The 57,671-nt window shown below is 68.1% G+C and carries 56 protein-coding genes (1 of these 56 running past the window's edge); 33 read left to right on the top strand and 23 right to left on the bottom strand.

Annotation, left to right across the window (positions count from 1 at the left end):
• Positions 1–661: the 3' portion of a tyrosine-protein phosphatase gene (locus SCNU_RS02570; protein WP_009677790.1), read on the top strand. Its footprint begins 191 nt before the window's first position; the window shows 661 of its 852 coding nt (coding positions 192–852); its start codon lies off the left edge, out of view; the stop codon is at positions 659–661.
• 19 nt (positions 662–680) lie between these two features.
• On the opposite strand, the gene SCNU_RS02565 is transcribed toward SCNU_RS02570, so the two are convergent.
• The 3 genes from SCNU_RS02565 to SCNU_RS02555 form a co-directional block, all read right to left on the bottom strand.
• On the bottom strand, positions 681–1,946 hold the full coding sequence (locus SCNU_RS02565) for a competence/damage-inducible protein A (RefSeq protein WP_009677789.1): 1,266 nt from the start codon (positions 1,944–1,946) through the stop codon (positions 681–683).
• 60 nt (positions 1,947–2,006) lie between these two features.
• Positions 2,007–3,242, bottom strand: a complete 1,236-nt coding sequence (locus tag SCNU_RS02560; protein ID WP_009677788.1) for an AbrB family transcriptional regulator — start codon at positions 3,240–3,242, stop codon at positions 2,007–2,009.
• A gap of 85 nt (positions 3,243–3,327) precedes the next feature.
• Complete coding sequence (locus tag SCNU_RS02555; protein WP_009677787.1) at positions 3,328–3,894, bottom strand: PadR family transcriptional regulator; 567 nt, start codon at positions 3,892–3,894, stop codon at positions 3,328–3,330.
• Between the two features lie 104 nt (positions 3,895–3,998).
• Here SCNU_RS02555 and SCNU_RS02550 point away from each other — a divergent pair, with 104 nt between their 5' ends.
• The 5 genes from SCNU_RS02550 (at position 3,999) to SCNU_RS02530 (ending at position 8,341) form a co-directional block, all read left to right on the top strand.
• Positions 3,999–4,415, top strand: coding sequence for a nuclear transport factor 2 family protein (locus tag SCNU_RS02550; protein ID WP_009677786.1), 417 nt, complete (start codon positions 3,999–4,001; stop codon positions 4,413–4,415).
• Positions 4,412–5,215, top strand: a complete 804-nt coding sequence (locus SCNU_RS02545) for an SGNH/GDSL hydrolase family protein (protein ID WP_009677785.1) — start codon at positions 4,412–4,414, stop codon at positions 5,213–5,215. Before SCNU_RS02550 ends, SCNU_RS02545 begins: the two co-directional genes overlap by 4 nt.
• On the top strand, positions 5,124–5,654 hold the full coding sequence (locus SCNU_RS02540) for a DinB family protein (RefSeq protein WP_040517469.1): 531 nt from the start codon (positions 5,124–5,126) through the stop codon (positions 5,652–5,654). Before SCNU_RS02545 ends, SCNU_RS02540 begins: the two co-directional genes overlap by 92 nt.
• A gap of 53 nt (positions 5,655–5,707) precedes the next feature.
• Positions 5,708–6,559, top strand: a complete 852-nt coding sequence (locus SCNU_RS02535) for a patatin-like phospholipase family protein (protein WP_040517468.1) — start codon at positions 5,708–5,710, stop codon at positions 6,557–6,559.
• Between the two features lie 81 nt (positions 6,560–6,640).
• The gene (locus tag SCNU_RS02530) at positions 6,641–8,341 is read left to right on the top strand and encodes a fumarate hydratase (protein WP_009677782.1); all 1,701 of its coding nucleotides are present in this window, start codon (positions 6,641–6,643) and stop codon (positions 8,339–8,341) included.
• 90 nt (positions 8,342–8,431) lie between these two features.
• Here the strand turns inward: SCNU_RS02530 and SCNU_RS02525 are convergent, their stop codons facing one another.
• Genes SCNU_RS02525 through SCNU_RS02500 form a run of 6 tightly spaced genes read right to left on the bottom strand, consistent with a single transcriptional unit; the run spans position 8,432 to position 14,595 of the window.
• Positions 8,432–9,043, bottom strand: coding sequence for a hypothetical protein (locus tag SCNU_RS02525; RefSeq protein WP_009677781.1), 612 nt, complete (start codon positions 9,041–9,043; stop codon positions 8,432–8,434).
• On the bottom strand, positions 9,040–10,446 hold the full coding sequence (locus tag SCNU_RS02520; protein WP_009677780.1) for a class II fumarate hydratase: 1,407 nt from the start codon (positions 10,444–10,446) through the stop codon (positions 9,040–9,042). The genes SCNU_RS02525 and SCNU_RS02520 overlap by 4 nt, the downstream gene beginning before the upstream one ends.
• 54 nt (positions 10,447–10,500) lie before the next feature.
• A complete protein-coding gene (locus SCNU_RS02515; protein ID WP_009677779.1) occupies positions 10,501–11,454 on the bottom strand; it encodes a siderophore-interacting protein in 954 nt (317 codons plus the stop codon).
• Between the two features lie 26 nt (positions 11,455–11,480).
• Positions 11,481–12,524 carry a FecCD family ABC transporter permease gene (locus tag SCNU_RS02510; RefSeq protein WP_009677778.1) on the bottom strand — a complete coding sequence of 348 codons (1,044 nt, stop codon included), beginning with the start codon at positions 12,522–12,524 and terminating at the stop codon, positions 11,481–11,483.
• Entirely contained in the window at positions 12,521–13,582 is a 1,062-nt protein-coding gene (locus SCNU_RS02505) for a FecCD family ABC transporter permease (RefSeq protein WP_009677777.1), read from the bottom strand. The genes SCNU_RS02510 and SCNU_RS02505 overlap by 4 nt, the downstream gene beginning before the upstream one ends.
• The gene (locus tag SCNU_RS02500) at positions 13,579–14,595 is read right to left on the bottom strand and encodes an iron-siderophore ABC transporter substrate-binding protein (protein WP_009677776.1); all 1,017 of its coding nucleotides are present in this window, start codon (positions 14,593–14,595) and stop codon (positions 13,579–13,581) included. The genes SCNU_RS02505 and SCNU_RS02500 overlap by 4 nt, the downstream gene beginning before the upstream one ends.
• 174 nt (positions 14,596–14,769) lie before the next feature.
• Between SCNU_RS02500 and nagE the strand changes: the two genes are divergently transcribed.
• Entirely contained in the window at positions 14,770–16,833 is a 2,064-nt protein-coding gene (gene nagE, locus SCNU_RS02495; protein ID WP_040517467.1) for an N-acetylglucosamine-specific PTS transporter subunit IIBC, read from the top strand.
• 214 nt (positions 16,834–17,047) lie between these two features.
• Here nagE and SCNU_RS02490 read toward each other — a convergent pair whose 3' ends face one another.
• A complete protein-coding gene (locus tag SCNU_RS02490) occupies positions 17,048–17,677 on the bottom strand; it encodes a phosphoribosylanthranilate isomerase (protein ID WP_009677774.1) in 630 nt (209 codons plus the stop codon).
• Positions 17,678–17,785: 108 nt separating this feature from the next.
• Between SCNU_RS02490 and SCNU_RS02485 the strand changes: the two genes are divergently transcribed.
• The 6 genes from SCNU_RS02485 (at position 17,786) to SCNU_RS02460 (ending at position 24,829) form a co-directional block, all read left to right on the top strand.
• Entirely contained in the window at positions 17,786–18,397 is a 612-nt protein-coding gene (locus SCNU_RS02485; RefSeq protein WP_009677773.1) for a TetR/AcrR family transcriptional regulator, read from the top strand.
• Between the two features lie 72 nt (positions 18,398–18,469).
• On the top strand, positions 18,470–19,627 hold the full coding sequence (locus tag SCNU_RS02480) for an acyl-CoA dehydrogenase family protein (RefSeq protein WP_009677772.1): 1,158 nt from the start codon (positions 18,470–18,472) through the stop codon (positions 19,625–19,627).
• A gap of 36 nt (positions 19,628–19,663) precedes the next feature.
• Complete coding sequence (locus tag SCNU_RS02475) at positions 19,664–21,094, top strand: YibE/F family protein (protein ID WP_009677771.1); 1,431 nt, start codon at positions 19,664–19,666, stop codon at positions 21,092–21,094.
• 83 nt (positions 21,095–21,177) lie between these two features.
• Complete coding sequence (locus SCNU_RS02470; RefSeq protein ID WP_009677770.1) at positions 21,178–23,436, top strand: MMPL family transporter; 2,259 nt, start codon at positions 21,178–21,180, stop codon at positions 23,434–23,436.
• Between the two features lie 9 nt (positions 23,437–23,445).
• Complete coding sequence (locus SCNU_RS02465; RefSeq protein WP_009677769.1) at positions 23,446–24,066, top strand: TetR/AcrR family transcriptional regulator; 621 nt, start codon at positions 23,446–23,448, stop codon at positions 24,064–24,066.
• Positions 24,067–24,133: 67 nt separating this feature from the next.
• The gene (locus SCNU_RS02460) at positions 24,134–24,829 is read left to right on the top strand and encodes a hypothetical protein (protein WP_040517533.1); all 696 of its coding nucleotides are present in this window, start codon (positions 24,134–24,136) and stop codon (positions 24,827–24,829) included.
• A 98-nt stretch (positions 24,830–24,927) separates the two neighbouring features.
• On the opposite strand, the gene SCNU_RS02455 is transcribed toward SCNU_RS02460, so the two are convergent.
• Positions 24,928–26,094, bottom strand: coding sequence for a DUF3089 domain-containing protein (locus tag SCNU_RS02455; protein ID WP_009677767.1), 1,167 nt, complete (start codon positions 26,092–26,094; stop codon positions 24,928–24,930).
• Between the two features lie 144 nt (positions 26,095–26,238).
• Between SCNU_RS02455 and SCNU_RS02450 the strand changes: the two genes are divergently transcribed.
• The 4 genes from SCNU_RS02450 to SCNU_RS02435 all read left to right on the top strand — a co-directional run bounded on the left by SCNU_RS02450 (position 26,239) and on the right by SCNU_RS02435 (position 30,547).
• Positions 26,239–27,660, top strand: a complete 1,422-nt coding sequence (locus tag SCNU_RS02450) for an endoglycoceramidase I (protein WP_009677766.1) — start codon at positions 26,239–26,241, stop codon at positions 27,658–27,660.
• Between the two features lie 84 nt (positions 27,661–27,744).
• Entirely contained in the window at positions 27,745–27,906 is a 162-nt protein-coding gene (locus tag SCNU_RS20535) for a hypothetical protein (protein WP_175284060.1), read from the top strand.
• Positions 27,903–28,760, top strand: coding sequence for an SDR family NAD(P)-dependent oxidoreductase (locus SCNU_RS02440; RefSeq protein WP_009677764.1), 858 nt, complete (start codon positions 27,903–27,905; stop codon positions 28,758–28,760). Before SCNU_RS20535 ends, SCNU_RS02440 begins: the two co-directional genes overlap by 4 nt.
• Before the next feature lie 14 nt (positions 28,761–28,774).
• On the top strand, positions 28,775–30,547 hold the full coding sequence (locus tag SCNU_RS02435) for an acyl-CoA dehydrogenase (protein ID WP_009677763.1): 1,773 nt from the start codon (positions 28,775–28,777) through the stop codon (positions 30,545–30,547).
• A gap of 9 nt (positions 30,548–30,556) precedes the next feature.
• Here SCNU_RS02435 and SCNU_RS02430 read toward each other — a convergent pair whose 3' ends face one another.
• From SCNU_RS02430 to SCNU_RS02420, 3 genes are all read right to left on the bottom strand, one after another.
• The gene (locus SCNU_RS02430) at positions 30,557–31,393 is read right to left on the bottom strand and encodes an alpha/beta hydrolase (protein WP_040517466.1); all 837 of its coding nucleotides are present in this window, start codon (positions 31,391–31,393) and stop codon (positions 30,557–30,559) included.
• Positions 31,394–31,397: 4 nt separating this feature from the next.
• The gene (gene aqpZ / locus SCNU_RS02425) at positions 31,398–32,177 is read right to left on the bottom strand and encodes an aquaporin Z (protein WP_009677761.1); all 780 of its coding nucleotides are present in this window, start codon (positions 32,175–32,177) and stop codon (positions 31,398–31,400) included.
• 75 nt (positions 32,178–32,252) lie between these two features.
• Positions 32,253–32,666, bottom strand: a complete 414-nt coding sequence (locus SCNU_RS02420) for a hypothetical protein (RefSeq protein WP_009677760.1) — start codon at positions 32,664–32,666, stop codon at positions 32,253–32,255.
• A 114-nt stretch (positions 32,667–32,780) separates the two neighbouring features.
• Between SCNU_RS02420 and SCNU_RS02415 the strand changes: the two genes are divergently transcribed.
• The 4 genes from SCNU_RS02415 to SCNU_RS02400 are packed head-to-tail and all read left to right on the top strand — an operon-like array spanning position 32,781 to position 36,352.
• Positions 32,781–33,755, top strand: a complete 975-nt coding sequence (locus tag SCNU_RS02415; protein WP_009677759.1) for a pirin family protein — start codon at positions 32,781–32,783, stop codon at positions 33,753–33,755.
• On the top strand, positions 33,752–34,204 hold the full coding sequence (locus SCNU_RS02410; RefSeq protein ID WP_009677758.1) for a MarR family winged helix-turn-helix transcriptional regulator: 453 nt from the start codon (positions 33,752–33,754) through the stop codon (positions 34,202–34,204). Before SCNU_RS02415 ends, SCNU_RS02410 begins: the two co-directional genes overlap by 4 nt.
• A complete protein-coding gene (locus SCNU_RS02405) occupies positions 34,201–34,959 on the top strand; it encodes a pirin family protein (RefSeq protein WP_009677757.1) in 759 nt (252 codons plus the stop codon). The genes SCNU_RS02410 and SCNU_RS02405 overlap by 4 nt, the downstream gene beginning before the upstream one ends.
• Before the next feature lie 28 nt (positions 34,960–34,987).
• Positions 34,988–36,352 (top strand): dipeptidase, encoded by a 1,365-nt coding sequence (locus SCNU_RS02400; protein ID WP_040517465.1) that lies wholly within the window; start codon positions 34,988–34,990, stop codon positions 36,350–36,352.
• A gap of 123 nt (positions 36,353–36,475) precedes the next feature.
• On the opposite strand, the gene SCNU_RS02395 is transcribed toward SCNU_RS02400, so the two are convergent.
• From SCNU_RS02395 to SCNU_RS02380, 4 genes are all read right to left on the bottom strand, one after another.
• Positions 36,476–37,327 carry a serine hydrolase gene (locus SCNU_RS02395; RefSeq protein WP_009677755.1) on the bottom strand — a complete coding sequence of 284 codons (852 nt, stop codon included), beginning with the start codon at positions 37,325–37,327 and terminating at the stop codon, positions 36,476–36,478.
• Positions 37,328–37,484: 157 nt separating this feature from the next.
• Positions 37,485–38,396 carry a serine hydrolase gene (locus SCNU_RS02390; protein ID WP_009677754.1) on the bottom strand — a complete coding sequence of 304 codons (912 nt, stop codon included), beginning with the start codon at positions 38,394–38,396 and terminating at the stop codon, positions 37,485–37,487.
• 47 nt (positions 38,397–38,443) lie between these two features.
• Positions 38,444–39,889: a serine/threonine-protein kinase gene (locus tag SCNU_RS02385; protein WP_009677753.1), complete on the bottom strand. Its 1,446-nt coding sequence runs from the start codon at positions 39,887–39,889 to the stop codon at positions 38,444–38,446.
• An 84-nt stretch (positions 39,890–39,973) separates the two neighbouring features.
• Positions 39,974–40,666 (bottom strand): TetR family transcriptional regulator, encoded by a 693-nt coding sequence (locus tag SCNU_RS02380; protein WP_009677752.1) that lies wholly within the window; start codon positions 40,664–40,666, stop codon positions 39,974–39,976.
• Between the two features lie 168 nt (positions 40,667–40,834).
• On the opposite strand from SCNU_RS02380, the gene SCNU_RS02375 reads away from it, so the two are divergent.
• From SCNU_RS02375 to SCNU_RS02345, 7 genes are all read left to right on the top strand, one after another.
• Positions 40,835–41,911 carry a ferredoxin reductase gene (locus SCNU_RS02375; RefSeq protein WP_009677751.1) on the top strand — a complete coding sequence of 359 codons (1,077 nt, stop codon included), beginning with the start codon at positions 40,835–40,837 and terminating at the stop codon, positions 41,909–41,911.
• A 5-nt stretch (positions 41,912–41,916) separates the two neighbouring features.
• A complete protein-coding gene (locus SCNU_RS02370) occupies positions 41,917–43,089 on the top strand; it encodes a fatty acid desaturase family protein (protein ID WP_009677750.1) in 1,173 nt (390 codons plus the stop codon).
• 204 nt (positions 43,090–43,293) lie between these two features.
• Complete coding sequence (locus SCNU_RS02365) at positions 43,294–44,256, top strand: alpha/beta fold hydrolase (RefSeq protein ID WP_009677749.1); 963 nt, start codon at positions 43,294–43,296, stop codon at positions 44,254–44,256.
• Positions 44,257–44,348: 92 nt separating this feature from the next.
• Positions 44,349–44,642: a hypothetical protein gene (locus SCNU_RS02360; RefSeq protein ID WP_009677748.1), complete on the top strand. Its 294-nt coding sequence runs from the start codon at positions 44,349–44,351 to the stop codon at positions 44,640–44,642.
• Between the two features lie 8 nt (positions 44,643–44,650).
• Positions 44,651–44,938 carry a DEAD/DEAH box helicase gene (locus SCNU_RS20730; protein ID WP_009677747.1) on the top strand — a complete coding sequence of 96 codons (288 nt, stop codon included), beginning with the start codon at positions 44,651–44,653 and terminating at the stop codon, positions 44,936–44,938.
• Complete coding sequence (locus SCNU_RS02350) at positions 44,875–46,512, top strand: RecQ family ATP-dependent DNA helicase (protein WP_009677746.1); 1,638 nt, start codon at positions 44,875–44,877, stop codon at positions 46,510–46,512. Before SCNU_RS20730 ends, SCNU_RS02350 begins: the two co-directional genes overlap by 64 nt.
• 242 nt (positions 46,513–46,754) lie before the next feature.
• A complete protein-coding gene (locus tag SCNU_RS02345; RefSeq protein ID WP_040517531.1) occupies positions 46,755–47,255 on the top strand; it encodes a DUF4395 domain-containing protein in 501 nt (166 codons plus the stop codon).
• On the opposite strand, the gene SCNU_RS02340 is transcribed toward SCNU_RS02345, so the two are convergent.
• The 5 genes from SCNU_RS02340 to SCNU_RS02320 all read right to left on the bottom strand — a co-directional run bounded on the left by SCNU_RS02340 (position 47,256) and on the right by SCNU_RS02320 (position 51,525).
• Complete coding sequence (locus tag SCNU_RS02340; protein ID WP_009677744.1) at positions 47,256–48,218, bottom strand: Ppx/GppA phosphatase family protein; 963 nt, start codon at positions 48,216–48,218, stop codon at positions 47,256–47,258.
• On the bottom strand, positions 48,215–48,745 hold the full coding sequence (locus SCNU_RS02335; RefSeq protein WP_009677743.1) for a DUF501 domain-containing protein: 531 nt from the start codon (positions 48,743–48,745) through the stop codon (positions 48,215–48,217). The genes SCNU_RS02340 and SCNU_RS02335 overlap by 4 nt, the downstream gene beginning before the upstream one ends.
• On the bottom strand, positions 48,746–49,483 hold the full coding sequence (locus SCNU_RS20725) for an FtsB family cell division protein (protein WP_009677742.1): 738 nt from the start codon (positions 49,481–49,483) through the stop codon (positions 48,746–48,748).
• A 13-nt stretch (positions 49,484–49,496) separates the two neighbouring features.
• The gene (gene eno, locus SCNU_RS02325) at positions 49,497–50,780 is read right to left on the bottom strand and encodes a phosphopyruvate hydratase (RefSeq protein WP_009677741.1); all 1,284 of its coding nucleotides are present in this window, start codon (positions 50,778–50,780) and stop codon (positions 49,497–49,499) included.
• 82 nt (positions 50,781–50,862) lie between these two features.
• Positions 50,863–51,525 carry a lytic transglycosylase domain-containing protein gene (locus SCNU_RS02320; protein WP_238526290.1) on the bottom strand — a complete coding sequence of 221 codons (663 nt, stop codon included), beginning with the start codon at positions 51,523–51,525 and terminating at the stop codon, positions 50,863–50,865.
• A gap of 420 nt (positions 51,526–51,945) precedes the next feature.
• Here SCNU_RS02320 and efeU point away from each other — a divergent pair, with 420 nt between their 5' ends.
• From efeU to SCNU_RS02295, 5 genes are all read left to right on the top strand, one after another.
• Positions 51,946–52,839 (top strand): iron uptake transporter permease EfeU, encoded by an 894-nt coding sequence (gene efeU / locus SCNU_RS02315; RefSeq protein WP_009677739.1) that lies wholly within the window; start codon positions 51,946–51,948, stop codon positions 52,837–52,839.
• 63 nt (positions 52,840–52,902) lie between these two features.
• Positions 52,903–54,120, top strand: a complete 1,218-nt coding sequence (gene efeO, locus SCNU_RS02310) for an iron uptake system protein EfeO (RefSeq protein WP_009677738.1) — start codon at positions 52,903–52,905, stop codon at positions 54,118–54,120.
• Positions 54,121–54,250: 130 nt separating this feature from the next.
• Positions 54,251–55,552 carry an iron uptake transporter deferrochelatase/peroxidase subunit gene (efeB, locus tag SCNU_RS02305; protein ID WP_420795014.1) on the top strand — a complete coding sequence of 434 codons (1,302 nt, stop codon included), beginning with the start codon at positions 54,251–54,253 and terminating at the stop codon, positions 55,550–55,552.
• Between the two features lie 17 nt (positions 55,553–55,569).
• Positions 55,570–55,971 (top strand): TIGR02611 family protein, encoded by a 402-nt coding sequence (locus SCNU_RS02300; RefSeq protein WP_050792736.1) that lies wholly within the window; start codon positions 55,570–55,572, stop codon positions 55,969–55,971.
• Positions 55,972–56,127: 156 nt separating this feature from the next.
• The gene (locus SCNU_RS02295; protein WP_009677735.1) at positions 56,128–57,549 is read left to right on the top strand and encodes a hypothetical protein; all 1,422 of its coding nucleotides are present in this window, start codon (positions 56,128–56,130) and stop codon (positions 57,547–57,549) included.
• The last annotated feature ends 122 nt before the right edge of the window (positions 57,550–57,671 follow it).

The following is a 57,671-nucleotide window of genomic DNA, read 5'->3' as shown; positions in this document are numbered from 1 at the left end:
TCAGACGGCCGACGGTCGCACCGTACGCAGCGGCATCGTGTTCCGCTCGAACAAACTGAGCTCACTGACCGACTCCGACAAGCAGCAGATCACCGCCGCGGGTATCACCCTCGACGTCGACCTGCGCAATGCCTCCGAGCGCAAGGAGGCCCCCGATCAGCTGCCCGCGAGCGTCCGCTACCAGGTGGCCGACGTGGTCGGCATCGATCACGGCATCTGGTTCCACGAGTTCGTTCCGCTCACGCTCGGCCGCGCCCTGATCGATGCGTACACGACCGGGTCGTCGAACGTCGGCCAGAGCATCGGGTACCCGTTCATGGTCACCTTCCGCGGCTCCGACTTCGCTTTCCACGACCTGGTCACCGCCGTCGCGAACAACTCCGGCGGCACCGTGTTCCACTGCAGCGCAGGCAAGGACCGCACCGGCTGGGGCACTGCAATCCTGCTGAGCATTCTCGGCGTACCGCGGGCGACCATCGAAGCCGACTTCCTGAAGTCGAACACCTACCTGGGGCGTTCGGACGCCGTCGAGCTGTCGTGGCTCAACGCCGCATACGACGAGGTCGAACGGCTCTACGGCAGCATGGACGCCTATGTCCGCAAGGGCTTGAAGATCAGCGGCCCGACGATCGACGCGCTGCGCAGCCGCCTGCTGGTCTGACGTCGTCCGGAGACGCTTCTCACCGCAGCGCCTGTGCCACCAGGTGCATCGCGGCGGACGTCGCGAGGCGCCGAACGCTGTCCCGATCACCGGGGAAATGCCTGGTCACGGTCACCGTCTCGCGGCCGGAGACAGCGACTCCGAAGCACACGGTGCCGACCGGCTTGCCCGGCCGCGCGCCACCCGGGCCGGCGATCCCGGTCGTCGAGACGGCCACATCCGAGCCGAGCACGCGACGCGCGCCGTCGGCCATCGCGGCGGCCACCGGTTCGCTCACCGCGCCGAGCTCGTCGATCAGTTCCGGCGGGACGCCGAGCACGCCGGACTTGACCTCGTCGGCATACGAGACGACACCGCCCAGCATGTAGGCCGACGATCCCGCACGATCGGTCAGCGCGGCCGCCACCATGCCGCCCGTGCACGACTCCGCGGTACCGATCGTGCGGTCGCCGAGGAGCCCCGCGAGGACGTCGCCGATCGACGAGCCGTCCGTCGAGTACACCCGGTCGCCGTGCCGCTCCAGCAACAGCGCTTCGAGCGTCTGATACGCCTGTGCGGCAACGGTTTCGAAGCGCGTGACGATCTCCAGCTCACCGCCGCGCATGCAGGTGGTGATCTCGAGGTCGCCGAAGCCGTCGACGGTGCCTTCGGCGTCCCGCAACGACACCGCGAGGTCCGCCTCCGACAGCCCGTACGCCCGGATCGTGTGCTGGTCGTAGGCGGCGCGTCCGGCGATCGCCGCTTCGACCGCCTCGGTTGCCACCGCACTGGGCCACATCGCCTGAACCTCATGAGGCGGGCCGGGCAGAACCAGGATCGCGGGAAGCCCGCCGGTCGCCGGAACGGCTACGCCTGGCGCGGTGCCGGTCGGCGGAATCGCCTCCGCGCCGAGGGGAATGAGGGCCTGTTTGTCGATCGCGGCGACCACCGCGCTCGGGAGGTCGTCGTCGTACTTGCGCCAGTTCCGGATCACCGACTCGATCACGGCGCGGATGCGGTCGTCGGACCGCAGCGCCCGGCCGGTGAAGTCGGCGACCGCGGCCACGGTCAGGTCGTCGGCCGTGGGACCGAGACCGCCGGTGGTGACGATGAGATCGACACGCTGATCGGTGAGGAACCCGAGCTGCGCAGCGAGGTCATCGGGACGGTCGCCGCAGACGGTGATGTGCGCGATGTCGACACCGAGTTCCAGCAACTGCTGCGACACCCACGGACCGTTCCGGTCGGCGATGCGACCGCTGAGGACCTCGGTGCCGGTGACGACGATTCCTGCGCGAATGCTCACGGTCTCGAGGGTACGTCGGCGTCATCGCGCCGGACCACGAAGACGCCGGCCCGCCGCGCCTCACTGGCGATCGGTCCCGTCCTCGCTCCCGCGCCGCCGGCGGCGATGCCTGCCGGATCGGGCCCGTCGACGCGTGAATCGGTCGACGCCGAGCACCACCACCGGCAGCGCGAGGACCACGATGATCAGCCGCAGACTCTGCACCGTGGCGATCAGCGCCATATCCGAATCCGCCGAGCTGGAGGCGCTCGCCACCACCGCGTTGATGCCGCCCGGCGTGGTCGCGAGGTAGGCGTCGGCGACCGCGACCCCCGTCAGATGTGCGACGCCGACCGCGAGCAGCGCCACCATCACGCACATGCCGATGATGGACGCGGTGATGGCGGGCAGTGCGCGGGCGAGGCGCCGCCAGATCTGCCGGTTGAACATGAGGCCGACTTCCAGACCGACCACCACCAGCAGGATCTCCTTGAACATGCCCTGCGGGGCGAACCCGCGGCTGAGGTGCGTGCCGCCGATGATCGCCGCCACGATCATCGGGCCGATCAAACCGCCGCCGGGAATCCTGAACCGGCGGCCCAGCCACATCCCGGTGAGCGCGAGCATGACCGCCGTCGACAGGCCGGCGACCTGGTCACCGCGGCCGACGAGCTGGAACAGGCTCTCGGTCGGCGCCGACGTACCCGCTGTGCCGCCGGCCAGCGCGACCAGGACGAACGGCGCGCTCGCACTCACGATCAGCACCCGTGAGTACTGCATGAAGCCGACCACGTCCTTCCGGGCGCCGAAGTCGTCGCACATGGTGACCACCGCCGACGACCCGCCGGCCATCAGCCCGAGAATCGCGGTCGGCCGGTCGACGCCGGCCGACCACCGGCTCAGCGCCCACGCCAGCACCAGCGACAGCGCGATGGTCAACACCGACACCGCGACGAACGGTGCGAGCGCGGGGCCCACCGCCCGGATCGCATCGACGTTCAGGTATCCGCCGAGCATCACGCCGATGAAGGCCTGCGTCCAGCGGCTGACATCGGCGGGCACTGCGACGCCGCGGACCGCGGTCATCCGCACCGCGACGCCGAGCACCAGCGCCGCCAGCAACGACGGGGCGGGAACCCCGACGCGTGCCGCGAGTTCGGCGAGGACCCAGGCCGCGGCGATGACGCCGACGTATCGCGCCGGACGCGGAATACGGAATCGCTTGGGCGGGGACGGATCAGATGTCTGTACCGGCGGCTCGACGACTTCCGGTGGCGACTGGACGTGCATGTCGGCGACCGGGCTGGTGAGTGTCACGCCTCCTGCGTAGCGGCACTCGGTGACCGGCGCTCATCCGGAAGATGACCTTTGACGGAATCTTGACGCGGAACCGCGGACAGCGTCAGTCGTCTGCGGTATCGAGCGCGTCGAGAGCCCGAAGCGCGACCCCGGACCATTCGACGTTCTCGCGCTCGAATGCCAGGCCCCGCAACAGCGTGAGATACGGCCCGACGGTCGCCGGGTCGGCGAGGCCCTCGGCCTCCGACCGCCCCTTCAGCAGGTAGGCGCGGATTCGCTCGTAGTGCTCCAGCTTGCGTTCGGCGGCGGCACGTCGCGCGACGATCGACTCGCGGATCGCCGCGGCGTCCCCCGCGTGGTGCGACTGGACCATCACCATCAGGTCGTCGCGGATCGCGGTGGGCCGCGGATCCGACCGAGTGAACTCCGCGAGTTCGCGGCGTCCGCGGTCGGTCAGGCCGAAGACCCGCTTGTTCGGCCGCTTCTCCTGCTCCACGACGCGCGCAAGGATCATCTCCTCCCGCTCCATCTTGTCCAGCTCACGGTAGATCTGCTGCGGCGCCGCAACCCAGAACCGGGCGTGGAGGTCGTCGAAGCCCTTGGCGATGTCGTACCCGGACACCTCCCCGTCGGTGAGGAGGGTCGCCAGAATCGCATGCCGGAGCGCCATGACCTCACCCTAGTCAACAAATTGCGTACTGGAACGTAGACGGCAGGCGATCTCGGCGGCATACTCAACAGCAGATCTATTCAATAAATTCACTAGGAGACGTCATGCGAGAGTTCCGTGCGGCAGTCGAGGCCCGCGACGAGGCGGCGATCGAAGCCCTGCTGGCCGACGACGTCCGATTCACCAGCCCGGTCGCCTTCACGCCCTACGACGGCAAGCACATCACCGCTGCCATCCTGCGCGCCGTGATGCGGGTGATGGGCGACGACTTCGAGTACGTGCGAGAGTTCGTCGGCACCGACGAGCACGACCACGCTCTGGAGTTCCGATCCGTCGTCGCGGGCAAGCAGATCAGCGGTTGCGACTTCATCCACGTGAACGACGACGGCCGGATCGACGACCTGATGGTGATGGTCCGTCCGCTGTCGTCCGCCAACGCGCTGGCCGAGGCGATGGGCGCACAGTTCGACCGCATCGTCGCCGAGGCGACCGCGGCAGCACAGAACGACGAGCCGAGATGACGTCTGTGCCGGCCCTCGTCCTGCGCGCTCCCCTGCTGGTCACGCAGGCGATGCGTGTGCGCGCCACCGTTCCCCGGCTTCCCGAGGCCGCCTGCACCACCGGAACCGTCGGCACCGGGCCGGCGGCACAACTGGTGGTCGTCGGCGACAGTGTGGCCGCAGGCGTCGGCGTCGATCATCACGAGGCGACCGTCGCCGGGCAACTCGCCCGACGACTGTCTGAGACGTACGACCGCACCGTCCGATGGCGCGTACGAGCCCGCTCGGGTGACACGGCCGCCGATGTGGTCGCCGATCTCGACACGACGTCGGTAGCCGACGCGGACGTCGTCGTGGTGTCGATCGGTGTCAACGACGTGAAGAACCTGCATTCGGCGAATCGATGGCGGTCAGATCTGACGGCGCTGTTGACGCTGCTGTCCGACGCCGCCGAGGCGCCGGTGCTGCTGATGGCGCTGCCGCCGATCGATGCGCTGCCCGCCCTACCCGCCGAGCTCGGCGGGTTCCTCGCCGCGCGCGGTCGTGCCTTCGATGCCATCGCTCGCGAGGTGTGCGATCGGATTCCGGACGTCACATATGTGGTGTGCGAGGCACAGTTCACCGGGGAGATGTTCGCCGCGGACGGTTTTCACCCGTCCGCCCGCGCCCATCGTGCCCTCGCGGACACGTGCGCGGACAAATTGGACGCAATGGACCTACGCTGGAGACATGACGATCGAGCCGGACACCAAGGACTGGACCTGGGTGATCGAGAAACCGTGCAACGCGTGCGGATTCGATCCAGCGCGCGTCCGGCATGAGGACATCGCCGCGCGGATAGCCGCCTCGGTGGACGGCTGGGCCGAGCGCCTCGCCCGACCGGACGTACGCAGCCGTCCCGACGACCACACGTGGTCGCCGCTGGAGTATGCGTGCCACGTCCGCGACGTGCACGGAGTGATGACCGAGCGGCTGGACGCGATGCTGCGCACGCAGCCGGTCTGCTTCGCGGACTGGGACCAGGACGCTGCGGCGGTCGAGGCCGATTACGCTGCGCAGAACCCCGACGACGTCGTCGAACAGCTGACCGCGGCTGCCACCGGATTCGCCGAGCTCTACCGCCTGGTCGGGGACGCCGACTGGGGACGCGAGGGGCTGCGCGGCAACGGCTCGATCTTCACCGTCGAGACCCTCGCCTATTACGCCGTGCACGACCTCGAGCATCACCGCGTCGACGTCGGGCTGCCCGCCCGGAGCTGATCGTCGCCCCTGGTCGCGGCCGAGTCCTATCGTGGAGGGCAGGAGGTTCCGCGATGACAACTGCATTCGTGCTCTCGGGCGGCGCGAATCTCGGTGCCATGCAGGTGGGGATGCTGCAGGCCCTCGCCGACCGCGTGATCCGGCCCGACTTCCTGGTCGGCACGTCGGTCGGCGCCCTCAACGCCGCGTTCGTGGCCGACCGCGGTATCGACGCCACTGCGATCGACGACCTGGGCGACATCTGGCGGGGACTGCACACCTGGCAGTTGTTTCCGCCCAGTCCGCGACACATCGTCAGCGCTCTCCTCGGGCATCAGCCAGGACTGTTCGGCGATCAGGGCCTGCGCAACCTGATCGACCGCCACCTGGCCTTCGACCGCATCGAGGACACCCGCATACCACTCACCGTGATCGCGACCGACCTGCTGACCGGCGACGAAGTGAACATCGACGCCGGACCTGCGGACGAGGCGATCCTCGCGAGCGCCGCGATTCCCGGGCTGCTGCCGCCGGTCGAGTGGGACGGCAAGGTGCTGGTCGACGGCGGCATCGCCGACAACACCGCGATCTCCAGCGCGATCGCGGCGGGCGCCGACACCGTGTACGTCCTCCCCTGCGGTTATCCGTGTGCCCTCGATCACCCGCCCGAAGGCATCGCGGCCACCCTGATGCACACGATGACCCTGCTGATTCACAAACGGCTGATCCGCGACATCCGCGAGTACACCGACGCCGCCGAGTTGATCGTCCTGCCGCCGCCGTGTCCGCTCGACGTCGGCCCGATGGACTTCTCCAGGGCGGACGAACTCATCGTCCGCGGCTTCGACGCGGCGTCCGACTTCCTGCGGGTCGACGGCGGACGCCGCGATGCGCCGGCGGACCACATCGACATCCACACTCACTGAGCACCCCGACGGGCCCCACCTACCGACCGGTACGACCTGCGGCGGACGAGCCGCCGTATCGGGAGGGTTACCATGCCAATCGTGAGTGAATCAGCCTCAGCCCCCGAATTCCTCTACTCCGACCTCCTCCCGATCGGTGCAGACGACACCCCGTACCGCCTCATCACCACCGAAGGCGTCTCGACCGTCGAAGTGGACGGTCAGAAGTTCCTGAAGGTGGCGCCCGAGGCGCTCCAGAAGCTGACCGCGGAGGCGATGCACGACATCAGCCACTACCTCCGGCCGGCGCACCTCAAGCAGCTCCGCAAGATCATCGACGACCCCGAGGCGTCGGGCAACGACCGCTTCGTGGCGCTCGACCTGCTCAAGAACGTCAACATCTCCGCAGGCGGCGTGCTGCCGATGTGCCAGGACACCGGCACCGCGATCGTGATGGGCAAGAAGGGCGAAGGCGTCCTGACCGGCGCCGACGACGGTGAGTGGATCTCGCGCGGCGTCTACGACGCGTACACGAAGCTGAATCTGCGGTACTCGCAGAACGCGCCGATCACGATGTATGAGGAGCGCAACACCGGGACCAACCTGCCCGCTCAGATCGAGATCTACGCGACCGAGCAGGGACCGAAGGGCCCCGAGTACAAGTTCCTGTTCATGGCCAAGGGCGGCGGCAGCGCCAACAAGTCGTTCCTGTTCCAGGAGACCAAGGCCATCCTCAATCCGAAGCGCCTCCTCGAGTACCTGGACGAGAAGATCCGCTCGCTGGGCACCGCGGCCTGCCCGCCGTACCACCTCGCGGTGGTCATCGGCGGCACCTCCGCCGAGTTCGCGCTGAAGACCGCGAAGTACGCCTCCGCGCACTACCTCGACAACCTGCCGACCGAGGGTGACATGACCGGTCACGGCTTCCGCGACCCCGAGCTCGAAGAGGAGATCTTCAAGCTCACCCAGTCGTTCGGCATCGGCGCGCAGTTCGGCGGCAAGTACTTCTGCCACGACGTCCGCGCGATCCGACTCCCCCGTCACGGCGCATCCCTGCCGGTCGCGATCGCCGTCTCCTGCTCGGCCGACCGCCAGGCGCTCGGCAAGATCACCGCCGACGGCGTCTTCCTCGAGCAGCTCGAGACCGACCCCGCGCAGTACATGCCGGACGCCGGCGTCGCCGAGGACATCGCGGGCGGCGAGGTGGTCGAGATCGACCTGAACCAGCCGATGGACGAGATCCTCGCCGAACTCAGCAAGCATCCGGTCAAGACGAGGCTGTCCCTGACCGGCCCGCTGGTGGTCGCACGCGACATCGCGCACGCGAAGATCAAGGAACGGCTGGACGCCGGCGAGCCGATGCCGGACTACCTGAAGAACCACCCCGTGTACTACGCGGGCCCGGCCAAGACACCCGAGGGCATGGCGTCGGGGTCATTCGGTCCGACCACCGCGGGCCGCATGGACAGCTACGTCGAGCAGTTCCAGGCCGCGGGCGGATCAATGGTGATGCTGGCCAAGGGCAACCGGTCCAAGCAGGTCACCACCGCGTGCGACACGCACGGCGGCTTCTACCTCGGCTCCATCGGCGGCCCCGCTGCTCGCCTCGCACTCGACTGCATCAAGAGCCAGGAGATCATCGAGTACCCGGAGCTCGGCATGGAAGCCGTGTGGAAGATCGACGTCGAGAACTTCCCCGCCTTCATCGTCGTCGACGACAAGGGCAACGACTTCTTCACCGATCCGGGCGGCACCGTGAGCGTGCCGCTGAGCGGCATCCGCATCCGGTCGAAGGAGCGGTAGAGACTCGTATTGACCGCAGCGTCGCCGTGAGAGCGGCTGCCGGACATATCGTCCGGCAGTCCGCGTCACGGGGACGCTGCGGTCAGTGGGTCAGCGCCACTCGTGCGCGCTGCGCAGATCGACGGCATCGAGCAGACTGATCCGGCTCGGTTCGCGCACGCCGCAGCGCGCCGCGAGTTCCGTCGCCGCGGCGGGATCTCCCGGAGCGAAGACGGCCGCGGTCGAGGCGTCGGGCATCGTCAGGATCGCGAATCGCTCGTCCCAGGCGGGGCCGCCGTCCGACGAGTTCTCGAACACGAACAGTTCGGCCCGGGCCGCGTCGTAGCGTGCCGCGACGACCCGCCCCTTGAGCCTCTCCAGTACCAGGCCCTCGGAGTAGCGGTGCAGGATCAGCCGGCCGAGCCGGAGGATGCGGAGTCCGACGGCGACGAGGACGGCTGCGACCACCAGCGCGATCACGGCGATCACCGCGGCCCCGCCGATCAGGCACCAGCCCACGACCGTCGCCGCGTCGCGAACGTTGATCCAGCCGATCACCGCGAGCGGCACCACCGCGTACGCGGCGATGAGCGGGACCGCCGCCGCCCACATGAACCACCGGGTGGGACTGTCCGCGTCGGGATTCGGGGCGAGCGAGGACTCCCACTCGCCGAGATGCGCGGCCTCCGCCTCGGCGTGGGCCCGCTGCGTCGGGTGGCTCATCGCTCGCGATCCACCTGCGCCATCTTCAGCACGTCGAGCCGGCGGTCGAGTTCGGCCTCCGACAGCTCGTCACCGATGAGTCCGCGGTCGATGACGGTCTGCCGGATCGTCTTGCTCTCGCGCAGCGCCTCCTTCGCGACGGCGGCGGCCTCCTCGTAACCGATCGCCGAGTTCAGCGGCGTCACGATCGACGGCGACGACTCGGCGAGGGTCCGCAGCCGGTCCTCGTGAGCGACCAACCCGCTGATGCAGCGGTCGGCGAACAGCCGCGACACGTTCGCGAGAAGGTTCACCGACTCGAGGACGTTGCGCGCCATCAGCGGGATGTACACGTTCAGCTCGAACGCTCCGTTGCCGCCGCCCCAAGTGACGGCCGCGTCGTTGCCGATCACCTGCGCGGCGACCTGCGTGACCGCCTCGGGCAGCACCGGATTCACCTTGCCCGGCATGATCGAGCTGCCCGGCTGCAGGTCGGGCAGCGAGATCTCGCCGAGTCCGGTGAGCGGGCCCGACCCCATCCAGCGAACATCGTTCGCGATCTTGGTGAGCGAGACCGCGACCGTCTTGAGCTGGCCCGACAGTTCGACGAGGCCGTCCCGCGCAGCCTGCGCCTCGAAGTTGTCGCGGGCGATGCGGAGTTCCTCGACACCGGTCAGTCGGACGAGTTCGGCCACGACCAGCGCCCCGAACCGGTCCGGCGCGTTCAATCCGGTACCGACCGCGGTGCCGCCGATCGGCAGCTCACCGACACGCGGCAGCGTCGCCCGCAGGCGCTCCACGCCGGCTTCGACCTGCCGCGCGTAGCCGCCGAACTCCTGGCCGAGGGTCACCGGTACCGCGTCCATCAGGTGTGTGCGTCCCGATTTCACGACCGTCCGCCATTCGACGGACTTGGCCGCGAGCGCCTCGCGCAGATGCTCGAGCGCGGGAATCAGGTTGCGCACCACGGCCTCGGTCGCCGCGACGTGGGTCGCCGTCGGGAAGGTGTCGTTGGAGCTCTGCGACATGTTGACGTCGTCGTTCGGGTGCACCGCCACGCCCGCTTTCGACGCGATCGAAGCGATCACCTCATTGGCGTTCATGTTCGACGACGTGCCCGAGCCGGTCTGGAAGACATCGATCGGGAACTGGTCGTCGTGGCGGCCGTCGGCGATCTCCCGCGCAGCGGCGACGATCGCCTCGGCCTTCGTGGCGTCGAGCAGACCGAGGTCGCGGTTCACCTGTGCGGTGGCCGCTTTGAGCAGCCCGAGGGCCCGGATCTGGGTCCGCTCCAGCGGGCGGAAGCTGATCGGGAAGTTCTCGACCGCTCGCTGGGTCTGGGCGCGCCACAGTGCGTCGGCCGGGACCCGCACCTCGCCCATCGTGTCGTGTTCGATTCGATACTCGCCAGATTCTTCAGCCATGTCCCGTTCAACCCCTCCGCCGGTCGTGATGTTCCTTGTCTTGGACGTAAAGGTTCAGCCCTTCATCGCGACGCCCTCGCGCCAGTAACCCATGAACGCGACCTGAGCGCGCGGGATCCCGAGATCCTTGACCAGCCTGCGGCGCAGCGTGGTGACCACCCGGCTCTCACCGGCGATCCAGTAGTAGACCTCGCTGTTGGGGATGTCGTCCTCGACCTCGATCCGTTCACCGAGCCGGGAGAACGACGGTGTCTCCCAGACGAGCTCGTCATCGGGTGCGTCGACGGCTGCGGCCCGATCGCCGGCGTCCTCGCCGAGATGGCCGAGCACCGCCGGATGCAGCTTCGCGCCGTGTACCGCACCGTCGCGCGGAAGCCAGTGCACGGCAACACCTTCCGGACCGTCGATGGCCAGCGCGTCGGCGGTCTCGGGGATCTCGATGAACACCGCGCCGCGCAGTCCGGCGGGCGCGTCCTGAAGGATTCGCGCGATCGCCGGGGCCGCGGTCTCGTCGCCGGCGAGCAGCACGCGCTCCGCTGCCCCGGGCAGATACTCCACGCCCCCGCCGTCGAGCCGTCCACGCCGGGGTCCGGCGACCACGAGCTCGTCTCCGACCGCCGCACGCGCCGCCCACGACGACGCCGGTCCGGTCTTGCCCGGCACCAGGTGCAGCACGAAGTCGACGTCGAACTCGGTCGCGCCGTCGTCGGCGATGCGGATGTCGCGGATGGAGTACGTGCGCATGGATCCGCGCTCGTCCTCCGGAACGGCCAGCCAGGACTGGTACCAACCGTCGCCGTCGGACACGTCGGCGAGGATGCCCGACGCCGGCGGGAAGATCAGCTTGATGCGCTGGTCGTACGTGGCGCCCGGGTTGCCGAAGTCCGACAGCCCGGCCCCGACGAAGGTGATCCGGACGAAGCTCGGCGACAGGCGCCGGACCGCGCCGACGGCGACGCGAGTCACGCACAGCGGCGGCAGCGAGGTGGTCTCCTCGGTGACGGACATCGGGTTCTCCAATCGTTGTGCGCCGGCTACATCGACGAGCCGGCGCGGTTGACGCGAACGAGCAGGTAGATCAGGAACGGCGCGCCGAGCACGCCGGTGACGACGCCGACCGGGTAGCGGTGGGGCAGGGCGTACTGGCCGATCAGATCGGCGGCCAGCACCAGCGCCGCGCCGACCAGCGCCGACGGGACCAGCGGCGACGGTCCGGGTCCGACCAGCCGAGCCGCGATGGGCCCGGACATGAAGGCGACGAAGGAGATGGGCCCGGCCGCGGCCGTCGCGAACGCGAGCAGCAGCACGGCACCGAGGACGAACACCAGGCGCGAGGCGTTCACTCGCACGCCCAGGCCCGCGGCGGAGTCGTCGCCCAAGGTGAGCACGTTCAGGTTCCGGGAGTTGACGATCAGGACCGGCAGTAGCACCGCCATCGCTGAGGCCAGCGGGAGGACCTGAGACCACGAGGCGTCGGCCAGGCTTCCCGTCAGCCAGCGGAGGGCCGAGGCGATGTCCCACTGCGACGCCTTCGCCAGCACATACGAGACGAGGCTGCTGAGCATCGCCGCCAGTCCGATCCCGATCAGGATCAGTCGGGTACCCGCGAATCCACCCGAGCTCGACAGTCCGTAGACCGCGCCGGCGGTCAGCAAGGCGCCGATCAGTGCGGCGATCGACACGGCGGGACCGGTGAGACCGAGTACGACGATCGCTCCGACCGCCGCCGCCGACGCACCCCAGGAGATGCCGATGATGTCCGGCGAGGCCAGCGGATTGCGCAGCAGCGACTGGAAGGTGACGCCGGCGACGCCGAAGGCGGCCCCGGTGAGCAGCGCGGTCGTCGCACGCGGAAGTCGCAGCTCGCCGACCGTGAACGAGGCGCCCGGGACTCGTTGCCCGCCGATCACGCGCAGCACGTCGTCGAGCGGATAGAAGGTCTTCCCCACCATCAGGCTCGCGGCGAAGAGACCGATCACGAACAGGGCCAGCATCGCCGTCACGGCGCCGGCCCGGCGGGCGCGGGCTCGTCGGCCGGCGAAGACCGTCGACGACGACACCGGACTCACGGCGGTCACAGCGCACGCACCCGTTGCCTGCGGACGATCCAGATGAAGACGGGCGCGCCGATCAGCGCCGTCACCACCCCGACGTCGATCTCGCTCGGGCGGACCACCAGGCGTCCGACGACGTCGGCGAACACCAGCAGCGCCGCCCCGGCGAGCGCGGACGACGGCAGCAGCCACCGATAGTCGGCGCCGGCGACGGCTCGGCAGGCGTGCGGTACGAGCAGCCCGACGAACGCGATGGGACCGGCGATCGCGGTCGCTGCGCCGGCGAGCACCACCGCCGCGATGCCCGTCACCAGGCGGACCCGGAAGACGTTCGCGCCCAAGGCTGTCGCGACGTCGTCGCCCAGCGAGAGTGAGTTCATTCCGCGCGCGCACGCCAACATCAGCAGGGCCCCGGCGAGCAGAAACGGCGCGACCACCCCGATCCGGTGCCAGTCCGCGCCGCCGACCCCGCCGACCTGCCAGTGCTGGAACTTCTGCATGGCGTCCACTCGCGGCAGGACCACGGCGCTGATCAGACAGGTCAGCGCCGCCGCAGTCGCGGCACCGGACAGCGCGAGTTTCAGCGGCGTCGCACCGCCGAACCCCATCGATCCCACGGTGTAGACGAAGACCGCCGTGACGAAGGCCCCGGCGATGGCGACCGCGATGTACCAGTACGGGTCCGACATCCCGAACATCACGATCCCGGTGACCACTGCCAGCGACGCGCCCGTCGAGATTCCGAGAATGCCGGGGTCGGCGACGGGATTCCGGGTGACGGCCTGCATCCCGGCGCCCGACAGCGCGAGTGCCGCGCCGACCACCATGGCCAGTACCGTGCGCGGAATCCGTTTGAGCACAGCGGCTTCGGCGATCCCGTCGGACGTTCCCGACAGTGCGCCCCAGATCTCACCGACGGTCACCTCACGGACGCCGAAGGCTACCGAGATACCGAACAGCAGCACGAGCGCGCCGACACCGCCGACCATGGCCAGGATCCGAACCGACGTGCTCCGCACGCCGGACCGATCGGGTCGGCCGGTGGTCGCCGATTCGAGTCTCGCGGGCGCCGGCGCGGTCACTTGTCGGTCAGCCCCGCGGCCAGGGTGCCGAAGTAGTCGTCGATGCCCCACGGGATCGAGAGGGGCGACGGGTTCGCCATGGCTGCGAGGGGGGTGCCGTCCTTCAGGACCGCGACGTGGCCCGCGGCGACCGCGGGGATCTTCGACAGCAGCGGGTCGGCCTTCAGTCGGGCGATCGTCGAGTCATCGCCGTAGGTGACGATCAGGTCGACGTCCTTGAAGCGTTCAGCCTCCTCGGCGCTCTCCTCGACGTAGAACTCGTCGCTGCCCGCACTCTTCGCCGCCACCTCTTGAGGTGCCTTCAGCCCGACGCTCTCGAGGAAGCCCTGGCGGGTGTCGTGAGAGGTGTAGAAGCCGATCTTGCTGAGATCGGTGGGGTCCAGATAGGCGAACATCACCTTGCGGCCCTTGAGTTCCGCGTGGCGGTCCAGAGCCTCGTTCACCTGGCCGGTCAGCGTCCCGACGAGCTTCTCGCCGTCGGCTTGGAGACCGATCGCCTGGGAATTGCGGCGCACCATGTCCTCCCACGACGTCCCCCAGGGAGTCGTCGGATAGGCGACGACAGGAGCGATCTTCGAGAGCTTGTCGTACTCGTCCTTCGAGAGCCCCGAGTAGGCCGCAAGAATCACGTCCGGTGCGGAATCGGCGACGGCCTCGTAGTCGATGCCGTCCGTCTCGTCGAACAACTCCGGCGTCGACGCCCCGAGATCGGACAGTTCGTCCTCCACCCACGGAAGGACACCGTTGCCGTTGTCGTCACCCCAGGCGGCCTTGCTCATACCGACCGGCACCACCCCGAGCGCCAGGGGCACCTCGTGGTTCGCCCATGCCACCGTGGCCACCCGTTCGGGCTTGCTCTCGATGGTCGTCGAGCCGTAGACGTGCTGGACCGTCACCGGGAATCCGGCACCTCCGCCCGCCGAGCCCGACTGGTCGTCGGACGACGAGCAGGCCGCGAGCGAAACTGCGAGAACGGTGGCGAGGGCGAGGCCGAACAAGCGGCGAACTGACATCAGAAGGACTCCAGTGCAATCGGATTAGGGCACCCTATTATTGGCTAGGCTTCCCTAATGTAACAGCTCGTCCCGATGCCGACGAACAGCCCCGTGACCAGCACCACTCGGGATAAGGTCCATTCCGAACACCCGTCAGTTCGCAGTTTCACGACCGAATGGGACACCCCCGAGATGATGAAATTCCTGCAGAACCTCGGCAAATCGATCATGTTGCCGGTGGCGGTCCTGCCCGTCGCGGCCATCCTCGTCGGTATCGCCAACTGGATCATCGGCATCAACGACGACCAGCCGAACGTCGTCACCTCGTTTCTCCAGACCGCCGGGCTCGCGGTGCTGTCGAACATGGCGCTGCTGTTCGCGGTCGGTGTGTCGATCGGCATGGCGAAGAAGTCCGACGGAACGTCGGCCCTCGCCGGCCTGGTCTCGTGGCTGGTCATCACCAGCCTGCTGGCCCCGACATCGGTGATGACCCTCCTCGGCCGCGGCTACACCACGTCGATCGCCGAACAGGGCGCCGACATCAGCGCCGGACAGAAACTCGTGATGGACAACGGGCATCTGGCGATTCAGACGCCCGATGTGAACGAGGCCTTCGCACCGGGCGCGTTCCAGAACGCGTTCATCGGCATCCTCTGCGGCATCATCGGCGCGCTCTGCTACAACCGGTTCAAGGACGTCAAGCTCCCCGACGCGCTGTCGTTCTTCTCCGGACGCCGCTCGGTCGCCATCGTCACCGCGGGCGTGTCACTCATCGTCGCCCTGATCCTGCTGTTCCTGTGGCCCCTGCTCTACAGCGGCCTGGTCTGGTTCGGCGAGCACATCGTCGACCTCGGCGCGGTCGGCACCGGCCTGTACGGCTTCTTCAACCGACTACTGATCCCGTTCGGCCTGCACCACGCCCTGAACTCGGTGTTCTGGTTCGACGTCGCGGGCATCAACGATCTGAACAACTTCCTCTCCGGTGAGGGCACGTTCGGCGTCACCGGTCAGTACATGACCGGCTTCTTCCCGATCATGATGTTCGGCCTGCCGGGCGCGGCGCTCGCCATGTACACCACGGCCAAGACGACCCGGAAGAAGATCGCGTACGGCATCCTGCTGTCGGGCGCGGTGTCGTCGTTCTTCGTCGGCGTCACCGAGCCGCTCGAGTTCGCCTTCATGTTCCTAGCGCCGTTCCTGTTCGTGATTCACGCGGTCTTCATGGGCCTGTCGATGGCCATCTGTCAGTTGCTTCCCGTCCGCATGGGCTTCGGCTTCTCCGGCGGCTTCGTCGACCTGGTGCTGAACTGGAAGAACCCGATGGCCGAGAATCCGTGGATCATCATCGTGCTGGGTATCGGCTGGTTCTTCGTGTACTTCTTCGTGTTCCGCTGGGTGATCCTGAAGTTCCAGCTCAAGACACCCGGCCGCGAGGACGACGATCCAGTGGACGACGACGGCGAGGGCGGCGCCTCGACCGGCTTCATCGGAACCGCGTCGAAGTTCATCGACGCACTCGGCGGAAAGACGAACATCCTCGAACTCGACAACTGCGCCACCCGCCTGCGCATGGAGATCGACGACACCGCGAAGGTCGACGAGCCCGCCCTCAAGCGCGCGGGCGCCGCAGGCACCATGAAGCCCGGCGGACACTCGGTTCAGGTGATCTACGGCCTCAACGTCCAGTTCGTGAAGGACGCGATGGAGAAGATCATGTCCGGCGAGGTGGATCCGACGACGGTCGAAGCGGCGGTCGAGGCCGTCGACGAGGCCGACGCCGCGGTCCACGCCGCCGAGGAGCAGGCCGAAGACCAGGGCGGCGACACCGCCGTGCTGACCAAGCCCGACACCAAGGTGGTCACGCTCCAGCGCCCGATTCCGGGGTACGCGATCGCCCTGTCCGAGGTCCCGGACAAGACTTTCGCCAGCGGCATGATGGGCCCCGGCCTGGCGATCGTCCCGACCTCGGGCGAGGTCGTCGCACCCGCCGACGCCACCGTCGTGACCGTCTTCCCCACCGGCCACGCCGTGGGTCTGCGGCTGACGGACGGCACCGAGGTGCTGATCCACGTCGGCCTGGACACGGTGAAGATGAAGGGCGACGGCTTCGAACCCCTTGTGAAGGCGAAGGACGAGGTCACCGCCGGTCAGCCGCTCATCAACGTCGATCTGGCGAAGATCGAGGCCGCGGGCTACCCGACCGTCACCCCGGTGGTGGTGATGAACGACAAGACCGCGACGGTGGAGTTCTCGTAGCAAGCCCGCTGGTCGAGCCCATTTCCCTCGCTGGTTGAGCCCACTTCCCCGGCCCCGTCCTCGCTGGTTGAGCGAGCACCCACCCACCGTTGGTTGAGCGAGCGCTTCCCGCTGGTTGAGCGAGCGCAGCGAGTCGAAACCCCGTGAGTCACAGCGTAAGTCACGGGGTTTCGACTCGCTTCGCTCGCTCAACCAACGGATTCGGCTCGCTCCCTCACCCGCCGGGCGACGCCCCCTTGGCCGCAGTCACGAAACGCGCGATCGCGTCGAGGTCCTTCACGCCCGGCGCCGACTCCACCCCGCTGGAAACGTCGACGCCCCACGGCTTCGCCTGCGCGATCGCGTCGGCGACGTTGGCCGGATCCAGGCCGCCGGCGAGCAGCCATTCGCCGGTCAGTCCGAGCTCGGCCAGAACCGACAGATCCCAGCGCTCGCCGGACCCCGGCTTCGGGGCGTCGAGCAGCAGCCGCCGCTCTCCGTAGGCGCCGACCTCCAGCGCCGGATCATGTGCCAACGACGTAGCGCGCCACAGCGTTCCGAAGACGTCGGCGGCCGCGGCGAAATCCTCCGCGGAGTATCGACGACCGTGCAGCTGCAACGCGGTGAAACCGAGATCCGATGCCAGTCCGGCCGCGTCGGCCGCCGGCATGTCGTTGACCACGAGCACGATGTCGAGGCGGTCGCCACCGGCCGCATGCGCGGCGTCGACCACCGTCTTCGCCACCGCCGCCGGCACTGCGCGCGGGCTGGTCTCATTCATCACGACGCCGATCGCATCGGCGCCCGCATCGACCGCGGCGTGCACCGCGTCGACCGTCTTCAGACCGCACACCTTCACGTACATGCGGCCCAGCGTAGTGCGCTCCGATTTGGTTACTCCCCGGTACCACGTGCTACCGTAAGAAAAATAAGCGATCGCTTATAAATGCTCACGGCGGACAGGAGGCCGACGATGTCTCAGGACCAGACGTCCGCCGACTCGATGAGCAAGTCGGAGAAGACCAGGAAGCGGCTCCGCGCAGGTGCGATGGCGGCGTTCTCCGAACTCGGCTTCCACGGCGCAAGCACGCGCCACATCGCGACCGCCGCCGGCATGAGCCCCGCCGCGGTCTACGTGCACTACAAGTCGAAGGAGGAGCTCCTCTACCGGATCTCCAAGTTCGGGCACGAAGCGATCCTGGCCGTCGTGCGCGACGGCGCAGCCAGCTCCGACGACCCCGCCGAGCAGCTCCGCGCCTACGCCTTCGCCCTCGCGAAGTACCACGCTCAGGAGCACGTCAGCGCACGCGTCGTGAACTACGAACTCGGCGCACTGGAACCCGAGCACCACGCCGAGATCATCGCGCTCCGCCAGGAGCTCGACCGCGTCGTCGACGCGATTCTGCAGCGCGGACTCGACCGGGGCGTGTTCCACACCGCCAATCTGCGGATGACCTCGGTGACGATCGTCGGAGCCTGCATCGACATCGCCCGTTGGTACCGCGACGGCGGATCGTGGACGCCGGACGACGTCGGCCGGTTCTACGCCGACTCCGCGCTGCGTATCGCCGGCGCGACCCCCTGACTCGAGAGTTCAGCACCGAACCCTCACCCCCGAGCCCGATCAAGAAGCCCAGAGATATAAGGAGGTGGCGCTGTGCGCCGCGACATCTACAACGAAGACCACGAAGCGTTCCGCGAGACCGTTCGCGCCTTCATCGAGTCGCAGATCGTTCCGGTCTACGACGAGTGGCTGGAGAACGGCATCGTGCCGCGCGACTTCTACCTGAAGGTCGGCGAACTCGGCCTCTTCGGCATCGAGATCCCCGAGGAGTTCGGGGGCGCGGGCATCGACTCCTACAAGTTCGAGGCCGTCATCACCGAGGAGATGGCCCGCGCCGGCGTCACCCTGGGTGGCTCGGCCGCGCACATCCCGCTGTGCCTCCCCTACCTCCTCAAGCACGCCAACGACGAGCAGAAGGGCCGCTGGCTGCCGGGCATGGCGACCGGTGAGCTGATGTGGGCCATCGCGATGACCGAGCCGGGCACCGGCTCCGACCTCGCCGGCATGCGCACCACCGCCAAGCTGTCGGAGGACGGCTCGCACTACGTCCTCAACGGCGCCAAGACCTTCATCACCGGCGGCGTCAACGCCGACCGCGTGATCGTCTGCGCCCGGACCTCCCCGCCGAGCGAGACCGACCGTCGCTTCGGCATCACGCTGCTGGTGGTCGACACCAAGGCCGAGGGCTACGCCGTCGGACGCAAGCTCGACAAGCTGGGCCTGCGCACCTCGGACACCGCCGAGCTGTCGTTCACCGACGTCAAGGTCCCGGTCGAGGATCTGCTCGGCGAAGAGAACAAGGGCTTCTCCTACCTCGGCCAGCACCTCCCGCGCGAGCGCCTGTCGATCGCGCTGTCGGCGTACGCCCAGGGCGCCGCCGCCGTCCGCTTCGCCAAGGAGTACACGCTCGAGCGCAACGTCTTCGGCAAGCCGGTCGCGTCGTTCCAGAACACCAAGTTCGAGCTCGCCGCCTGCAAGGCGAAGGTGGACGCGATGGAGGCCGTCGTCGATCGCGCCCTCGAGGCGTACGACCGCCACGAGCTGAGCGCCGCCGACGCCGCGTCGGCCAAGCTGTTCTGCACCGAGGCCGCCGCCGACGTCATCGACCGCTGCCTCCAGCTGCACGGCGGCTACGGCTACATGAACGAGTACCCGATCGCGCGCCTGTACGCGGACAACCGCGTCAACCGGATCTACGGCGGTACCAGCGAGGTCATGCGCTCGATCATCGCCAAGGACATGGGCCTCTAAGGAGCGCTTCAACGCCGACGCTCTAGTCTCGGCCAGGTGAGCCATCGCCTGCCGGAGCCTGAGCCGCAACAGCATCCGCCGAAACCGCGTGCGGAGCGACGCCGAGAGGCGCCCGCTCCGCACGCGGTTTCGCATCAGCCGGGCGAACCGATCGGCAATGGTCATGCGGGACACCATCACGGCGGCGGCGATCTGCCGGGACAGCTGACGCGCTACGCCAAACCGGTGGTCGTCGGTCTGCTCACGGCGGCCGCCCTGGCGGTCGGGATCGGCATGATCGTCCTGTGGCCGGGCCACGAGGACCGTCCGATTCCGATGCAGTTCCGCTCCGCGTCCGGCGGGCCGATCCAGGTCTCCGACGCCGAGGTGGTCTCCCAGCTGAAGACGGACTGCTCGTCGCAGGCGTCGGGCACCGCGACGGCCGACTTCCCCATGGTCCCGGAGACCGGCGGCCCGTGCCGCGCCTCGATCCTCAAACTGGAATCGGGGCCGGACCAGGGCCGATACACGGTCCTGATGGTCGCGACCAACGCCGCCCAGGCGACCGACGTGCCCGGTGCCCCGCCCGTCGATCCGGCGACGGCCGACGAGACTCAGGCCGGTCAGCCCACGCTGAACAAGGGCGATGAGATCCGGGTCAGTGCGATGCCGGGACCCGACGGGCAGGCGCGCTACGCCTTCTACGACTACCGGCGCGGCACGGCCGTCATCGTGTGGGCGGTCGCCTTCGTGCTCGCGATCGTCGGCGTCGCGACGTGGCGGGGCGCACGTGCGATCGTCGGTCTGGTCATCGCGTTCGCCGTGCTCGGGTTCTTCACCCTGCCGTCGATCCTCGACGGCAACCCCGTGGTCGCCGTCGCGGTGGTGTCCGCCGCGGCGATCCTGTTCGCCGTCCTGTATCTCGCGCACGGCTTCAACCTGCGGACTAGTTCGGCACTGCTCGGCACCCTCGCGTCGCTGGTCCTCGCCACCGTCCTGAGCCGGCTGGCGATCTCGACGATGAGCCTCACCGGACTGTCGGCGGAGTCGACCACGAACCTGCAGTTGTATCAGGGCACCATCTCCCTCAGCGGGCTGCTGCTGGCCGGCTTCGTGATCGGCACGATCGGCGTGCTCAACGACGTGACCATCACCCAGGCCTCGGCGACCTTCGAGCTCGCCGCGGTCCCCGGCCAGACCAGGATCGGTGCATTCCGGGCCGCGATGCGAGTGGGCCGCGACCACATCGCGTCGACCGTCTACACGCTGGTCTTCGCGTACGCGGGCAGTGCGCTGCCCCTGCTGCTGTTGTTCTCCGTCGCCGCGCAGCCGGTCAGCTCGCTGATCACCGGTGAGGAGGTCGCGATCGAGCTCGCGCGGGCATTCGTCGGCGGCATCGCACTGGCCGGCAGCGTCCCGCTGACCACTGCGATCGCCGCCGCGCTGGTGGTGCCGGGTAAGCCCGCGAACAAGGCGACCGCCGCATGACCTCCAGATCACATCGCCGCCCGCGCCGTGAAGGCGATCACCACCACTTGCAGCGAAAGTGTTAGTGACTAACAATCGTTAGCATGTCATCGATTCTCTACCGCGTCGGACGGTTCTCATTCCGGCACAAGTGGTGGGTGCTCGCCGCCTGGGTGGCCGCGCTGGTGGTCGTCGCGGGTGCGGTGAGCGCGCTGCAGCCGAAGTTCGCACAGGACTTCGACCTGCCGGGCACCGACGGCGGTGTCGCGATGGAGCAGCTGAAGGAGAACTTCCCCGCTCAGAACAAGCAGCAGGAAGAGCCGTCGACCATCGTCGTGGTGGCTGCCGAAGACGGGCTCGCCAATCACACCCAGCAGCTCGAATCGCTGGTGACCGACCTCAAGAAGCTCGACAAGGTCGAGGCCGCGTCCGTGTACGACCCCCTCGCCGTCGCCGCCGCCAAGCCCGAGATGGCCACCGCCGTCGTCGGCGACAACGGCAAGATCGGCTTGATCAGCGTCCATCAGAAGATCAACCTGATGGACGTCGACGTCGCCACGAAGGACCAGTTGCTCGACGTGCTCGAGAAGCATCGCGGAGACGGACTGCAGATCGAAGCCACCGGCGGCGTCATGTCCGCGCAGGAGCAGGCCGGCAAGGCCGAACTGATCGGCTTCGCCATCGCGTTCGTCATCATGATCGTCGCCTTCGGCGCCCTGATCGCCGCGTTCATCCCGCTGGTCACCGGCATCGTCGGCGTCGGACTCACCATGATGCTCGTGACCCTGTCGGCCGAGGTCCTGTCGATCAACCAGGCCGCGACCGCGATCATCACCATGCTGGGCATCGCCGTCTCGATCGACTACGCCCTGTTCATCGTCTCGCGCTACCGGTCCGAGGCCGGACGCGGCGGCGACCGCGCCGACGCCGCGGGCCGCGCGGTCGGCACCGCGGGATCCGCCGTGGTCTTCGCCGGCCTGACGGTCATCATCGCGGTGGCCGCCCTGATGGTCATCGGCATCCCGATCATCACCCAGATGGGTCTCGGCGCCGCCGTCGCGATCCTGGTCGCGGTACTCGCCGCCCTCACCTTCATCCCGGCGCTCCTCGGCGCGTTCGGTCGCTTCGCGTTCAAGCCGCGGATCCCGTGGATCAAGCACGCGGAGCCGTCGCCCGATCACGACACGCTGGGCGTCAAGTTCGGCCGCACCCTCGTCAAGAAGCCGATTCCGTTCGTCATCGCCGGTCTCGCGATCCTGATCGCGGCGGCCATCCCGATCAAGAACATGACCCTCGGCATGGACACCGTCACCGATGACCAGGTCGCCGGGCAGGAACTCCTCGCCAAGGGCTTCGGCGAGGGCGTCGCCGGTCCGCTGGTGGTCGTCATGCACACCGATGAGGGCACGATCGACGACGCCGCGAACACCGCCGTCGCGAAGATCAAGGAACTGCCCGGCGTCGCCGCACCGGAGACGGTCACCTGGATCGGCAACGGCACGTCGCCGCAGAACCCGAACGCGGGCGCGAACTCGGCGATGATCATGGTGACACCGACGAGTGCGCCGTCCGCGCCGGCGACCCATGATCTCGTCGAGGCGATCCGCGACACCTCCGGCACCATCGAGGCCAAGGGCGCCGAGATCCACGTCGGCGGCCAGACCGCGATCATGTCGGATCTGTCCGCCAAGCTCGACAAGGCGCTGATCCCGTACCTCGTCGTGGTCGTCGGACTGGCGTTCCTGATCATGATCGGCGTCTTCCGGTCCATCTGGGTGCCGCTGATCGGCACGCTCGGCTTCGTGTTCTCGATGTTGGCGACGTTCGGCATCACCACGGCGATCTTCACCGACGGCACGTTCGGGCTGATCGACCACACCAAGCCGCTGCTGTCGTTCCTGCCGATCTTCCTGATCGGCGTGGTCTTCGGCCTCGCGATGGACTACCAGGTGTTCCTGGTGACCCGCATGCGCGAGGAGTACATCCACGGGATGAAGGCGAAGGACGCGATCGTCGCCGGCTACCGTCACGGCGCCCGCGTGGTGGTCTCGGCCGCGATCATCATGATCAGCGTGTTCGCCGCGTTCATGCTGTCACCGGACACCACCGCCAAGATGATGGGCTTCGCACTCGCGATCGCCGTGTTCTTCGACGCCTTCCTGGTCCGCATGGTCATCGTTCCGGGTCTGCTGGCCCTGCTCGGCGACCGTGCCTGGGGTCTGCCCCGATGGCTCGACAAGCTGGTGATCAACTTCGACATCGAAGGCGAGAAGGTCCGCGACCGCGGCCTCCCCGCCACCGAGACCGAAGTCGCGGTCGGCGGCGACGAGAGCCCCGAGCCGACGCCGACCGGCGCGGCATAGAGTACGGACATGAACGACAATCCGACCGCCGCGGCCCCGGGAACCTCCCCGGGGCCGCGGCCCGGTTTGCGCGAGCGCCAGAAGGCGCAGACTCGTGCAGACATCCGGGCAGCAGCGCTGTCGCTCTTCAACGAGCAGGGCTACGAGGCGACCACCGTCGCGCAGATCGCGGAGGCGGCCAACGTCTCGCATACGACGTTCTTCCGCTACTTCCAGTCGAAGGAACAGGTGATCATCAGTGACGACCTGGACGACGAGCGCGAGGCCATCCTCAGCGAGATCCCGGCGGGACTGAATCACTTCGACCTGGTCCGCGAACTCGTCACACGGATGTACCGGCTCGCGGAGAACGACGAGTGGGCGGCCAACCCCGAGCGGTACCGAATCCTGCACAGCGAGCCGACGCTGCGCGCGACATATCAGTTGGAGTCGGACCGCGTGATCTCCGAGGGCACCGACTACTTCGCGGACTACCTCGGGGTCGCGCGCGACGACTTCCGGCTGCGGGTCTTCGTGTCCGCGGTGTCGGGCGTGATGTTCCACCTGACTGACATCGCCGACGCCGGGCTCACGTCACTGGACGAGTTGCTCGCCGCGCTCGATCTCATGGAGCACGGTCTGCCCGTCTGATCGGGCCGCCCGAATTCGACGCCCGATCGCCGGTCGCGGGTCGCAGTACCCTGAAACCGTGGGCGGCATGATGGGCGCGATCGGACAGTACTGGTGGTTGATCTTCGTCTTCGGCGGGACGATCGGGGGCATCGCCCGTGCGCTCGGCGCGTGGAACGAGCGCCGGGCCGAGCGCAGCCTCGAGCGGTTCCGGATCAAGCAGGAGGCGAAGGTCGCCGTCGCCAAGGCCGCGGGCCAGGGACGAGTCGACGCCGCGACCGTGCAACGCGAACTGCACCGCGCCGTCGCCGAGCATCAGCGCACCGACGACCGCTGGTTCGCCTACGAGACCGACCTCGCGACGATCCTCGACTATCCGATGCTGATCGATCTGCGAGAGCCGTTGACGACCGAGTTCCACCGGGCGCGCAGCCGTGCCGAACTGTTGCGTCCCACCGGCGACGACGAGTCGTCGCCCGCCGCGGTCGAGGCGTACCGTGACGCAGTGCACGGTTACACGACCGCGCTCGATCTCGCGGAGAAGGAGGCGCGCCGCCGTCGGCGAGGCGACTTCAGCCCACCCGAGCAGGAACGCCTCGCCCGCGCACAGCGACTGCTGAACCTCGCTTCCAACGAGGGCGCCAGTCCTCAGGAACGGCAGCAGGCCTATGCTCGGGCACGGCGGGAACTCGACGGACTGATCGACCTCCCCGCGGCCGGTGCCGCGGAGTTGGAGCAGCGACTGCGCGTCGCGCTGGAGGGGCCGGCCCGCCCCGAGAGCTGAAGGCGGACCCCAAGGTATCGAGCCTCAAGGGCTGCGCCCGACGAGTTAGTGGGAAGGTCCGCCCCACCAGGGTGATCGACCAGCCTGAGCGACCGTCCTCACCGCTCCCCGTACGCCGCGATCTGCTGCCGTGCGATGTCGACGAGCCGATCGAGGCCGAGGTTCACGTCGAGCAGGTGGGTGTCGAACAGCGGCAGTTCGTTGACCTGTTGCGGTTTCACCATCGTGATGTGCAGGCGATGGAAGCCGAGGGTGTCGGTGCACTTCACGGTGGCCCGTCCCGGGCCGGTGGTCCACGTGGACGACGACGTCGGAAGGTCCTGTGGGAAGGTCGTGTACTTCATCAGGATCGCGATCAGGCTCATCGCGTACGGTTTGCTCGGGACGGTCGCGCCGACCGGACGGCGCTCGCCGCTGAGCGTCGTCGGATCGGTGCACGCCACCTGATAGGCGGGACCGGTCGGCAGGTTCATCGGTGTGCTCAGCGCGTCGAGGGAGGCGTTCCCGAACAGCGACGGCAGACCGATCAACTCCGTCGAATAGGCCGTCACGCAGCCGTACTCGCCACGTCGGGTGCAGACCGGGAGATGCCGGAAGTCGCCCCCGGTCGTTCGCCCGCGGGCGGTCATCACGTTGCCGCCGAGCAGGAATGCACCCACCACGCGGCTGCGCATCGCCGGATCGGGATCGACCTGTTCCCGGAGCAGCTTCCGGAGCATCATCGTTCCCTGCGAATGGCCGATGAAGATCACTCCGCGGCCGTGGTTGTCGTTGCGCAGGTAGTCGCGCCACGCACGCAGCACGTCGCCGTAGCCGATGTTCGGCAGGTCGCGGTTGCCCACCCACGACGCCATCGCCGCGGGCGAGAGTCCCCACAGCGTCATCTGCCGGTAGACCGGCGCGAAGACCCGGCACTGCGAGTTGAATCGCGCCGCCTGGAAACGAGCGATCGATTCGACCGGAGGAGCAGGGCGACGGTCCGCGATGAACGACGGCTGGTCGGTCACCGTGGGATAGACGTAGAAGCAGTCGACCTTCCGATCGGAGTCGGCGACCTTCGTCGCGGGCGTCGTCACACCGGTTCCGACGTCGGTCGTATCGTTCGGCAGATCGCAGGGATCGTGCTTCAGACCCGGATGACACAGCCATTCAGTGCCGCCTTGCGGTCGTGCCGACGAGTCCGGTGCGATCACCGTCGCGCCCGCCACCATCGCCGTCGTCGCAAGTAGTCCGACGACCGCTCGTCGCAGGATCGAACCGATCATGTTGCCGCCCCCTCGTTTTCGTTGCCGCATTTCGTGCCAGCGTCTCGCCCCGCGCGACAGTTCGTTCGTACGGTACTGGCTAGACGGTGTGTCCGCAGGCGTCTCATTCGATTCCGATTCCCTCGACAAGGAACTCCTCGGTTGATGAAGACGACTGTGCAAGCGGTGTTGATCGCGATGACCACCGTCCTGGTGCTGACCGGAACGGCGGCCGCGCCGGTCCTCGCCGCGCCGGGCACCCCCGACCGCATCACCGCCCGCGACGGCCGTCTCGTCGACGACCAGGGCCGCACCGTCCTGATCCACGGCGTGAACAACGTCGACAAGACGACGCCGTACATCGAGCCCGGCGACGGCATCACACTCACCGAACGCGACGCCGCGGATCTGTCGCGCCACGGCATCAACGCCGTCCGGCTCGGCGTCTCGTTCGACGGGTTGATGCCGACCGAGGGTGTCATCGACACCGCCTACATCGGCCGGGTGGTCCGCGTGGTCGACACGCTCTCCGCTCACGGGATCCGCACGCTGCTCGACAACCATCAGGACGGATTGTCGTCGCCGTGGGGCGGGAACGGCTTCCCGGCCTGGTCGCTGCGGGCCCGCCCCGGACCTGGCGAGCCCAACCCGGGCTTCCCGCTCTTCTACCTGATGCCGAGCATGAACGCCGCCTGGGACGAGGTCTGGTCGAATCGGTACGGCGTCCTCGATCATCTGGGCGACGCGCTCGCCGCGCTGGCGGGTGCCTTGCGAGGGCGTCCCGGGTTGCTCGGCATCGAACTGCTCAACGAACCGTGGCCGGGCACGGCGGCCGTCACGTGCTTCCCGTTCGGGTGTCCGCTGTTCGACCGTCAGTATCAGCGCGCTCTGGAGCGTCTGACCGGACGCATCCGCCGAGTCGACCCGACGGTCCCCGTGTACTGGGAACCCAACGTCACCTGGAACCAGATGATGCCGTCGTACCTCGGCATCGCGGGCCGCCGATTCGGCAATGTGGTGATCGCCCCGCACGACTACTGCATCCCGTCGCAGCTGGCGATCTACCTCGGCCTGCCGAAGGAGGCGACCGCACTGTGCGGCGCGCAGCAGGACCTGACGTGGACGCACGTCGACGAAGTACGCCGGCGAACGGGACGCCCGGTGGTGATCACGGAGTTCGGCGACGTCGATCCGACGGTGCTGGAGAACACGCTCTCACGGGCCGACCGGCGCAATTCGGGCTGGATGTACTGGCACTACAACTCTAGGTACACCGAGGGTCGCACGCGGCCGGATCCGCTCGGCGGCGCGGTGGGACGCAGCCTCGTCCGCACCTACCCGCAGGCGACGGCGGGCCGGCCGCTGTCGATGACCTTCGACTCCCGGACCGGCGCGTTCGACTACACCTTCGTCCCCGACCCGCGCATCACCGCACCGACGGTGATCTACGTGTCCGACGTCCACTGTCCGGACGGATTCGAAGTCGACGTCTCGGGCGGTTCGTACTCCGTCGACGAGTCGGGCAAGGCACTGATCCGGGCCGAATCCAATCGTCAAGTGCGCGTACAGATCACCCCGAGGCGGTGACTGCGACCTGCGACGATGTCGAGCAGAGAGGTGATCCCGGCCTACCGGTCGAGTATGTTCACCTTCACGCGTTACGATCCTGTCGTGCTGGAAGATCTCAACAAGAAGGCCAAGAAGGCCGGCCTCCACGTCGCCGACGCGAAGAAGCGTGACCTGTACAGCATCCGCAAGGTCAAGAACGGCAAGCTCGTCGCCAAGAACGTCGACGCCGACGAAGCTCTCCGGGTCATCAAGCAGTACAAGTGAACCCGATTGTGCGCGCGGTTCGTGGCGCGCTGCTGAACCCGCCGCAGACCCTCGATGAACTCCGGCACCTCCTCGGCGAACAGCAGCGAGATCTGACCGGCGCCACCGTCATCGTCACGGGCGCATCGTCCGGCATCGGCGAGGCCGCGGCACGCAGGTTCGCCGCCCGCGGGGCGACCGTCGTCGCCGTGGCACGTCATCTGGAGGCCCTCGACGCCGTCTGCGATTCGATCGCGGTCGACGGCGGCAGTGCCACCCCGATCACCGCGGACCTCTCCGATCCGGACGACGCGAAGCGTCTCGCCGATGAGATTCTCGCGCGGTTCGGCGCGCCGGACGTCCTGGTCAACAACGCGGGCCGGTCCATCCGTCGTTCCACGCTCGACACCGTCGACCGTTTCCACGACTACCAGCGCACCATGGCCCTCAACTACTTCGGACCGGTCCAGCTGATCCTCGGACTGCTGCCCGCGATGATCGACGCCGGCGACGGTCAGATCGTCAACGTGGTCACCTGGGGTGTGAGCGCGGGCGCGATGCCGAAGTTCGGCGCCTATCACGCGTCGAAGGCCGCCCTCGCGGCCTTCGGTCGCTCGCTGGACGCCGAATGCGCGGGCACCGGCGTCGTCGTGACCAATGCCGGATTCCCCCTGGTCCGGACCCCGATGATCGCACCGACGGCCGCATACGCCGACGCGCCGGCGCTGACCAGCGACGAGGCCGCGGACTGGCTGGTCCGCGCGGTCGATACCCGTCCCGCAGAGCTGTATCCCCGCTACGCCCTGGTGCTGCGGGCCATCGGCGGCGTGTCCCCACGCCTCGCCGGTCAGCTGATCAACCGCTTAGGAATCTGAGTAACCTGTCGGGCATGACCGAACACCTGTCCCGCCGCGACGTCGACTTCCTGCTCTACGAGTGGCTGGACACGCTGGAACTGCCGCAGCGCGAGCGGTTCGCCGAGCACTCGCGGGAGACGTTCGACGGCATCCTCGACCTGTCCGAGGACATGGCGACCAAGCTGTTCGCACCGCACAACAAGACCGCCGATCGCACCGAACCCCAGATCGGTCCGGACGGCAAGGTGGTGCTGATCCCGGAGATCGGCGAGGCGCTGAAGGCGTTCGGCGACGCCGGCCTGATCGCCGCGTCGTTCGACGAGGAGATCGGCGGCATGCAGCTGCCCAACACCGTCTCCCGCGCGTCGACCACCATCTTCCAGGCCGCGAACGCCGCCACCACGTCGTACGCCTTCCTCACCGTCGGCAACGCCAACCTGCTCGCGAAGTACGGCACGCCCGACCAGATCGACACCTGGGTGCGGCCGATGCTGGAGGGCCGCTACTTCGGCACCATGTGCCTGTCGGAGCCGCAGGCGGGATCGTCGTTGGCGGACATCACCACCAAGGCCGCGCCGGCCCCGGACGGCACGTACCGCATCACCGGAACCAAGATGTGGATCTCCGGCGGCGACCACGAACTGACCGAGAACATCGTCCATCTGGTGCTGGCGAAGGCGCCCGGCGGCGGACCCGGCGTCAAGGGGATCTCCCTGTTCATCGTCCCCAAGTTCCTGCCGGACGGCACCCGGAACGACGTGGCGCTGGTCGGTCTCAACCACAAGATGGGCAATCGCGGGACCACCAACACCCTGCTGAACTTCGGCGACGGCTCGTTCGGCGACGGAACGGGCGCCGTCGGCTACCTGGTCGGCGAACTGCACCGCGGCCTGTTCTACATGTTCAACATGATGAACGAGGCCCGGATCGGGGTCGGCTTCCTGGCTACCGCGCTCGGCTATGCGGGATTCCAGAAGTCACTCGAGTACGCCAAGGTCCGCACGCAGGGCCGCCCGGTGGACGCCAAGGGCCCCGACGTCCCGCCCGTGCCGATCATCGACCATCCCGACGTCATGCGGATGATGCTGGCGCAGAAGTCGTATGCCGAAGGTGCCCTCGCGCTCGGCCTGTACTGCGCACGCCTGCTCGACGAGGAGCAGACCGCACCGGACGACGAGGCCCGCGCCCGTGCCCACCTACTCCTCGAAGTGCTCACCCCGATCGCCAAGAGCTGGCCGAGCCAGTGGTGTCTCGAGGCCAACAGCCTCGCCATCCAGGTCCACGGAGGCTACGGCTACACCACCGAGTTCGACGTCGAGCAGTTCTACCGCGACAACCGGCTCAACCCGATCCACGAGGGCGCACACGGAATCCACGGACTGGATCTGCTCGGCCGCAAAGTCGTGATGGATGGCGGCCGGGGTCTGGCAGTCCTCACCGAGACGATCGGCGAGACCATCGACCGCGCCCGCTCAGCGGGCGGTGACGCCGCGGGGTACGCCGAGGCGCTGGCCGCGCAGACCGCCCGCCTGGGTGAGGTGACGGCCGCGGTCTGGGCGCCCGGCGACCCGGCGCTCGCCCTGGCCAACGCGACCGCCTACCTGGAGGCCACCGGTCACATCGTCGTCGCGTGGCTCTGGCTCGACCAGTTCCTCGCCGCGTCGGGCCCCGATGACTTCTACGCGGGCAAGCGGGCCGCGACGAAGTACTTCTTCACCTACGAGCTGCCCAAGACGACCGCGCAGTTGGATCTCCTGGCCGCCCTGGACCGCACGACGATGGACACGGACCCGGCCTGGCTGTAATCCTGCGGCTCAGCCGACGGACCGATGGGCCTCCAGCCAGTCGGTCACGTCGCGCAGCACCGCGTCCTGCTCCGGCTCGTTGAAGATCTCGTGGAACAGCCCGTCGTAGATCTTGACAGTGACGTCCTCGCCGCCCGCCAGCCTGCCGAGCATCCGGGTGCCCTCCGGGTTCGCGAGACGGTCGGCGCCGCCGTGGATGGCCAGCGTCGGTACGGCGAGCGTCGGCAGCCGGTCCGGAAAGGTGCCCATCGTTTCGATGAGCGTTCCGCCGAGGCCGGCGGGAATCTTGCCGTGCCAGACCAGCGGATCAGCCTCGTACGCGGCGACCACCTTCGGATCGCGACTGACCGCGGACGCGGGCAACGCCGTCGCCGGCAACCACGGCACCGCCTTGCCCAGCCGCGGAGCGAGCTTGACCATGAACGACGGCAGGTCGTCGCCGGGCATCAGCGCCGGTCCGGAGAGCACCAGCCCGTCGAGCACGTCCGGGTGGTCGAGCGCGTATTTCAGGGCGATCGCGCCGCCCATGCTGTGCCCGATCAGGAACGTCGGCCCCACGCTTCGGTCGGTCTGCTCGACCACGGTGTGCAGATCGTCGGTGAAGTCCTCGAAGTCCTTGACACCGACCCGCCTACCGCCGGACCGCCCGTGGCCTGCGTGGTCCGGTGCGACGACCAGGTATCCGAGATCGGTGAGACGTTCGGCGACATGGTGGTAGCGCGCGGCGTGCTCTCCGAGACCGTGCGCAAGAAAGACGACGCCCACCGGACCCGACTCGGGACGGTGGACGTCGTAGACGATCGTGTTGCCGTGGACACCTGCCACGGACAGCGTTTGGGATTTCACCCCATCATTCTGCGGCACCCTTCGAACCCAGTGCCAGCTTTCCGTTCTCGAACAGCAGCGGATACAGGATGCCGCCGATCAGGCCGCCGAGGAGTGGGAAGACGAAGAAGGCCCACAGCTGGGCGGGCGCGCCGTCGCCGTTGAAGAACGCCACACCCATCGAGCGCGCCGGATTCACCGAGGTGTTGGAGATCGGGATCGAGATGAGGTGGATCAGCGTGAGCGAGAGACCGATCGCCAACGGTCCGAAGCCCTTCGGCGCACGACCGTCGGTGGCACCGAGGATGACGATGATGAAGAAGGCGGTGAGGATGACCTCGGCGATCGCGACCGCGCCGAGCCCGTAGCCGCCTGGCGAATGGTCGCCGTAGCCGTTGGCCGCCATGTTGCCGGTGGCGTCCCAGCCGGGCTTGCCCTTGGCGATCACGTAGATCGCGGTGCCCGCGATCAGGCCGCCGACGATCTGCGAGATCCAGTAGCCGGGGACGTCCTTCCACGGCAGACGTCCGCCGACCGCCGCACCCAGCGTGACGGCGGGATTGAAGTGTCCACCGGAGATGTGGCCCACCGCGTACGCCATCGTCACGACGGTGAGGCCGAAAGCGAGTGCAACGCCGAGAAATCCGACACCGACCTGGATCTGCATCGTGTCGCCGTGGTCGTTGGTGGCGTCCGCCACCTGCTTCGCCGCGAACACGGCGGTGCCCGCACCGCCGAAGACGAGCCAGAAAGTTCCGAACAGTTCAGCCAGCCATTTGGCCGGTGTGGAGACGGTAGTCGTCATCAAATGCCCTCCTCGTTCGATGTCCCCCTGGTTGGGACCCTACGAGAAGTCGGCACAGATCGCGCGAATCGTGTTTCAGCTGAGACCTATTCGCGATGCGATCCCGCGACCTACGGATTCGATTGTGTGCCCGGCACTCTCAAGCATCCCGATGGGTTTGAACGCCTGCTCCGCCACCGAGACGATGATCTCGACGCGTCCGACGACCTTCTCCAGCCGCATCACGACGTCGGACATCCGGCCGACCGTGTCGTCGACCTTCGCGAGCGTGCCATTCAGTTCGTCGAGCGTGACGTTGAGCTTCTCGATCGTCGAATCGAGCCCGTCGATGGTGTTGCCCAGTGACCCGAGGACCGGGCCGACGTCGCCGAGGATGCCCTCCACTTGATCCACCGTCTGGTCTGCGTTGAGCGCGGCCTGAGCCAGCTTCCGCAGACGCTGACGATCCCCGCCCCGGGACGGGCGGTCGACGATGGGGTTGATAGCCATACCTGCGAGTATGACGCGTTTCACGCTCAGATGGAATTTTTCTGGGCACGATGACGTTTCAGATGAGTGAAGTAGTTAAAATCTTAACTACTCAAGCCTGACCAGGAGGTCGCCATGCCCGCCGTCACCGCAGACACTCTGACCCTGCCGCGCATCTCCGCGCCGTCCGAGACCAGCACCGATCGCACCGTCACCGGCATCACCACCGGCCCGCGCGGCTTCGAGGGTGAGGGCTTCCCCGTCGTCCGAGCGTTCGCCGGTGTGTCCTCGCGCGCCCTCGATCCGTTCGTCCATATGGACCAGATGGGTGAGGTGGAGTACCAGCCCGGCGAACCGGTCGGCACCGACTGGCATCCGCACCGCGGCTTCGAGACCGTCACCTACATGATCGACGGACGCTTCCAGCACCAGGATTCGCACGGCGGCGGCGGACTCATCGAGAACGGCGCCACCCAGTGGATGACCGCCGGCTCGGGCGTGCTGCACATCGAGACGCCACCGGCGGCGCTCGTCGAGTCCGGCGGCACCTTCCACGGCATTCAGCTGTGGGTCAACCTGCCCGCGTCGGACAAGTTCCTGACACCGAAGTACCAGAGCCTCGAGGGCGGCCAGTCGACGCTGCTGTCGTCGTCGGACGGCGGCGCGCTGGTCCGCATCATCGCGGGCGACATCGACGGGCACGTCGGACCCGGTGCGACGCATACGCCGATCACGTTCGCACACGCGACGATTCAGCCCGGCGCTCAATTGTCCGTGCCGTGGCGCCAGGACTTCAATGCGCTGGTCTACGTGCTGTCCGGGCGCGGCCGTGTCGGCGCCGAGCAACGACCGATCGAGGGCGGCCAGCTCGCCGTGCTCGGCAAGGGCGACCGCATCACCGTGTCGGCGGAGTCCAGCCAGGACTCGAACCGCCCGGCCCTGGAGATCCTGCTCCTCGGCGGGCAGCCGATCCGCGAGCCCGTCGTGCAGTACGGACCGTTCGTGATGAACAGCCGCGACCAGATCGTCGAGGCCATGGAGGACTTCCAGTCCGGTCGCTTCGGCAACATCCCGCCGAACGCCCTGCGCCCGCATCGCGTGCAGAAGTGACCGCCGACGCCAAGCAGCGCGCCTGGCGTCTGTTCATCGAGAACTCGGCGCGAATCCAGACCGAGCTCGACCGCCGACTCCGCGCCGACGGCCTGTGCCTGGCCGATTACCACGTGTTGCTCCTGCTGCACGAGGCCCCGGGCCGTCGGCTGCGGATGAACGAACTCAGCCGTCGCATGGTGTTCTCGCCGGGCCGGCTGTCGTACCAGGTGGCCACGCTGTGCAAACGGGGCTGGCTGCGGCGCGAAAGCGCCCCCGAAGACCGTCGCGGCAGCTATGCGGTACTCACCGACGCGGGCGCCTCCGCGTTCGAGTCCGCCGCCCGCACGCACGGCGACGACGTCGATGAACTGTTCTTCGGGGGCGTCTCGGACCACGACGCCGTCGCCCTGGCCGGTGCGATGCACGCGCTGGCCGACCACCTCGACCGAATCGAGAAGAATCCATGACCGCCACCGTCATCCGCGCCGCGGACCGCCATCACTGGGCCAACGAATGGCTCACCTCCCGACAGTCGTTCCCGGGTACCGGCAACTTCGACATCTTCGACAACGCGCACGGCGTACTGGCGATGCACAACGACGACGTCGTCGACTCCGGCGAGGGTCTCGACGCGCACCAGCACCAGAACATGGAGATCGTCACCTGGGTGGTGGACGGTGCCGTCGCACACCGCGACTCCCACGGCCATACGGAGACCCTCCAGGCCGGCCATGCGGGCGCGATGACCGCGGGTCGGGGCATCTCGCACTCGGAGCGCAACGCCGCCGACCGCTCGTCGGGGCAGTCGCTCCGGGTGATCCAGATGTGGGTCCCACCGCACACCGACGGCCTGGAGCCCGCGCACAGCTCGCGCGACTTCAATCCACTCCTCGCCGACGGCGAGCCGGTGGTCGTGGCGTCGGGTCGACCGGAACACGCGGGTGGCGCCGCTCTCCACATCGCCAATCGCTATGCGACGCTGCACATCGCGCGGCCGCACGCGGGTCAGACCATCACGCTTCCCGGCGCGCCCTTCGGACACCTGTTCGTCGTGCACGGCGAGGTCACCGCAACCGCGGACGACCTGGCGTCGACAGTGCTGACCGAGGGCGACGCGGTGCGGCTGGCCGACGCGGGCCAGGTGACCGTCACCGCGACCGCGGACACCGAAATCGTGTACTGGGAGATGCACGCGGAGTTCGCTTCCGCTCGCCCGGCGTGATGCCGACAGGCGTGCCATCCTTGACCGCATGAGCTCAGTGGATGTCACTTCGGACACTCTCGCCGCCCGCATCGACGACCTGATGGACCGCGCTCGAGCCGATCTGGCCGAGCTGGTCGCCCACCCTTCCATCCACATCGACCGGACGCGCGCCGCCGCCGGCCGGGCGAGCGCAGACTGGATCGCTCGGGCCTTCGTCGACCTCGGTTTCGACGCCGAGGTGATCGTGACCTCCGACGGCTCCCCGGCCGTGATCGGTCATCGCGCCGGCCCGGAGGGCAGTCCCACCGTCGCGCTCTACAGTCATCACGACGTCCAGCCGGCGGGCGACGAGTCCCTGTGGACGTCGCCGCCGTTCGAGCTGGTGGAACGCGACGGTCGCTGGTACGGCCGCGGCAGTGCCGACTGCAAGGGCAACGTGATCGCCCACCTCACCGCACTGCGGGCAGTCGGCGACGACCTCGCCTGCAGCGTCCGGCTGATCATCGAGGGTTCGGAGGAAGCCGGTGGTGAGGGCCTCGACGAGCTGGTCCGCACGCGACCGGAACTCTTCGACGCCGATCTGATCCTGATCGGCGACACCGGCAACCTCGCGGTCGGCGTTCCGACGCTGACCACCAGTCTGCGCGGGGTGGTCAATGTGAAGGTCACTGTGTCGACGCTGACCAACGGCGTCCACGCAGGCGGTGCGGGCGGTCCGGCGCCGGACGCCATGGCGGCGTTGATCGCGGGGCTGTCGTCGCTGCGCAATGCTCGCGGCGACACCACCATCGACGGCCTGTCCGCCGACCAGCGATGGGACGGGTTCGCCTTCACCCCGGAGCAGTTCCAGGAGACGGTCGGAGCGCTTCCCGGCACCGAGGTGCTGGGCAGCGGGAGCCCGGCCGAACTGGCGTGGGCCCGGCCCGCGGTGACGGTGATCGGCGTCGACGCTCCCGACACCGAGGAGTGCGCCGCGGCGATCATGCCGACCGCCGCGGCGATGCTGAACCTCCGCGTCCCGCCGGGCACTGATCCTCGCGAAGCCTACGACCTGCTGGTCGCGCACTTGCGCAGGCACATTCCGTGGGGCGCGGCCGTCGAGTTCGAACCCGATGCCTTCGGTGGCCCGTTCGCCGCCGACCCCGGCGGTCCGGGGTATCGGCAGCTGATCGACGCGATGTCCACCGCGTACGACGGTCTGCCGGTGCAGTTCGCCGGTCAGGGCGGATCGATTCCCCTCTGCGCCGTTCTCGCCGAGGCCGTTCCGCGCGCCGAGATCGCCCTCCTCGGCGTGGAGGAGCCGATCTGCGCCATCCACGCACCCAACGAGAGCGTCGACCCCGGCGAACTCCGTCGCACCGCCCTCACCGAGGCCATCCTGCTGTCCTCGTTCCGCCGGGTCGTCGACTAGGGCGCGGGATGAGGCTCCGGGACTAAGGCTGTCGTTCGGTGTCACCAGGTGGCACCGAACGACAGCCTTGATCTCGTCATTCACTTCATCTCGCGGGCTTCGCTGTGTGCTGGGGCGACTCGGTCAGCCGCCGATCGGCGGGGCGCACTGTCCCGCGGGCAGGTTGACGAGGTTGCGCTGAACCCAGTCGCCCACACGGGTGAGCATCGCGGTGCCGTCTTCGAACGATCCGCTCGCGGGCACCGCGACCAGGCTGACGCCGACGGTGCCGCGCGGCGTGGTGACCACCGCGAGCTGTCGGACCACGTATTTACCCGTGTTCTCCGACACCGGACCCCAGCCGCCCTTGACCGAAGTCTGGACATTCTTCTTCGCCTTCGCCAGGCCCCACTTCTGATTCGGTCCGACGGCACTCATGTTCTGCACCACGTGATCCGCCTCGTTCAGGCACGGGAGATTGGCGGCGAACACCGATTGGTCGGTGGTCGCCCACTGGGTGGCGCCGGGGTAGCTCGCCGGCGAGCTGAGTTCGCTCGAGATCTGGGTGCGGCTGTCGCCGCCCTCGCGGAGCACGGCACTCACCGCGTCGATCGCCTGCCGGGTGGACCCCAGCGAGTCCCAGATGGCCTCCGCCGAGGCGTTGTCGGAGTCGCGAATCGACTTCGTCTCCATCGGCTGCAGATCTTTGACGTGGGCGCGCTCCGCGGCCACCGCCACCGGCGCCTTCAAGGTCGACCATGCGCGCGCCGTCTTCACCGTGCCGAAGAACGCCGGCTCGCCGCTTCCGGTCGGCGTCACCGCGACACCGAGCCTGCCCGGCACGGCCTTGGTCACGCTGCGACTGAGCTTCGCGAAGCTCTTCCCCAGATCGACCGGCGGAGGGGGCGGGCCCGGCAGTCCCGGGATCGACGGCAAGACGTTCGGCAGCGGAAGCGGTGGCGCGGCGGTCGCGACTCCGGTTCCCGCCGCCGTCACTACGACTGCCGCACAGCACACACCGACAACTCGACTCAAACGCAACACACGCACCTCTTGCAACATAGACAACACCCGCCACGCTAGCGGACGTGGTGTGTCAGACCGCGGCTCGTGCCGAACCCGCAATCGTGGTGTTGCGTAGGCGTTATCGGCGTCAGCGACAGCGACCGCCCGGCAGGGACGCCAGGTTCCGCGACATCCACTGCGCGACCGAGTTCAACGCCGCGGTGCCCGGCTCCATCGAGCCCGCCGAGGTCTGCGTGCTCATCGCGACCCCGACCCTGCGACCGTCACGCAACGTGAGGATGCCGATCTGCCGCACCAGGTATCCGCCCGAGACACTGGGCCCCCAACCGCCTTTCACCGCCGTCTCCCGCCCCTCGATCGACTCGACACCCCACTGCTGATTGCCCGCCACATCGTGCATCAACGACACGACGTGGGCTGTGCCCTTCATGCACGGCAGGTTGCCGGAGAAGGTCGCCGCGTCGGACAGCCGCCAGGTGGTCTGTCCGAAAACGGAGAACTCTGGCCGCAGCTTCTCCGACGGCACCGTCGTCCGCTCGTCACCGCCGTCGCGCAGGACGTCCGTCACCGCCGCGGCGGCGGCGGTCGGGCTGCCCAGAGACTCCCACAACGTCTCGGCGGCGGCGTTGTCGGAGTTCACGATCGCGGCCGTCTCCTCGGTGGTGGGCCCCTGTGCCCGCTCGGCGGCCACCGCCAGCGGGACCTTGATCGTCGACCACGCGACCTGTGGCGACTGGTCGCCGAACGTCATCACAGCGCCACCACCGACCGGCACCAGCGCCAGCCCGACCGGTGATGACAGGGTCCTGCTCATGGCGTTGAAGCTCGCCGTGAGCTTCTCGTCGGCGGCGTGGGGGTCGGCCGCCGACGACGGCGGCGTCGACTCGGCCCCGGCCGTCTCCGTGACGACGACGGTCGCCACCGATGATCGGGTGCCCGTCGCGTCGTCGCCGCACGCGGCGAGCGACGCCACGACCCCGGCGACGGTCGCGGATGCGAGAAGCCTGCGAGTCCGCGTCTGACGACCCGGTGATGCCATGTCTCCCCCTTGTTCACTTCGGCTGCGCCATCGCGTCGACAGCCGATTCAGAAGATCACCACGACCGCGTTGTTGCCGCCACGACACACGACCACGCCGTTCTCCGGTGTGCACGACATCGTGTAACTGCGTCCGGTGACAGGACTGTCCGCGACCACCGTCCGGGCCTGGCCCTTCGGTCCGCCCGCGGTGTACGCGGACTGGACGTTGTATGCGAACTCGCAGCTCGTGACGGACGACGCCACGCCTACTTCGGAGCTGCAGTTCCGGGTACCGGGCGGTGGCGTCGCCGCCGAGTCGGTGGCCGGCACGGTAGTGGTCAGGGTCGTCGTCGATGACGGACCGGCCGCCGAATCGGTGCCGGCCTCGTCCCGGAAGCCGAACCAGTAGACGCCCATCCCGAGCAGCGCGAGAACGAGCAGTCCGATCAGCGCGCCGAGCACGATGTGCAGCGCCCGCCCGTCGTCCCGCGGCTCGGAGTACATCTGAGGCCCGGTCGGCCCCGGGTAGTGCCCCGCGGGACCGACGTACTGCGGCCCGGACGGCCCCGGGGGCGGCATCGGCGCGGTCATCGGAGGTGCTGCGCCGATCACCGTCGGGTCGTACGCGCCCGGGCCGGTCTGAAGCCCTGCCGTCGGAGCCTCGATGCCGGGCGGCCACCGTCCGTCCAGCGCTGCCCGGGCCGCGGCCGCCAACTCTCCCGCCGATTGGAAACGCGCCGCCGGGTCCTTGGCCAGTCCGCGCGCGACCACCGCGTCCAACTGCGGCGGCACACCGGGTGCGAACTGCCGAGTCGACGGCACCTGATTCATCACCGTCGCGCGAACGATCTGACTGACGGTGGTTCCGGGAAACGGAGGCCTGCCGGTCAGCGCCTCGAACAGCACCGCCGTCAACGAGTAGACATCCGTCGCGGAGCCGGACTCCACCCCGTCGAGGAGTTCGGGCGCCATGTACGGCAGCGAGCCGATCGCCGTCCCCGCCTGCGTGAGCCGCGTGTCCGCTGCCTGGTGTGCGATCCCGAAATCGACGAGGTAGGCGAAGTCGGAGGCGGTGACCAGGATGTTCTCCGGTTTGACGTCCCGGTGGACCAGCCCGGCCGCGTGCGCGGCATCCAGGGCTTCGGCGACCTGCCCGATCACACCCACCGCATCGCGCGAGGAGAGCGGCCCGGTTCTCCGCAACCGTGCACGAAGGTCCTCGCCCTCCACGAGTCGCATGTCGAGGTAGAGCACACCGTCGATCTCGCCGTAGTCGTGGATCGGGATGATGTGCGGTTCGCCGAGCCGAGCGACCGCTTGGGACTCGCGCCGGAACCGCTCCTCGTAGGTGCGGTCGCCGGCGAAGCGCTCGTGCAGGACCTTGACCGCGACCTCACGGTCGCGAACGGTGTCGAATGCGCGGTAGACCTCTCCCATTCCACCGCGTCCGAGAAGTGCGTCCAGCCGGTACGGCCCGAACTGCGTCCCCACCCGTGAATCCGGTTCTCCCATGGGGACGATCTTCCTATATCCCTCTGACAGATTCCGATCCCCGGGGTTTTCGCACGCCTTCACCGCGGTCGGTCGAGTGGCCGATCAGTGCGTCGGCCTCCACTGGGCCATGCCGAGGAATACCATCACCAACTGCTTCTCCGCGCGCTCGACGAGGGCACGCTCGGTGGCCTCGCGGCCGTCACCGTCGAGGAGTTCGGCGACCGTCGTCATCATGATCGCGACGATCAGGTCCGCCGCGACCTCGAGATCGTCGGCGCCCCAGTCCGCCAGTGAGGGAACCCGAGCGAGGTCGATCGCCAGTTCGCGGGAGAACAGCCGCAGTTCGGTGGCGATCGCCCGGCGCACCTCGGCGACCCCGCCGTGGCGTTCTCGGACGAGGAATCTGAACTGCGATTCGTCGGCGTGCACCTTCTTCAGAAGGGTGGACAGCGAATCTCGCGCGGTCGGCATCCCCCGGCCCGCCAGATCGCGACGCGCCTCGCGCAGGGCACCGCGCAGCACACGCATCGCATCCTCCACGAGCGTGACGCCGAGATCCTCCATGGAGGCGAAGTGGCGGTAGAAGGCCGTCGGCACGATGCCCGCACCGCGCGCCACCTCACGGAGGCTGATGCTTCCGAAAGAACGGTCGTCCACCAAGTCGATGGTGGTGTCGAGGAGCGCCTGCCTGGTCTGCTCCTTCTTCTCCGCACGACTGCCCCCGGAGTCCGAGCGCGACCGCTTCGCGCGCGCCTTGCGCGGCGTCGTGCCTGGTGAGTCGGGGGATGAAGTCACGCCGACAAGTCTAGGCGGTCGAACCCGGCCGCCCGGCGATGCGGTGCCCCTCGGCCGGTGACAGCCGACACACCGACTCAGCCTTGACACCCCGAGGTGGTCATATGTCATGCTCTTTTGTGTACAGACGTTCACTGAAATGCGAACGCGAACCAGAGGAGCAGAACGATGGCAAGCAAACTCGCCCGCCTCGTCGAGACGATTGTCGAGGCAACCGCCACGCCCTACCCGGTCGACCGCTACCTGGAACTGATCGACCCGATGATCACCTGGCGCGACACCCGCGCCAAGATCACCGACGTGCGCCTGGCGACCGACCGCTCGGTGACCCTCACCCTCCGGCCGACCCGTCAGTGGGATGGCCACCTGGCTGGACAGTATGTCGAGGTCAGCGTGGTCGTCGACGGCGTCCGTCACCGCCGCTTCTTCTCGCCGGCCAATGCCGAGCAGAACCGCGGCGAACTCGAGCTCACCATCACCGCGCACTCGGGCGGGTTCGTCTCGCGGTACCTGCGCGAGAACGCCCGACCCGGCATGGTCCTCGGCCTCGGCACACCGGCGGGCGCCTTCACGCTTCCCGCGGACCGCCCGACCCGGACCGTGCTCGTCAGCGGCGGCAGCGGGATTACACCTGTCCTCTCAATGCTGCGCACACTGACCGCAGAGGGCTACGACAACCCGATCACCTTCGTGCACTACGCGCGCACCCCCGACGACGTCCCGTACCGTGCCGAACTCGATGCGCTCGACCGCACGCTCAGCCACGTCGACGTGCGGATTCACTACACCCGGACCGAGAATCCCGAGCACTTCGACCCGACTCATCTGGACGGCATCGCCGACGCAGACGGTGCACAGGTGTTCCTCTGCGGTCCGTCGACCCTGATGAGCGCGGTCCGCGACTACGCGGCCGACCGCGATCTGTCCGACCGCCTGTTCTCCGAGGCCTTCACCGTCGACACCGCTCCGCTGCTGGACCCGAATGAGCCGATCACCGGTGAGGTCACGTACAGCAAGTCCGACGTCACGACCGACAACGACGGCCGCACCCTGCTCGAGCAGGCCGAGGCCGCCGGCCTCACCCCGGAGTACGGGTGCCGCATGGGCATCTGCTTCTCCTGCACCAAGGTCCGCAAGACCGGGTGCACCCGAAACATCCTGACCGGCGAACTCGACTCCGAGCCGGATCAGCACATCCAGATCTGTGTCAGCGCCCCCGTCGGCGACGTGGAAATCGAGGTTTAAGAGCCATGGCCATCAACATCAGCGACTACTTCCGCGCCGACTCCGCGCCGGCGAGCCCCACCGAGATCACCCTCACCTACGACCAGGTGGAGCAGCTCGGCCGCGACCTCGACGACCTGCGCGCCCGCACCGTCGCCACCCTCGGCGAGGCCGACCGCGACTACCTGTACTCGATCATCCGCGCACAGCGGAAGCTCGAGTTCGCGGGCCGCGCAGCCATGTTCGTCCCGTTCATCCCGCCGGTCTGGCTCGCCGGCGTCGCCTCACTGGGCGCCGCGAAGATCCTGGACAACATGGAGATCGGGCACAACGTGATGCACGGTCAGTACGACTGGATGCGCGAGGACACCTACAACTCGCGTGAGTTCGACTGGGACACCGTCTGCCCGGGCGACCAGTGGAAGCACAGCCACAACTACCTGCACCACACGTTCACCAACATCCTGGGCGAGGACCGTGACATCGGCTACGGCATCCTGCGCATGTCGCGGGATCAGAAGTGGAATCCGTACTTCCTCGGCAACCTGGGCTACGCGACCGCTCTGATGCTGCTCTTCGAGTGGGGCGTGATGCTGCACGATCTCGAAGCCGAGAACCTGATCGCCGGCCGCCGCAAGTGGACCGACGTCAAGGGCCTGCTCAAGGGCATGTGGCGCAAGGCGAGCAAGCAGGTCGCCAAGGACTACGTGATCTGGCCCGCGCTCACCGGCCCGTTCTTCCTCAGCACGCTCGTCGGCAACGCGAGCGCCAACCTGATCCGCAACGTGTGGACCTACTCCATCATCTTCTGCGGCCACTTCCCTTCCGGCGCACAGACGTTCAGTGCCGAGGAGTGCAAGGACGAGACCAAGGGCCAGTGGTACCTGCGCCAGATGCTCGGCTCGGCGAACATCCACGGCAGCCGGCTGTTCCACATCATGAGCGGCAACCTGTCGCATCAGATCGAGCATCACCTGTTCCCGGACGTTCCCGCCAATCGCTACCCGGAGATGGCCGTCGAGGTCCGCGAGATCTGCGAGAAGTACGGCCTCCCGTACAACACCGGCCCGCTGCGTCAGCAGCTCGGCAGCACGTGGATGAAGATCGCCAAGCTCTCCCTCCCCAACTGGATGACCCGCGACGACAACGACGTCGTGGTCAACGTGGAGCGCACCAAGCAGGCGATCGACGCCGCCTGAGGTAGGACCGCACCCCTCCGCCGGTTGAGCGAGCGAAGCGCGTCCAAACCCGTGAGGTCCGCCGGAACCCGACCAGGTTCCAGCGGACCTCACGCGTTTCCGGTGCCGACTCTCGGCCGCCGGCCCCGCGAATCCGCTCGACCCGCGGCTCCGCCGCGATACATTCGGCAGGTCTGACAACTCCACGCAGTAAGGACCCGTCTCGTGGCGCTCACCGAAATCACCTTTCCGTCGCACAACGGCCGCGACACCGTCTACGGCTGGATGTATCGCCCCATCCACCCGGCGCGCGCCGTCGTCCAGCTGATCCACGGACTCGGCGAGCACTCGCGGCGATACCTGCATCTGATCAACACGCTTCTGGACGCGGGATTCGTCGTCGTGGCCGACGACCACGCCGGCCACGGCAAGACGGCGATGGAATCCGGTTTCTGGGTCGAGACCGGCGACGACGGCGCGACGACCGCGGTGACCGACGAACTCACCCTGATGTCGAAGGCGCGCGCCGAATACCCCGACCTGCCGTATGTGGTGTTCGGGCATTCCTGGGGGTCGATGATCGCTCGCGGCCTGATCAGCCGGGCCGGCGCGGATGTCGATGCGCTGATCCTGTGCGGAATCGCCGCACAGATCAGCGGAATCGACTCCGGCGTCGACCGTGCGGCGCTCGCCGCCGAACCCGACCGCAGCGCGCCCGCCGATGCGAATTACGTCGCGACAGTGTTCGACGGGTTCGTCTCGCGCTACGACGACGTCGCCGGCCCCACCGACTGGGTGGCGCGCGACCGCGAGGTGGTCCGCGACCACGCCGTCGATCCGTTCAACAACTTCGGCGCCCCGATGAGCGTCCGCTTCCTGCAGGGCTTCATCGACCTCTACGACGAGGCGAATTCCGACGAGTGGTACGACACCGTGCGCGGCGAGCTGCCGATCCTCATCCTCGGCGGCGACCAGGATCCGGTCACGAACTACGGCGAGGGCGCCTACCACGTCGCCAACAAGCTCGTCACGACCGGACACCGCGACGTCCGGACCCGCGTCTACACCGGCTTCCGCCACGAGGTGCACAACGAACCGGAGATCCGCGACGACGTGGAGACCGAGATCGTCACCTTCGTGAACCGCGTCGCCTCCCCTGCACCCACCGACCCCGCGCCGGTCGCGTGAGTCGAGGGGCGTAGCGACGAGACGCATCGAGACCACTCGCCGACACCCGCCTACGATGGTCTCCAGCAGGCCTATTCAGGAGGGACACAACCGTGGTCGGACGTGCGGAACGCAATAAGGATCTGGTTCAGGAGGTCGTCGAGAGCGCGGCTCACCGCGTCGGCAACATCGCGTCGATCATCACGACCGCCGTGGCCGACGTGGCCCGGGAGATCGGCGAACTGGTCACCGACGGCTTCGAGATGCGCGAGGCGGCGAAGACCGCCCGGGACGACTCCGAGCCGGCCGGCAAGCCGAAGACTCCGCCGCAGGAACTCGACTCGCTGAACGGATACGACGGCGACGACGACGCCGAGAACGACGACACCGACTCCAAGGACGACTGATCACCGCCGTGCCCGACCAGTACCAAGTCCTCCACGACGTCTTCGGCTACCCGGAATTCCGGGGCGATCAGGACCAGATCGTCTCGCATGTGGTCGGGGGCGGCGATGCCGTCGTCCTGATGCCGACCGGCGGCGGCAAGAGCCTCTGCTACCAGGTGCCCGCACTGGTGCGCGAGGGCTGCGCGGTGGTCGTGTCACCGCTGATCGCGTTGATGGCCGATCAGGTCGTGCGATGCCGGGCGTCCACGGAGGGCGTCCGCCGAACTCGCGGATCCGTCGTCAACACACTCCTCTGAACTCCACACAGTTCCCGGAGCAGCGGGCGGAGGTCGAACAGGCCTACCTCGCAGGCGAACTCGATCTGATCTACATCGCACCCGAGCGGCTCAGCCAGCGCGGGACGCGCGAGTTCCTCAGCCGGGGCGCGCTGTCGTTGATCGCGATCGACGAGGCGCACTGTGTCTCGCAGTGGGGTCACGACTTCCGGCCCGACTACCTCGCGCTCGGCGAGCTCGCCGAGATCTGGCCCGACGTTCCGCGGATCGCGCTCACCGCGACCGCCACCCGTCGCACGCACGAGGAGCTCACCTCACGACTCCATTTGGAGAACGCCCGTCACTTCGTCTCGAGCTTCGACCGCCCCAACATCACCTACCGCATCGAGCCCAAGGCCCAGGCCAACAAACAGCTCCTCGAGTTCATCCGGACCGAGGGCATGGTCGACGGCGAGCCCGCGACCGGCATCGTCTACGCGCTGAGCCGCAACAGCGTCGAGAAGATCGCGGCGTTCCTGCAGGCGAACGGCGTGAACGCACTTCCCTACCATGCAGGCCTCGACCGCGGCGTCCGCGAGGACACCCTGCATCGATTCCTCCGTGAGGACGGAATCGTGGTGGTCGCGACGATCGCGTTCGGGATGGGCATCGACAAGCCCGACGTCCGCTTCGTCGCCCACGTCGACCTGCCGAAGAGCATCGAGGGCTATTACCAGGAGACCGGGCGCGCCGGGCGCGACGGGCTCCCGTCGATCGCCTGGATGGCGTACGGGCTCGCCGACGTGGTGAACCAGCGACGGCTCATCGACCAGTCCGATGGCGACGCCGCTCACCGCCGCGTGCAGTCGCAGCTGCTGGACGCGATGCTCGCGCTGTGCGAGACGCCCACGTGCCGCCGCCAACAGCTGCTCGGCTACTTCGACCAGCAGATCGAGCCCTGCGGCAACTGCGACACCTGTCTGAATCCGCCGGCCACCTGGGACGGGACGGTCGCGGCGCAGAAGCTGCTCTCGACCGTCTTCCGGCTCGACCGCGACTTCAACCACGCCGCCTACGGTGCCGGCCATCTGATCGACATCCTGCGCGGCGCGGACAACGCACGGATCAAGCAGCTGGGTCACGATCGCCTCACCACCTACGGGATCGGCACCGAGCTCGACGCCGCAGGCTGGAGCAGCGTGGTGCGACAGTTGGTCGCGAGCGGCGTCATCGCACCGCAGGGTGACTACGGCGTCCTGCGACTGACCGAGAAGGCCGCACCCGTTCTTCGAGGTCAGACCGTCGTGATGCTGCGCGAGGACGCGAAGGCGCCGGCGCGCGCCCGCAGATCCGCCCGTGCCGCCGCTCCCGCCGCCGACCTCTCCGAGCAGGACCGCGGTCTCTTCGAAGCGTTGCGGCGCTGGCGTTCGGCGGTCGCGAAGGAAGCCGAACTGCCCGCGTACACCGTTCTCGGCAACAAGACGCTCGAGGAGCTCGCGCGGATCAAGCCGGCGAATCACGAGGAACTGCTCGGAGTCTCCGGCATCGGGCAGAACAAGCTCGAGAAGTACGGCGACCAGGTCCTCGAGATCCTCGCGGACTTCGAGTCCGCGTAGCGGTCCGGGAGTCGACGCCGAAAGTCTGTCGTGTCACGCGGCTCCGAGGGCAATATGCCCTCGGAGCACGCTCAATCGACAGGCTTTTCACGCCGCATGTCGTGTCCGACACATCTGCGCGTTCGGATCACCGTGACCCAAACCCTTGGCGCGGACGACCCCGGGCCATATCGTGAATCGTCATCGTTTTGAATGGAGTACCCGTGACTGACTCTGACGTGTTCACCCAGGTCGATTCGTCGATCGCCGTCGAAGAGAACCGGTCGTGGCATCGCGGCGTCTTCGACTTCCCGAATCCGGTGAATGATTACGCGGCGCGCTCGACGGCGGGCCTGGTCATCGCGCTGGCAGTCGTCACCGTCGTGGTGAATCAGCCGTGGCTCTACGGGATCCTCGCGCTCGGCTTCGTCTTGCGCGTCGCGGGCGGACCTCGCTACTCGCCGTTCGGCCGGCTCGCCGTGCACCTCATCGTGCCTAAGGTGTGGAAGAAGTCGAAGACGGTTCCCGGACCGCCGAAGCGGTTCGCGCAGACGATCGGTCTCGTCTTCTCCGGCACCGCGTTCGTGCTCTCCCTCGCCGGCCTCGGACTCGCGGCCCAGATCGTCGTCGGCCTGCTGATCGTGGCCGCGTTCCTCGAATTCGCCTTCGGCCTCTGCCTCGGCTGCATCGGCTTCGGCCTCCTTCAGCGGGCCGGGATCATTCCGGAGAGCGTCTGCGAGGCCTGCAACAACTTCGGGCGCTGATCAGCGCGTCGCCAGTCCCAGCGCGATTCCGTCGAGGATGTCGTGCTCCGAGACGACCATCTCGGTGATGGCCGCGCGGTCGGCGAACTGACGGGCCAGTTCACGGGTCACCAGCGCGCCGCCGCCGATCACGTCGGCACGACCCGGGTGCATGGGGCCGAGAGACATCCGCTCATCGCGTGTCATCGCCACGATCCGGCCGCACAGCACGTGCAGGTCGGCCAGTGGGATCCGTGAGTGGTGAATCACCTCGGGGTCGTACTCGTCGAGCCCGGCGTGGACGGCGGCGAAGGTCGTGAGCGTGCCTGCGACCCCGACCCAGGTGCGCGCGGGTGAGACGTCGACCGCGTCGAACGCCTTCGCCAGTTCCTGCGCGGCAATCTCCGCCGCCCTCGCGCGTTCGTCGACGGTCGGCGGGTCGGACGGCAGCGCGCGCTCGGTGAGACGCACGCATCCGATGTCCGCGGAGTAGGCGCCTGCGACGACCGCCTCGCCTCGCGACACCGAACCCACGACCACCTCGGTGCTTCCGCCGCCGAGATCGGTGACGACGAACGGTCCGTCGGCCGGGTCGAGTCCCCCGACCGCGCCGCGGAACGAGAGACGAGCCTCCTCGTCGCCGGTGATCACCTCGGCCACCGCGCCGGCCTGGACCTTGCCGAGCAACTCGGCGGTCATCGCGAAGAATTCGTCGCGGTTGCTCGCGTCACGGGTTGCGGAGGTCGCGACCATTCGCACCTGCTCGACGCCCGCCACGACCATCCGCTCGACGTAACCGGCGAGCGCCACTCGGGTCCGCTCGATGGCCTCGTCCGCGAACTGGCCGGTCGAATCGACACCCTGCCCCAGCCGCACCACGATCATGTCGCGTTCGACGTCCGTCAGCGTGCCCGCGTCATCGATGTCGGCGATCAGCAGGCGGATGGAGTTGGTCCCGCAGTCGACGGCGGCGACGCGCGTCATGCGTCCGCCCCGTCGGCGTCCGACGGTCCGGTCGGCGGCCAGTCGCCGGGGACGGCGATGCCGCGCAGCTTCTCGACGTCGGCCAGCAGCGCGACGGCCTCGTCGCCGAGCGGGTTGACGCCGGGGCCCTTGGCCAGGGAGTGCGCGACCAGCACGTGCAGGCACTTCACCCGGTCGGGCATGCCGCCGCCGGCGAAGTCGGTGCCCAGCGACTCGATCGCGTCGCGCTCGGCGAGGTAGCTCTCGTACGCCCGGCGGTAGCCTGCGGCGAGCTCGGCGTCGTCGGCCAGACGCGCCTGCATCTCCCGCATGACGCCGCCCGACTCCAGACGACTGCACGCTCCGGTGAGCCGCTGGTCGGTCAAGTAGTAGAGCGTGGGGAACGGGGTGCCGTCGGGCAGCCGCGGCGCGGTCTTGACGACGGCCGGCTGCCCGTCGGGCGTCCGGTAACTGATCTCGAGCACGCCGCGCGGCTCACGTCCCAACTGCTTCGCGACCGCCTGCAGGTCGGCTTCGGTGATGCTCACTTACCCTCGGGTGTCCGGCGGTGTCGACACCGCATCCATCAGATTCTCGTACCACGGAGTCGCGGCGCGCTGTCGCTCCGCCGCCTGCTCCGCTTCTTGCTGCTTGCGGGTCGGGTTGATGATCACGACGGGCTTCTCGCCCTTCGGCACGTACTGCAGGCGCTGTCGGGCCTGGACCTCGATGTACGCCGGGTCGCTCTGCTGGGCGAGTTTGTTCTTGTACTCCTGGGTCTCGCGCCGCAGCTGCGCGTTCGACTCCTGGAGCTGATTGAACTCATTGCGCTGCGCGATGTACGTCCGCACCGGAACGGCCAGCGTCAGCATGAGGAAGATCGCCATGCCGACCGCGATGCCGATGGTCGTCACGCTCAGTCCGCGCCGCTGTGCGAACAACGACAGCCGCGACGGCGAGGCGGGCAGGTCGCCCGAGGCGTTGCCGCGCGGACGGTCGGACGGTCGTCGCCGTCGAGCGCCGACGTGCGACGGCGTCGCACCGCCCGCGGGATCCCGACCGGCGTCCGGCGCCGGTGTGGGCGCGGCAGGCTCTGCAGTGGACCGAGACCGGGTGCGCCGCTGATCGGGTCGCGACGACTGCCGCGACGACCCCGTCCGACGGTCGGTACGACCACGCGAGCTGCGCCGACGGGGTGCTCCCCCGTCGCGCCCCTGCGCACCGTCGCCCCGCCGAACGGGCCCGTTCCCCTCGGTTCCGGCGCCCCCGGTCTCGCCCTCTGCCATGCCTACTAGCTAATCACGCACCGAACGAAAAGCGCGGGAACGCCAGGTCACCGGCGTAGCGTGCGGCGTCGCCGAGGCCTTCCTCGATACGCAGCAGCTGGTTGTACTTCGCGACGCGCTCACTGCGGGCCGGGGCACCGGTCTTGATCTGGCCCGAGCTGCACGCGACGGCCAGGTCGGCGATGGTGGTGTCCTCGGTCTCGCCCGAACGGTGGCTCATCATCGTCTTGTAGCCGCTGTTGTGGGCCAGCGCGACGGCGTCGAGGGTCTCGGTCAGGGTGCCGATCTGGTTGACCTTCACCAGCAGCGCATTCGCGATGCCCTTGCTGATGCCCTCTTCCAGGCGCTCCGGGTTGGTGACGAACAGGTCGTCGCCCACCAGCTGCACCTTGTCGCCGATGGCCTCGGTCAGCGCGGCCCAACCGGCCCAGTCGTCCTCAGCCAGGCCGTCCTCGATCGAGACGATCGGGAAGTCGGTCACCAGCTTCTCGTAGAAGGAGATCATGTCCTCGGCGGACTGCGCCTTGCCCTGGAACTGGTATGCGCCGTCGCGGTAGAACTCGGTCGACGCCGAGTCGAGGGCGATGACGATGTCGCTGCCGAACTTGTAGCCCGCCTTCTCGACGGCCTCGGCGATGACGCTGATCGCGGCCTCGGTGTTGGGCAGGTCGGGGGCGAAGCCGCCCTCGTCGCCCAACGCGGTGCTCATGCCCTGCTTGTGCAGCACCGACTTGAGCGAGTGGTACACCTCGGCACCCCAGCGGAGCGACTCGGCGAACGTGGCCGCACCGGTCGGCGCGATCATGAACTCCTGGAAGTCGATGCCGTTGTCGGCGTGCGCGCCGCCGTTGATGATGTTCATCATCGGCACCGGCAGAATGTGCGCGTTCGGTCCGCCGACGTAACGGAACAGCGGGAGGCCCGCCGACTCCGCTGCCGCCTTCGACACTGCGAGCGAGACGCCCAGCAGCGCGTTGGCGCCCAGTCGCGACTTGTCGGGCGTGCCGTCCAGATCCACCAGGGTCTGGTCCAGGACGCGCTGGTCGTCGGCCTCGATGCCGATGACCTCGGGGGCGATGTCGCCCAGAACCGCCTCGACGGCCTTCTTGACACCCTTGCCGAGGTAGCGGTCGCCACCATCGCGCAGCTCGACGGCCTCGTGCTCACCGGTCGAGGCGCCCGAGGGAACCGCTGCCCGCGAGAAGGTGCCGTCGTCCAGGACCACCTCGACCTCGACGGTCGGGTTGCCACGGGAGTCGAGGATCTCGCGCGCGCCTACCTGCTCGATAATTGCCACTTGTCAGCCCCAATTCGATGTTCGATGTCGTCGGGTCGGCGGAGGGCCGCCGACAGATTCCGAACACCAGGATAAACGCAGATCAGTAGCGGATGTTCACGGAGTAGGCGTTCGCGTAGTTGCGCACCTTCAGGACGTACTCGTCGTGGTTGTTGTAAGCGTGCACGGCCTTCTCCCAGCCCTCGGGCGTGGTCATGTCGCCGCCGGAGTAGACGCAGAGGTAGCGCGCCGCGGACAGCGCGGCGTCATCGATGTTGTCCGGGTCGGCTACGCCGTCGCCGTTCGCGTCGACGCCGTAGCGCATCCAGGTCTCGGGGATGAACTGGAAAGGCCCCATCGCGCGGTCGTACTCGGTGTCGCCGTCGAGCTTGCCCTTGTCGGTGTCGCGGATCACGCGGTTGCCGTTGGTGCCGTCGAGCTCGGGTCCGCGGATCTTCGGCCGCACGTCTCCGTTGGGCGCGACACTGGCGCCGCCGTGCCTGCCGTGTTTGGTCTCGACCGCGGCGATGCCGGCGAGAGTGGTCCAGCCGATGCCGCATTCGGGATGCTGCTGTCGCTGGATCTCGGCCGCGTTGCCGTACGCCTCGAGCGCGGTCAGCGGAATCGCCGTCGCCTCAGAGATGGGCGTCGCCCAGTCACGCATCTTCTCCGCGGTGCGACCCGGCGAGTTGATGTCGATGTACGGCTGCTGGGTACCCACGCCCGGAGGCAGACCGTCGGGGATGTCGGGCCGGTCCCACGGCATCCGCACCCCGCACGACGACAGCGCCAGCACTGCGGCCAGCAGGATGGGCGCGACCCACCATCGGCGCCGACTCTTCGTCGCCGATTGCACAAGTCGGGTCACACGTTCCTCATCTCAGGTCGCGGCGGTCGGGGTTCGGGGCGCGCACAAGCGTCGCACATCACCTGGATCAACTCCGAAATGCGTGGTCGAGTTCCCGAATCGACGCGATTGCCGACGTGATGCGCGCCTCGTCGACGCCGGGACCTTGGGCGGATCTCGGCTGAGCCGTTCGTCCGGAATCGGGTTGATCCGCTTCGCACGTTCTGCCGTCCTTGCAGCTAGAGAGCGAATCCGATTAGGAGAGGCTCACCCAATGTGGGTTATCCTTACCAAGCTGTCCGGCTCTCCGGACCGGCGCCCCAGGCGGAAGGAACGGTGATGACGACGCTCATCGCAGAAGGCGCACCCTCGGTGGTGACCCAGATGGTGGGCAGTGGACTCATCGGCGTCCGAGAGGGCCTCGAGGCGGGCATCGTCGTGATGGTCCTGATCGCGTTCGCCGTGAAGTCCGACCGGCGTGATGCGCTGAAGTGGATCTGGCTCGGTGTCGGCGCCGCCCTCACGATGATGATCGGCACCTTCCTGATCATCCAGTTCGGCTCGTCGACCATCTCGTCCCTCGCCGCGGAGCTGCTCGCGGGCATCGCCTCCCTGGTCGCCGTCGCGATCGTCACGTTCATGGTCCTGTGGATGCGTAAAGCCGCCGCCCATATCTCGGGCGACCTCAAGTCCGGCCTCACCGACGCCATGGCCGTCGGCGGCGCCGCCGTCTTCGGCCTGGCCTTCCTCGCCGTCGGACGCGAGGGCTTCGAGACCGCGCTGCTGATGGTCGGCTACGCCGAGAGCGTGTCCGGCGGTGCCTGGCCGCTCGTCGGCCTGCTCCTGGGCATGCTCGTCTCGGTGCTGCTGACCTGGCTCCTCTACAAGGGCGCCATCGCCATCAACTTCACCAAGTTCTTCACCTACACGGGCTACTTCCTGATCGTCGTGGCCGCCGGAATCCTCTCCTACGGCGTGCGCGCCCTGCAGGTCTACGGCTGGCTCCCGGGGCTGGACAACATCGCCTTCGACATCTCCTCGTGGTACGACCAGAGCGCCTGGTACGGCGTGATCCTGCAGGGCATCTTCAACTTCCGCCCGGAACCGACGGTGCTTCAGGTGGTCGCGTGGGTCGGGTATGTGGCCATCGTCGGCGGGCTGTTCTACGCCCGCGGTCGTGCGGTGACCCCGAAGCCGAAGCCCGCCGAGTCCGCCCTGGAAGACGCCGCGTAGACGTCCTTCTCTCGACCTCCTCCCCGCGCTGTCGCAGCCCGCGGACACCCCGAAAGGAACCCCATGCCCAAGCTCTCCCCCGTTCTGCGGAACGTCGTCGTGCTCGGCGCCGTCGCGGCGACCCCGTTGGCGTTGGCCGCGTGTGAGGCGAAGTCGAGCAGCGACGGCGCGGTGACGGTCACCTCGTCCAACGACGCCTGCGACCTGTCGACCACCGATCTGCAGACCGGCCAGGCGAACTTCGAGATCACCAACACGGGCAGCAAGGTCACCGAGTTCTACGTGTACGGCCAGAACAACCGAGTCCTCGCCGAGGTCGAGAACATCGGCCCCGGACTCAAGGGCAAGCTCGGCGTCGAGTTCAGCGAGCCCGGCACGTACACCGTCGCCTGCAAGCCCGGCATGGTCGGTGCGGGCATCCGCCAGGAACTGAAGGTCACCGGCGAGACCAAGGCCAAGAGCCATGCGCCCGCCGACGTCGAAGCCGCCAAGCAGCGCTACCTCGAGTACGTCCGCGGGCAGCTGAACGGGCTCGTCGCGCAGGTGCAGACCTTCACCGGTGACGTCAAGAGCGGGGACCTGGAGGCCGCCCGGAACGGCTTCGGCCTGGTGCGAACCTTCTACGAGCGCGTCGAGCCGGTCGCCGAGTCGTTCCCGGATCTCGATCCGAAGATCGATATGCGGTGGGACGACACCGAGGACGGGAAGCAGGCGTTCACCGGCTTCCACCGGATCGAGCGCTTCCTGTTCCCGCCGACGCCCGCGGACATCGGCGAAGCGGAGGGCCAGGTGGCTCCGGCCGATGCCGCCGATGCGAAGACCGCGGACACCAAGGCGAACATCGACAAGGTCGCCGACCAGCTGATGACCGATGTGACGCAGCTGCGCGACGAGGTCTCGGCGCCCGACTTCGAGTTCGAGACGCAGATGTTCGTCCACGGCCCGCAGGCCCTGATCGACGAGATCGCGAAGACCAAGGTCGGCGGCGAGGAAGACCGCTACAGCCACACCGACCTCTGGGACATCGCCGCGAACATCGACGGTTCGGAGACGCTGATCGCCGAACTGCAGCCGATGATCTCCCAGCGCGATCAGAAGCTGATGGACAAGATCACCGCGCAGTTCGCCGACGTGCGGTCGTTCATCGATCAGTTCCGCGAGGGCGACGGCTACGTCTCCTACGACAAGGTGAACGCGGAGCAGCGCAAGGAGCTCTCGGACAAGGTCGACGCGCTGTCGGCGACCCTCTCCCAGGTGCCCGGCATCGTTCTGCAGCAGTGAGTGAGCGTGCGTAGTGAGTGACAGCGAAGTGGAGCCGACCGGGGACGACGGGCCCGACCCCCAAGCCGGTCGAGTGCCCGGCCCGCAGGCTGGTCGAGTGCCCGATGCGAGCGAAGCGAGCACCGGGCGTATCGAGACCCCCGCACCCGACGCACCCAAGCCCGGCGTGTCCCGTCGCACCGTGCTCGGCGCGGCGGGCGTCGGCATCGCGGCAGGTCTGGCAGGTGGTGCGGCGATCGGTGCGACGGTCGGCGGTAACGACGACGCCGATCCCGATCAGATCGTCGCGTTCCACGGCGAGCGGCAGGCCGGCATCGTCACCGAGGCCCAGGACCGGCTCCACTTCGCGTCCTTCGACGTCATCACCGACTCGCGCGAGGCGCTGGTCGACATGCTCAAGAAGTGGACCGTCGCGGCCGACCGCATGACGCGCGGCGAGGAGACGGTTCCCGGCGGTGCCACCGAGATGGGCGAGTACCACCCGCCGGCCGACACCGGTGAGGCGCTCGGGCTGTCCCCCGCCCACCTCACGATCACGATCGGCTTCGGGCCCGGTCTGTTCGGTCCCAGCGCGTCGGACCCGAACCGCAAGGATCGCTTCGGCATCGCCGACCGGAAGCCCGCCGCTCTCGCCGATCTGCCCGCGTTCGCACAAGAGAAGATCGAGGCGTCGCGATCGTACGGCGACATCTGCATCCAGGCCTGTGCCGACGATCCGCAGGTCGCCGTCCACGCCGTTCGCAACCTCGCACGCATCGGCGTCGGTGTGGTGTCCGTCCGGTGGTCGCAGCTCGGCTTCGGCCGCACGTCGTCGACCACACGGTCGCAGGAGACGCCGCGCAATATGTTCGGCTTCAAGGACGGTACGGCCAACGTCCGCGCCGAGGACACCGGAACCCTCGACAAGTGGGTGTGGGTCGCGCCGGAGGACAACCCGCCCGCCGCCCAGTGGATGACCGGCGGCACCTACCTCGTCGCCCGTCGGATCCGCATGGACATCGAGCCGTGGGACCGCGCCAATCTCAAGGAGCAGGAGAACATCGTCGGCCGGACCAAGGGCTCCGGGGCTCCGCTGAGCGGCGACGACGAGTTCGACGATCCCGACTTCAACATCACCTCCTACGGGGCGCCGATCATTCCGTTGACGTCACATGTGCGCCTGGCGCATCCGGACACCAACAACGGTGTCCAGCTGCTGCGCCGCGGCTACAACTTCACCGACGGATCCGACGGCTTCGGGCATCTCGACGCAGGCCTGTTCTTCATCGCCTTCAACCGCGACACGTTCAAGCAGTTCGTGCCGATCCAGCACCAGCTGTCCCGCAAGGATGCGATGACGGAGTACCTGATCCCCAACGGCTCGGCGATGTTCGCAGTGCCGCCCGGCGTCAAGCCCGGCGAGTACTGGGGCCAGGCGTTGTTCGAGAAGTAGCCGACGTGCCGACGACGATGGATAGAGTGCGCGCGCTCGGACAGCGGTACTCGCACCTGCGGCACAACACGCGCTTCGGCGGGGTGCTGCGCTACGTCACGATCGTCGTGGGGTTTCTGGTCACCGCGGTCGGCGTCGTCACGATTCCCTACCCCGGCCCCGGCTGGGCGATCGTCTTCCTCGGCCTCCTCATCCTCTCGCAAGAACTCGTATGGGCGGCTCGGCTGCGTAAGTGGATCATGGGGCAGCTCAACCGGTTCTACTCGGACTACATCGACGGCAATCGCTTGGCACAGCTCGCTCTCGCGATCGGAACCTGTGCGATCGTGTTGGCCACTCTCTGGGTCACGGGCGCTCTCGACCTGGTCCAAGGGTGGTTCGGTCTCGATTACGGATGGCTCGAATCTCCTCTCGCCTGATCGGGCTCCGACTGCCCCGAACATATCGCTCGCCTCTGACACGAAATGGGCGCGTCGATCGCCCGACGCACAGCCGGGTAGACCGTTCATGCGATACCTCACCCGCCCGGGGCGACTTCGACCCCGATCACCCCTGTACGGTGCGACGATCGAACAGTGAACGACACTTCCCCGACCACATCACGGTCGACGTCTCGCCTCCGCGCCGTCATCAGCGCGCTCATGATCATCGTCGCCCTGATCCTCGCGCCGGTCGCGTCGGTCGGCACCTGGGCGCGCGTGCAACTCGTGGACACCGACCAGTTCGTGGCCACGTTCGCGCCGCTCGCCGACGATCCGGCGGTCCAGACCTTCGTCGCCGATCAGATCACTGATCAGATCAACGAGCAGGTCGACTTCAAGCAGATCATCGGCGACGTGTTCGCCGGCATCGCGGAAGCGAATCTCCCGCCGCGCGCCGCGACCGCGATCGCCTCCCTGGAGGCTCCCGCCGTCGCCGGGATCCAGTCCCTCGTCGCGTCGACCACCCAGCGAATCGTGGCGTCCGACCAGTTCGCCGAACTGTGGGAGGAGAGTCTGCGCGTCAGTCACAAGCAGATCACCGCGCTTCTCAAGGACCAGCCCGGTACCGCACTGCAGGTGTCGAACGACGGGACGCTGAGCCTGGAGCTCGGACCGCTGATCGACGCGGTGAAGCAGCGGCTCGTCGAACGCGGGCTCTCGTTCGCCGACAAGATCCCGGTAAAGGATCGGTCGATCGCGATCGTCCACGCCGACTCCCTCGGCCTGGCGCGGGTGTCGTACCAGATCGCGGTCATCGGCGGCTACTGGCTCCCGTGGCTCGCTCTCGGACTCCTCATCGGCGGCATCCTCGTCGCGAACCGCAAGCGCCGCGCCGTCGTGATCTCCTCGATCTTCTTCGCGATCATCTTCGGCCTGATGACGATGGGTGTGTGGATCGGCGGGAACATCTTCGTCTTCTCCGTCAGCCCCAACCCGCTTCCGAGTTCGGTGGCCCACGCGATCTTCGATCAGGTCACCGCCATGATGGATTCCACCCTCCGGGCCCTGACCTTCCTCGGTGTCCTCGTCGCGGTCGTCGCCTGGTTCGCCGGGCCCTCGCGGCCGGCGACGGCGACGCGCTCCGTGCTCGGCTCCGGATTCGCCAGCCTCCGCGGCGCACTTGATCGCGCCGGCGGCGACACCCGTGGCTTCGGCCGTTTCCTCGACAAGAACCGCAACGTGATCCTCATCGTCGCGATCGCACTGGGCATGGCCGCCCTGTTCGCCTCGCGCCCGGTGACGTTCACGGCCATCACGTGGCTGGTGATCGCGCTGATTGTCGTAGCAATTGCGGTCGAGGTGCTGCGACGGCCGGAGGGTGAGTCGGAGAGTGTTGGAACGGAAAAGGAGTCGCAACCACCGACGGTCGACCCGGCAAACGAGTCCTCCCGCGCATCCGAGTCGACTGACAGCGGTAAGGCAGACCTTTACGACGACTCCGATGTTGCGGTACTTTCCAGAAACGCTGACACCGAAGCTGAGGGAACAGTCGACGGAGAGCCAGCCGACAAGTAGTTCGGTGCTTCCCTGTAAGGGGCGACCGGCACTCGCCGGAATGACTCGGACAAGCGAGACCATCCGTGGTCAAGCGCCCTAGGTGTGATGTCCAGGCAGGTTGTTTTCAATCCTGGTGATGG

The organism is Gordonia neofelifaecis NRRL B-59395, assembly GCF_000192435.1.
Taxonomy (GTDB): Bacteria; Actinomycetota; Actinomycetes; order Mycobacteriales; family Mycobacteriaceae; genus Gordonia; species Gordonia neofelifaecis.
The sequence above is the reverse complement of the archived record's forward strand: the minus strand, read 5'-3'. Positions and strand labels throughout refer to the sequence as shown.

Bases quoted from the DNA above. Each gene is read 5' to 3' on its own strand.
- SCNU_RS02555 (WP_009677787.1), bottom strand. From the start codon at position 3,894: ATGGCGCTCCGGCATGCGATTCTGGCGACCCTCCTCACCGACGGGGAG.
- SCNU_RS02550 (WP_009677786.1), top strand. From the start codon at position 3,999: ATGCGAGAGTTCCGTGCGGCAGTCGAGGCCCGCGACGAGGCGGCGATC.
- SCNU_RS02545 (WP_009677785.1), top strand. From the start codon at position 4,412: ATGACGTCTGTGCCGGCCCTCGTCCTGCGCGCTCCCCTGCTGGTCACG.
- SCNU_RS02540 (WP_040517469.1), top strand. From the start codon at position 5,124: ATGACGATCGAGCCGGACACCAAGGACTGGACCTGGGTGATCGAGAAA.
- SCNU_RS02535 (WP_040517468.1), top strand. From the start codon at position 5,708: ATGACAACTGCATTCGTGCTCTCGGGCGGCGCGAATCTCGGTGCCATG.
- SCNU_RS02525 (WP_009677781.1), bottom strand. From the start codon at position 9,043: ATGAGCCACCCGACGCAGCGGGCCCACGCCGAGGCGGAGGCCGCGCAT.
- SCNU_RS02520 (WP_009677780.1), bottom strand. From the start codon at position 10,446: ATGGCTGAAGAATCTGGCGAGTATCGAATCGAACACGACACGATGGGC.
- SCNU_RS02515 (WP_009677779.1), bottom strand. From the start codon at position 11,454: ATGTCCGTCACCGAGGAGACCACCTCGCTGCCGCCGCTGTGCGTGACT.
- SCNU_RS02500 (WP_009677776.1), bottom strand. From the start codon at position 14,595: ATGTCAGTTCGCCGCTTGTTCGGCCTCGCCCTCGCCACCGTTCTCGCA.
- nagE (WP_040517467.1), top strand. From the start codon at position 14,770: ATGATGAAATTCCTGCAGAACCTCGGCAAATCGATCATGTTGCCGGTG.
- SCNU_RS02490 (WP_009677774.1), bottom strand. From the start codon at position 17,677: ATGTACGTGAAGGTGTGCGGTCTGAAGACGGTCGACGCGGTGCACGCC.
- SCNU_RS02485 (WP_009677773.1), top strand. From the start codon at position 17,786: ATGTCTCAGGACCAGACGTCCGCCGACTCGATGAGCAAGTCGGAGAAG.
- SCNU_RS02470 (WP_009677770.1), top strand. From the start codon at position 21,178: ATGTCATCGATTCTCTACCGCGTCGGACGGTTCTCATTCCGGCACAAG.
- SCNU_RS02465 (WP_009677769.1), top strand. From the start codon at position 23,446: ATGAACGACAATCCGACCGCCGCGGCCCCGGGAACCTCCCCGGGGCCG.
- SCNU_RS02460 (WP_040517533.1), top strand. From the start codon at position 24,134: ATGATGGGCGCGATCGGACAGTACTGGTGGTTGATCTTCGTCTTCGGC.
- SCNU_RS02455 (WP_009677767.1), bottom strand. From the start codon at position 26,094: ATGATCGGTTCGATCCTGCGACGAGCGGTCGTCGGACTACTTGCGACG.
- SCNU_RS02450 (WP_009677766.1), top strand. From the start codon at position 26,239: ATGAAGACGACTGTGCAAGCGGTGTTGATCGCGATGACCACCGTCCTG.
- SCNU_RS02435 (WP_009677763.1), top strand. From the start codon at position 28,775: ATGACCGAACACCTGTCCCGCCGCGACGTCGACTTCCTGCTCTACGAG.
- aqpZ (WP_009677761.1), bottom strand. From the start codon at position 32,177: ATGACGACTACCGTCTCCACACCGGCCAAATGGCTGGCTGAACTGTTC.
- SCNU_RS02420 (WP_009677760.1), bottom strand. From the start codon at position 32,666: ATGGCTATCAACCCCATCGTCGACCGCCCGTCCCGGGGCGGGGATCGT.
- SCNU_RS02415 (WP_009677759.1), top strand. From the start codon at position 32,781: ATGCCCGCCGTCACCGCAGACACTCTGACCCTGCCGCGCATCTCCGCG.
- SCNU_RS02405 (WP_009677757.1), top strand. From the start codon at position 34,201: ATGACCGCCACCGTCATCCGCGCCGCGGACCGCCATCACTGGGCCAAC.
- SCNU_RS02400 (WP_040517465.1), top strand. From the start codon at position 34,988: ATGAGCTCAGTGGATGTCACTTCGGACACTCTCGCCGCCCGCATCGAC.
- SCNU_RS02390 (WP_009677754.1), bottom strand. From the start codon at position 38,396: ATGGCATCACCGGGTCGTCAGACGCGGACTCGCAGGCTTCTCGCATCC.
- SCNU_RS02385 (WP_009677753.1), bottom strand. From the start codon at position 39,889: ATGGGAGAACCGGATTCACGGGTGGGGACGCAGTTCGGGCCGTACCGG.
- SCNU_RS02375 (WP_009677751.1), top strand. From the start codon at position 40,835: ATGGCAAGCAAACTCGCCCGCCTCGTCGAGACGATTGTCGAGGCAACC.
- SCNU_RS02370 (WP_009677750.1), top strand. From the start codon at position 41,917: ATGGCCATCAACATCAGCGACTACTTCCGCGCCGACTCCGCGCCGGCG.
- SCNU_RS02350 (WP_009677746.1), top strand. From the start codon at position 44,875: ATGCCGGGCGTCCACGGAGGGCGTCCGCCGAACTCGCGGATCCGTCGT.
- SCNU_RS02340 (WP_009677744.1), bottom strand. From the start codon at position 48,218: ATGACGCGCGTCGCCGCCGTCGACTGCGGGACCAACTCCATCCGCCTG.
- SCNU_RS20725 (WP_009677742.1), bottom strand. From the start codon at position 49,483: ATGGCAGAGGGCGAGACCGGGGGCGCCGGAACCGAGGGGAACGGGCCC.
- SCNU_RS02320 (WP_238526290.1), bottom strand. From the start codon at position 51,525: ATGCCGTGGGACCGGCCCGACATCCCCGACGGTCTGCCTCCGGGCGTG.
- efeU (WP_009677739.1), top strand. From the start codon at position 51,946: ATGACGACGCTCATCGCAGAAGGCGCACCCTCGGTGGTGACCCAGATG.
- efeO (WP_009677738.1), top strand. From the start codon at position 52,903: ATGCCCAAGCTCTCCCCCGTTCTGCGGAACGTCGTCGTGCTCGGCGCC.
- SCNU_RS02300 (WP_050792736.1), top strand. From the start codon at position 55,570: ATGGATAGAGTGCGCGCGCTCGGACAGCGGTACTCGCACCTGCGGCAC.